The sequence below is a fragment of the Fibrella arboris genome, assembly GCF_041321095.1.
Classification (GTDB): domain Bacteria; phylum Bacteroidota; class Bacteroidia; order Cytophagales; family Spirosomataceae; genus Fibrella; species Fibrella arboris.
The window spans coordinates 461,373-519,043 of record NZ_JBGGWE010000005.1 but is presented as its reverse complement, the minus strand read 5'-3'; the positions used below and the strand labels follow the sequence as shown (position 1 = coordinate 519,043).

At 53.8% G+C, this 57,671-nt stretch carries 50 protein-coding genes (2 of these 50 cut by a window edge); 25 read left to right on the top strand and 25 right to left on the bottom strand.

Translation table 11 applies throughout. The annotated features are described in order from the left end of the window. Positions 1 to 134: the end of an NAD(P)H-quinone oxidoreductase gene (locus ACAW75_RS11970; protein ID WP_370728949.1), read on the top strand. 832 nt of this gene lie to the left of the window's left edge; 134 of the gene's 966 nt are visible here — the last part of the coding sequence; its start codon lies beyond the left edge, outside the window; it ends in the stop codon at positions 132 to 134. Between the two features lie 709 nt (positions 135 to 843). Here ACAW75_RS11970 and ACAW75_RS11965 read toward each other — a convergent pair. Together ACAW75_RS11965 and ACAW75_RS11960 are read right to left on the bottom strand one after the other, a co-directional pair. After that, positions 844 to 2,547, bottom strand: coding sequence for a cryptochrome/deoxyribodipyrimidine photo-lyase family protein (locus ACAW75_RS11965; RefSeq protein WP_370728948.1), 1,704 nt, complete (start codon positions 2,545 to 2,547; stop codon positions 844 to 846). Between the two features lie 90 nt (positions 2,548 to 2,637). Then, a complete protein-coding gene (locus ACAW75_RS11960) occupies positions 2,638 to 2,859 on the bottom strand; it encodes a hypothetical protein (protein WP_370728947.1) in 222 nt (73 codons plus the stop codon). Positions 2,860 to 2,994: 135 nt separating this feature from the next. Between ACAW75_RS11960 and ACAW75_RS11955 the strand changes: the two genes are divergently transcribed. Together ACAW75_RS11955 and ACAW75_RS11950 are read left to right on the top strand one after the other, a co-directional pair. After that, complete coding sequence (locus tag ACAW75_RS11955; RefSeq protein ID WP_370728946.1) at positions 2,995 to 3,801, top strand: SDR family oxidoreductase; 807 nt, start codon at positions 2,995 to 2,997, stop codon at positions 3,799 to 3,801. Between the two features lie 155 nt (positions 3,802 to 3,956). Then, positions 3,957 to 6,590, top strand: a complete 2,634-nt coding sequence (locus tag ACAW75_RS11950) for an MGH1-like glycoside hydrolase domain-containing protein (protein ID WP_370728945.1) — start codon at positions 3,957 to 3,959, stop codon at positions 6,588 to 6,590. 59 nt (positions 6,591 to 6,649) lie between these two features. Here ACAW75_RS11950 and ACAW75_RS11945 read toward each other — a convergent pair whose 3' ends face one another. Then, positions 6,650 to 9,946 (bottom strand): PQQ-dependent sugar dehydrogenase, encoded by a 3,297-nt coding sequence (locus ACAW75_RS11945; RefSeq protein ID WP_370728944.1) that lies wholly within the window; start codon positions 9,944 to 9,946, stop codon positions 6,650 to 6,652. 397 nt (positions 9,947 to 10,343) lie between these two features. Between ACAW75_RS11945 and ACAW75_RS11940 the strand changes: the two genes are divergently transcribed. Then, positions 10,344 to 11,570: an ABC transporter permease gene (locus tag ACAW75_RS11940; RefSeq protein ID WP_370728943.1), complete on the top strand. Its 1,227-nt coding sequence runs from the start codon at positions 10,344 to 10,346 to the stop codon at positions 11,568 to 11,570. A 658-nt stretch (positions 11,571 to 12,228) separates the two neighbouring features. Here the strand turns inward: ACAW75_RS11940 and ACAW75_RS11935 are convergent. Beyond that, a complete protein-coding gene (locus ACAW75_RS11935) occupies positions 12,229 to 13,248 on the bottom strand; it encodes a ComEA family DNA-binding protein (protein WP_370728942.1) in 1,020 nt (339 codons plus the stop codon). A gap of 135 nt (positions 13,249 to 13,383) precedes the next feature. Between ACAW75_RS11935 and ACAW75_RS11930 the strand changes: the two genes are divergently transcribed. From ACAW75_RS11930 to ACAW75_RS11870, 13 genes are all read left to right on the top strand, one after another. Then, entirely contained in the window at positions 13,384 to 14,901 is a 1,518-nt protein-coding gene (locus ACAW75_RS11930; protein WP_370728941.1) for a glycine--tRNA ligase, read from the top strand. A gap of 111 nt (positions 14,902 to 15,012) precedes the next feature. Continuing rightward, positions 15,013 to 15,525: an acyl-CoA thioesterase gene (locus ACAW75_RS11925; protein WP_370728940.1), complete on the top strand. Its 513-nt coding sequence runs from the start codon at positions 15,013 to 15,015 to the stop codon at positions 15,523 to 15,525. A 195-nt stretch (positions 15,526 to 15,720) separates the two neighbouring features. Beyond that, positions 15,721 to 18,435, top strand: a complete 2,715-nt coding sequence (locus ACAW75_RS11920; protein ID WP_370728939.1) for a c-type cytochrome — start codon at positions 15,721 to 15,723, stop codon at positions 18,433 to 18,435. A 138-nt stretch (positions 18,436 to 18,573) separates the two neighbouring features. Continuing rightward, a complete protein-coding gene (locus tag ACAW75_RS11915) occupies positions 18,574 to 19,338 on the top strand; it encodes a 3-keto-disaccharide hydrolase (protein ID WP_370728938.1) in 765 nt (254 codons plus the stop codon). 19 nt (positions 19,339 to 19,357) lie between these two features. Beyond that, positions 19,358 to 20,419, top strand: a complete 1,062-nt coding sequence (locus tag ACAW75_RS11910) for an aldose 1-epimerase family protein (RefSeq protein WP_370728937.1) — start codon at positions 19,358 to 19,360, stop codon at positions 20,417 to 20,419. A 132-nt stretch (positions 20,420 to 20,551) separates the two neighbouring features. After that, on the top strand, positions 20,552 to 21,775 hold the full coding sequence (locus ACAW75_RS11905; protein WP_370728936.1) for a class I mannose-6-phosphate isomerase: 1,224 nt from the start codon (positions 20,552 to 20,554) through the stop codon (positions 21,773 to 21,775). Positions 21,776 to 21,849: 74 nt separating this feature from the next. Continuing rightward, positions 21,850 to 22,881: a sugar phosphate isomerase/epimerase family protein gene (locus ACAW75_RS11900; RefSeq protein WP_370728935.1), complete on the top strand. Its 1,032-nt coding sequence runs from the start codon at positions 21,850 to 21,852 to the stop codon at positions 22,879 to 22,881. A 307-nt stretch (positions 22,882 to 23,188) separates the two neighbouring features. Beyond that, complete coding sequence (locus ACAW75_RS11895; RefSeq protein ID WP_370728934.1) at positions 23,189 to 24,343, top strand: Gfo/Idh/MocA family protein; 1,155 nt, start codon at positions 23,189 to 23,191, stop codon at positions 24,341 to 24,343. Between the two features lie 176 nt (positions 24,344 to 24,519). Further along, entirely contained in the window at positions 24,520 to 25,422 is a 903-nt protein-coding gene (locus tag ACAW75_RS11890; protein WP_370728933.1) for a ThuA domain-containing protein, read from the top strand. Positions 25,423 to 25,426: 4 nt separating this feature from the next. Further along, on the top strand, positions 25,427 to 28,603 hold the full coding sequence (locus tag ACAW75_RS11885) for a PVC-type heme-binding CxxCH protein (protein ID WP_370728970.1): 3,177 nt from the start codon (positions 25,427 to 25,429) through the stop codon (positions 28,601 to 28,603). Positions 28,604 to 28,729: 126 nt separating this feature from the next. Further along, positions 28,730 to 29,596, top strand: coding sequence for a sugar phosphate isomerase/epimerase family protein (locus tag ACAW75_RS11880; RefSeq protein ID WP_370728932.1), 867 nt, complete (start codon positions 28,730 to 28,732; stop codon positions 29,594 to 29,596). Positions 29,597 to 29,747: 151 nt separating this feature from the next. Beyond that, positions 29,748 to 30,569 (top strand): sugar phosphate isomerase/epimerase family protein, encoded by an 822-nt coding sequence (locus ACAW75_RS11875; RefSeq protein ID WP_370728931.1) that lies wholly within the window; start codon positions 29,748 to 29,750, stop codon positions 30,567 to 30,569. A gap of 153 nt (positions 30,570 to 30,722) precedes the next feature. Beyond that, positions 30,723 to 31,529 carry an alpha/beta fold hydrolase gene (locus tag ACAW75_RS11870; RefSeq protein WP_370728930.1) on the top strand — a complete coding sequence of 269 codons (807 nt, stop codon included), beginning with the start codon at positions 30,723 to 30,725 and terminating at the stop codon, positions 31,527 to 31,529. A 52-nt stretch (positions 31,530 to 31,581) separates the two neighbouring features. Here ACAW75_RS11870 and ACAW75_RS11865 read toward each other — a convergent pair whose 3' ends face one another. From ACAW75_RS11865 to ACAW75_RS11835, 7 genes are all read right to left on the bottom strand, one after another. Continuing rightward, positions 31,582 to 32,862, bottom strand: a complete 1,281-nt coding sequence (locus tag ACAW75_RS11865; RefSeq protein ID WP_370728929.1) for a hypothetical protein — start codon at positions 32,860 to 32,862, stop codon at positions 31,582 to 31,584. A 53-nt stretch (positions 32,863 to 32,915) separates the two neighbouring features. After that, positions 32,916 to 35,417, bottom strand: a complete 2,502-nt coding sequence (locus ACAW75_RS11860; protein ID WP_370728928.1) for a DUF2339 domain-containing protein — start codon at positions 35,415 to 35,417, stop codon at positions 32,916 to 32,918. Positions 35,418 to 35,655: 238 nt separating this feature from the next. Then, complete coding sequence (locus tag ACAW75_RS11855; RefSeq protein WP_370728927.1) at positions 35,656 to 36,105, bottom strand: hypothetical protein; 450 nt, start codon at positions 36,103 to 36,105, stop codon at positions 35,656 to 35,658. An 89-nt stretch (positions 36,106 to 36,194) separates the two neighbouring features. After that, complete coding sequence (locus ACAW75_RS11850; protein WP_370728926.1) at positions 36,195 to 37,490, bottom strand: asparagine synthetase B; 1,296 nt, start codon at positions 37,488 to 37,490, stop codon at positions 36,195 to 36,197. 351 nt (positions 37,491 to 37,841) lie between these two features. Beyond that, a complete protein-coding gene (locus ACAW75_RS11845; protein ID WP_370728925.1) occupies positions 37,842 to 38,639 on the bottom strand; it encodes a polyprenol monophosphomannose synthase in 798 nt (265 codons plus the stop codon). 101 nt (positions 38,640 to 38,740) lie between these two features. Then, a complete protein-coding gene (gene hemG / locus ACAW75_RS11840) occupies positions 38,741 to 40,045 on the bottom strand; it encodes a protoporphyrinogen oxidase (RefSeq protein ID WP_370728924.1) in 1,305 nt (434 codons plus the stop codon). Beyond that, positions 40,042 to 40,437, bottom strand: coding sequence for a DUF4296 domain-containing protein (locus ACAW75_RS11835; protein WP_370728923.1), 396 nt, complete (start codon positions 40,435 to 40,437; stop codon positions 40,042 to 40,044). Before ACAW75_RS11835 ends, hemG begins: the two co-directional genes overlap by 4 nt. Positions 40,438 to 40,596: 159 nt before the next feature. Here ACAW75_RS11835 and ACAW75_RS11830 point away from each other — a divergent pair, with 159 nt between their 5' ends. From ACAW75_RS11830 to ACAW75_RS11815, 4 genes are all read left to right on the top strand, one after another. After that, on the top strand, positions 40,597 to 41,463 hold the full coding sequence (locus ACAW75_RS11830; RefSeq protein WP_370728921.1) for a DUF58 domain-containing protein: 867 nt from the start codon (positions 40,597 to 40,599) through the stop codon (positions 41,461 to 41,463). A gap of 107 nt (positions 41,464 to 41,570) precedes the next feature. Then, positions 41,571 to 42,452, top strand: a complete 882-nt coding sequence (locus ACAW75_RS11825; RefSeq protein ID WP_370728920.1) for a hypothetical protein — start codon at positions 41,571 to 41,573, stop codon at positions 42,450 to 42,452. A gap of 45 nt (positions 42,453 to 42,497) precedes the next feature. Further along, entirely contained in the window at positions 42,498 to 43,421 is a 924-nt protein-coding gene (locus tag ACAW75_RS11820) for an MOSC domain-containing protein (RefSeq protein ID WP_370728919.1), read from the top strand. Between the two features lie 29 nt (positions 43,422 to 43,450). Beyond that, on the top strand, positions 43,451 to 44,287 hold the full coding sequence (locus ACAW75_RS11815) for a hypothetical protein (RefSeq protein WP_370728918.1): 837 nt from the start codon (positions 43,451 to 43,453) through the stop codon (positions 44,285 to 44,287). Positions 44,288 to 44,368: 81 nt separating this feature from the next. On the opposite strand, the gene ACAW75_RS11810 is transcribed toward ACAW75_RS11815, so the two are convergent. The 7 genes from ACAW75_RS11810 to ACAW75_RS11780 form a co-directional block, all read right to left on the bottom strand. Continuing rightward, on the bottom strand, positions 44,369 to 44,638 hold the full coding sequence (locus tag ACAW75_RS11810) for a NifU family protein (protein WP_370728969.1): 270 nt from the start codon (positions 44,636 to 44,638) through the stop codon (positions 44,369 to 44,371). A 41-nt stretch (positions 44,639 to 44,679) separates the two neighbouring features. Continuing rightward, positions 44,680 to 45,789 carry an Mrp/NBP35 family ATP-binding protein gene (locus ACAW75_RS11805; RefSeq protein ID WP_370728917.1) on the bottom strand — a complete coding sequence of 370 codons (1,110 nt, stop codon included), beginning with the start codon at positions 45,787 to 45,789 and terminating at the stop codon, positions 44,680 to 44,682. A 113-nt stretch (positions 45,790 to 45,902) separates the two neighbouring features. Then, on the bottom strand, positions 45,903 to 46,907 hold the full coding sequence (locus tag ACAW75_RS11800) for a GSCFA domain-containing protein (protein WP_370728916.1): 1,005 nt from the start codon (positions 46,905 to 46,907) through the stop codon (positions 45,903 to 45,905). A 73-nt stretch (positions 46,908 to 46,980) separates the two neighbouring features. After that, positions 46,981 to 47,436 carry a 50S ribosomal protein L9 gene (gene rplI / locus ACAW75_RS11795; protein WP_370728915.1) on the bottom strand — a complete coding sequence of 152 codons (456 nt, stop codon included), beginning with the start codon at positions 47,434 to 47,436 and terminating at the stop codon, positions 46,981 to 46,983. Between the two features lie 103 nt (positions 47,437 to 47,539). Further along, positions 47,540 to 47,791: a 30S ribosomal protein S18 gene (rpsR, locus tag ACAW75_RS11790; protein WP_085412948.1), complete on the bottom strand. Its 252-nt coding sequence runs from the start codon at positions 47,789 to 47,791 to the stop codon at positions 47,540 to 47,542. Between the two features lie 16 nt (positions 47,792 to 47,807). Further along, the gene (gene rpsF, locus ACAW75_RS11785) at positions 47,808 to 48,176 is read right to left on the bottom strand and encodes a 30S ribosomal protein S6 (RefSeq protein WP_370728914.1); all 369 of its coding nucleotides are present in this window, start codon (positions 48,174 to 48,176) and stop codon (positions 47,808 to 47,810) included. A gap of 186 nt (positions 48,177 to 48,362) precedes the next feature. Beyond that, positions 48,363 to 49,331: a DUF8428 domain-containing protein gene (locus ACAW75_RS11780; protein ID WP_370728913.1), complete on the bottom strand. Its 969-nt coding sequence runs from the start codon at positions 49,329 to 49,331 to the stop codon at positions 48,363 to 48,365. 172 nt (positions 49,332 to 49,503) lie between these two features. Between ACAW75_RS11780 and ACAW75_RS11775 the strand changes: the two genes are divergently transcribed. Beyond that, positions 49,504 to 50,169: a YggS family pyridoxal phosphate-dependent enzyme gene (locus ACAW75_RS11775; RefSeq protein ID WP_370728912.1), complete on the top strand. Its 666-nt coding sequence runs from the start codon at positions 49,504 to 49,506 to the stop codon at positions 50,167 to 50,169. A gap of 70 nt (positions 50,170 to 50,239) precedes the next feature. Here the strand turns inward: ACAW75_RS11775 and ACAW75_RS11770 are convergent, their stop codons facing one another. From ACAW75_RS11770 to ACAW75_RS11750, 5 genes are all read right to left on the bottom strand, one after another. Next, positions 50,240 to 50,968, bottom strand: coding sequence for a DUF3891 family protein (locus ACAW75_RS11770; RefSeq protein WP_370728911.1), 729 nt, complete (start codon positions 50,966 to 50,968; stop codon positions 50,240 to 50,242). Positions 50,969 to 51,066: 98 nt separating this feature from the next. Next, a complete protein-coding gene (locus ACAW75_RS11765; protein ID WP_370728910.1) occupies positions 51,067 to 51,570 on the bottom strand; it encodes a pyridoxamine 5'-phosphate oxidase family protein in 504 nt (167 codons plus the stop codon). Positions 51,571 to 51,766: 196 nt separating this feature from the next. Beyond that, positions 51,767 to 52,180 (bottom strand): four-helix bundle copper-binding protein, encoded by a 414-nt coding sequence (locus ACAW75_RS11760; protein WP_370728909.1) that lies wholly within the window; start codon positions 52,178 to 52,180, stop codon positions 51,767 to 51,769. A 30-nt stretch (positions 52,181 to 52,210) separates the two neighbouring features. Next, positions 52,211 to 52,438 (bottom strand): hypothetical protein, encoded by a 228-nt coding sequence (locus ACAW75_RS11755; RefSeq protein ID WP_370728908.1) that lies wholly within the window; start codon positions 52,436 to 52,438, stop codon positions 52,211 to 52,213. 301 nt (positions 52,439 to 52,739) lie between these two features. Next, a complete protein-coding gene (locus ACAW75_RS11750) occupies positions 52,740 to 53,234 on the bottom strand; it encodes a hypothetical protein (protein ID WP_370728907.1) in 495 nt (164 codons plus the stop codon). Positions 53,235 to 53,390: 156 nt separating this feature from the next. Between ACAW75_RS11750 and ACAW75_RS11745 the strand changes: the two genes are divergently transcribed. The 3 genes from ACAW75_RS11745 to ACAW75_RS11735 all read left to right on the top strand — a co-directional run bounded on the left by ACAW75_RS11745 (position 53,391) and on the right by ACAW75_RS11735 (position 55,700). After that, complete coding sequence (locus ACAW75_RS11745; RefSeq protein ID WP_370728906.1) at positions 53,391 to 54,983, top strand: peptide chain release factor 3; 1,593 nt, start codon at positions 53,391 to 53,393, stop codon at positions 54,981 to 54,983. Positions 54,984 to 55,072: 89 nt separating this feature from the next. After that, positions 55,073 to 55,303: a hypothetical protein gene (locus tag ACAW75_RS11740; protein WP_370728905.1), complete on the top strand. Its 231-nt coding sequence runs from the start codon at positions 55,073 to 55,075 to the stop codon at positions 55,301 to 55,303. Positions 55,304 to 55,463: 160 nt separating this feature from the next. Beyond that, entirely contained in the window at positions 55,464 to 55,700 is a 237-nt protein-coding gene (locus ACAW75_RS11735; protein WP_370728904.1) for a hypothetical protein, read from the top strand. A gap of 284 nt (positions 55,701 to 55,984) precedes the next feature. On the opposite strand, the gene ACAW75_RS11730 is transcribed toward ACAW75_RS11735, so the two are convergent. Together ACAW75_RS11730 and ACAW75_RS11725 are read right to left on the bottom strand one after the other, a co-directional pair. After that, complete coding sequence (locus tag ACAW75_RS11730) at positions 55,985 to 56,779, bottom strand: alpha/beta fold hydrolase (protein WP_370728903.1); 795 nt, start codon at positions 56,777 to 56,779, stop codon at positions 55,985 to 55,987. Positions 56,780 to 56,783: 4 nt separating this feature from the next. After that, positions 56,784 to 57,671, bottom strand: partial view of a family 1 glycosylhydrolase gene (locus tag ACAW75_RS11725; protein ID WP_370728902.1) — the 3' portion only. 444 nt of this gene lie beyond the right edge of the window; only the last 888 of its 1,332 coding nucleotides appear in the window; its start codon lies beyond the right edge, outside the window; the stop codon is at positions 56,784 to 56,786.

The following is a 57,671-nucleotide window of genomic DNA, read 5'->3' as shown; positions in this document are numbered from 1 at the left end:
TTTGGCCCCTGTTAACCGATGGCCGACTGAAACCGGTTGTCTACCGCACATTCCCGCTCGCCGAAGTCGCTCAGGCACAGGCCTTGCTGGAGAGCAGCGAGCACATCGGCAAGATTATGCTGGAGGTGGTGTGATGGTGGAGAATAAGAGAAGTAGTGCTCTGAAATGCTCCGCGCATTAGGTTGCTTTCGCTGGGTCCTTCGGCTAGGCATCCCCGACTAGGCGTCCCCGACTAGGCGTCCCCGACTAGGCCGGTTCGCCGCCGCGATCCCCGAGAGGCTCAGGGTAACACCCCCACCCAAGGTCGTCACGAACTTCTGGATGTGAGTTGTCACCATGAGCCTCTCGTTGTCGTTTGCCTGTGGCGAGTGACCCCTAACTGTAGGGCCTCTGGCCCGATCGCTCCGCTTTACTGTTGTTTGCTCATACTCCTTCCACTCACTACCAACGGGCCAGAGGCCCTATCGTTAAGGGGTCACCCGCCCTAGGCAAGCGACAACGAGGGTGGTGTGATGGCGGAGAACAGGATGAGTAGTGCGCGGAGCTTCACGCATAGCTAATCCCCCAGCACGCCTCTCCATGCCCTGCTGGCTCACGCTACTAGCTAGTCAGCTTATCGTCAACCTGCTTTGCCATACGTTTTTAGTCGGGAAATGGCGCACTAGATGGAAGGTCTTTGCGCTGTTCGCTTTTCCCATGGCGCTAGTGGCATGGCCACTACTGCGTATACGGCTCGACATACTACTGAGCGACAACATTTCGGTGGGTATCACTTCGCCCGATGGACCAGCATGGATCTTACGTATCCTGAGTTTGGTGGTTATTCAACTCAGTTGCAACAGATTACTCTTTAAGCGGTAGCGCAGCTGCCACAGTATTTTTAGCTGTTTTCTTGCCTGTTTTCGTGCCCTTCTTCCTGGTTGAATCTGCCTGTGCGTTCGGAATGGCGTGGCGTTTCAGGATACGCGCCTGCTCTTCGTTGCCCGTCTCCGTTTTGCGGGGCTGGTGCAGCTTTATCCGGGCTTCACGGCCGGTCTCAACAATGTCGACGATGGGGGCGGGGTAATCGTTGCCGATGTGAAAATGGGCCATATCCTGCTCCAGGGGCGGCATGGTCCACGGCTCGTGAATGTAGGCAACGGGACAGTTGGCCAGTTCGGGAATCCACTGCTTGATGAATACGCCAGCGGGGTCATGCTCCTGCGATTGCTTCACCGGATTGTAGATTCGGACGGTGTTGGTGCCCGTCATACCCGACTGCATCTGAATCTGGGCGTAATGAATGCCCGGCTCGAAATCAGTGTACATTCGGGCCATGTGCAGGGCACCTTCTTTCCAATGCTGCAATAGATGATGGCTCAAAAACGACATCAACATAGCCCGCATCCGAAAGTTGATATACCCCGTAGCGATCAGGCAGCGCATGCAGGCGTCCACCATCGGGTAGCCGGTAAATCCGTCTCGCCAGGCCATATACTGAACCGGGTTCTCGTTCTTCGCCAGCGAATCGAACGCCCGGTTCACGTTCTCGAACTCGATCCGGTCTTCCGATTCAAACTTCTGGATAAAGTGGCAATGCCAGCGTAAGCGCGACGCAAATGCACTGAACTGCCGCCCGAGGCCCGGCTGTACCGGATTCTTTGCCGCCTGAAGCTGTGCCTGAAACACCTGTCTGATACTCAGGCACCCCCAGGCCACATACGGCGACACGCGGCTGCACCCCCGCCGGCTTTCGAGCGGCTTCGAGATCGATCTAGCATACAGGGCAATGCGCTCCGTCAGAAAGCTGTCCAGGTACCGAAAGGCGTTCTGCTCGCCACCGGGTTGAAACGACGGGTCAGGTACGTGCCAGGCGGCGGGGAAATCGGCCCCTCGCTCGGCCTCATACCAGTCGGCAGGTACGTTGGCGGGTAGCCAGCGCGTCAGGTCGGGGTGCTGCTGGGGCGACCGCATGGTTTGCTGCCAGTCGTCGGCCCAGGTGTCGCGGTTTGTCAACCGACGAATGACGCCGTTGCACTGGTACTCCCGCCAGTTGATGCCCTGGTCGCGGCAAAACCGCGCAACGGCTTTGTCACGATCGTAGGTGATCTTCAGGCCCGTTTCTTCGTGCGAGAAAAGGGTGTCGATCGTGAACTGCTGCTGCAACGTACCCAGCACGTCCACCACATCCCGATGAAACAGCCACACGGCAGGTAACCCGGCAGCAACAGCCTGCTCCACGGCGATCGAGTTGCTGCTGCCGGGCTCATCATCAAACACGAAGGGAAGCCATTCGTGGGTCACTCGCGCCGGCGGGACAGGCTGTTGCTGACCGACTTTCGGGTTGCTGACCAGCTTGGGCAACTGCCGGTTCAGATCGGCCAGGCATTCGGTGACGAACCGCCAGTGCCGCGAATCGTAATTCGGATCGGCCATTACCGACGGTTCAAAACAATAGAGCAGCAGCACCGGCTTTCCCGACCTGACGGCCTCCTGCAACGGCGCGTGATCGCGCAGCCGCAGGTCACGTTTGAACCAGAGAATATGAATGGACGGACGGTTGGGCATACCAATAAAACGTACCGAAAGGAGTGAGCAGTGCGTTCCTGATGAAACAACGCAGCACCGGAAAACCGCCGCTCACTCTCCGGTTATTCGTTACTGTTTAGCCTCGTCTGCTGTTTCTCCCCGGTTTTCCAGGTTGGTTTTCCCCAGAAAATCGGGCTTTTCCATGCCGTCTGATTCGTCCTTGACGTCACTGGCATCGACGTCCGTATCCTCGTCGATTGATTTCAGGAAATGCCCCGGTTCGGGAGCGCGTGCTTCCATCGATTGGGCAATGGTTGATTCGCCTGATTCTGGTTGTGGTTTGTCGGTCATGATTTTGCTGGTTAGTTCAGGTAGAAACAAGCCGCAGACTTTAGAAAGTCATTAATTCAAGGCAACGGTTATAACTATCCGGGCAAAAACCGAGTAGTTAGTAGCGTATCTACTTACGTACTGCGTAATAACACAATGGGAGATAAAAAACTGTCGGGCCAGACGGCGCTGGTAACCGGGGCCAATTCGGGGATCGGTGCCGGCGTGGCCAAATCGCTGGGCAAGGCCGGTGCCAATGTCATTGTCAATTATGTATCCAGGCCAGACGATGCCGAGGCCATCGTTACCGAACTGAAAAGCTATGGGGTTGATGCCCTCGCCCTGCAGGCCGACGTATCGAACGAAGAGCAGGTGCAGGCCATGTTCAAACAGGCCGTTGCCCACTTCGGAACAATCGATATTCTGGTGAATAACGCTGGTCTTCAGCGCGATGCCAAGTTCGATGAGATGACGCTGGCGCAGTGGCAACTGGTGATCGACGTCAATCTGACCGGCCAGTTTCTCTGTGCGCGTGAAGCCATCCGCGAGTTTCTGCGCCGTGGGCCACGCCCCGATGTGTCGCGGGCAACGGGTAAAATCATCTGCATGAGCTCGGTACACGAGATCATTCCCTGGGCGGGCCACGTCAACTACGCGTCATCGAAAGGGGCCATTCGCATGCTGATGCAATCGCTGGCGCAGGAGTACGGCGACCGGCAGATCCGGGTGAACAGTATCTGTCCGGGTGCCATTCAGACACCGATCAACACGGGGGCCTGGAGTACACCGCAGGCCCTGAATTCGCTGATGACACTGATTCCCTACAACCGCATCGGCCAGCCCGAAGACATCGGCAACCTAGCCGTTTTCCTGGCCTCCGACGACTCAGATTACATCACCGGTGCCAGCATCTTTATCGATGGCGGCATGACCGTCTTCGAAGGATTCGCTACGGGTGGATGATCTGATGGACGAACGCCGATATAGTGCCTCGATTGGCAGGCCCGTATGTTTCGGACAAGCTATAGCGTCAGTCGTACCACTGCGGCCAGGTACCCCGGCACACAGCCCGGAAGGCAGAGCCACTCTGTAAGTCGTACATCGTAAATTGTAGAGCAATGAATCCCGAATTAGATCGTTTGCAGGAGAATGCAAAAAAAGCCGTGCCGCTTGAGAAATGGGGGCCTTATCTGGCTGACCGTCAATGGGGAACGGTGCGTGAAGATTATTCGGCCAACGGTGATGCCTGGAATTCCTTTTCGCACGATCAGTCTCGTAGCCGCGTGTACCGCTGGGGCGAAGACGGCCTGATGGGGATGGCCGACCGGCGTATGAATGTCTGCTTCGGGCTGGCGCTCTGGAACGGTAACGATGGCATTCTGAAAGAACGGCTCTTTGGCCTGACCAACAACGAAGGCAACCACGGCGAGGATGTAAAGGAGCTGTACTATTACCTCGACAATACGCCGACGCACTCGTACATGAAAGGCCTCTACAAGTACCCCCAGGCCGCATTTCCCTACGAATGGCTCCTGCACGAGAACGGGCGACGTACCCGGAACGACCCTGAGTTCGAGATTCTGCAAACGGGCGTTTTTGAGGAAGGTCGCTACTTCGATGTACTGGTGGAGTACGCCAAAAAAGATGCCGATGATGTGTGCATCCGCCTTTCGGCTACCAACCGCGGGCCAGACTCAGCCCCGCTGACGGTCTTGCCCACGCTCTGGTGCCGTAACCGCTGGTCGTTCGATCCTGAGTTTCAGAAGCCAGCCATCAGCCGCCGCCCCGACATGCCAACGGCCGGCAACGTATTTCTGTCGCACTGTCGGGCCGGCAATTATTACCTCTACTACCAGCCGGTCGAGCTCAGTCTGATGACCGATAACGAGTCGAACACGAAGCGGTTATATGGCCTGCCAAACGGGTCGCCGTTTGTTAAAGACGCGTTTCACGAAGCCATCGCCGAACACAATGAGTATCTGTGCGACCTGCTTCAGGAAAACCAGACAGGTACCAAATTCGCCCCGGTCTATAAAAAGGAACTGGCTCCCGGCGAAACCTGGACCATCACGCTCCGGCTGTGCAAAACCATTCAGACCCAGCCGTTCGACGCCGCCTTCGATCAGGTATTCGTTGACCGAAAAGCCGACGCCGATGCCTTTTACCAACCGTTGATCCCTGCTGGTGCGACTGACGACCTGAAACGTATTCAGCGGCAGGCGCTGGCTGGCCTGCTCTGGACAAAACAGTATTATCACTACGACATTCCGCACTGGCTGCGGGGCGATCCGGGTAATCCACCGCCACCACCAGAGCGCTGGTATGGCCGAAATCATACCTGGCGGCATCTGAACAATGAAGACGTGATCAGTATGCCCGACAAGTGGGAATACCCGTGGTATGCGGCCTGGGACCTGGCGTTTCATACTGTTCCGCTGGCAATGGTTGACCCGGTCTTTGCCAAGAACCAGCTGATTCTGCTCATGCGCGAGTGGTACATGAGCCCATCGGGGCAGATACCCGCCTACGAATGGAAGTTCTCGGATGTGAATCCGCCCGTTCATGCCTGGGCGGCCTTATCCGTTTATCGGCTTGAACGGGCGATCTACAAAAATGAAGATATACAGTTTCTGAAACGGGCTTTCCAGAAACTGCTGGTCAATTTCACCTGGTGGGCCAACCGGCTCGACCCCGAAGAAGACTACGTGTTTGCCGGGGGCTTTCTGGGGCTCGACAACATTGGCGTGATTGATCGGAGCAACCTGCCGCCAGGTACGTTGCTCGAACAGGCCGATGCCACCGCCTGGATGGCGATGTATGCGCTGAATATGATGGATATTGCCTTGGAAATCAGTCGGCACGACCCGTCGTTTGAAGACATAGCCACCAAGTTTTACGAGCAGTTCGTGCTCATCGCCGAATCGCTCAATGACTCGCTTTGGGATGCAGACGATACCTTTTATTATGATCGGGTCTACTCGCCGGGCGCAGTGCCCAAAATTTTGCAGGTACGTTCTGTCGTAGGCTTATCGGTACTGTTTGCCGTGTCGATCGTGAAGCGGCATAAGAGCGAACCGCTGTCTGACTTCCTGAAACGGGTCCGATTCTTTCAAACCTACCGGGCTGCCCTTCAGCTGCCTATGCCCGATCAGCACGTCACGCCCGATGGCGACATTCTGTTGTCGCTGGTGTCGAAACAGCGCCTTGAAAAGCTGCTGGCGCTGATGCTCGACGAGTCGGAGTTTCTTTCGCCGGGTGGCATTCGGGCGTTGTCTAAATACCACGAAGCACATCCGTACACGGTTCAGATCGACGGGCAGGTTCACTCGATCAGGTACGTCCCCGGCGATTCAGACTCTGGCCTGTTTGGTGGGAATTCAAACTGGCGCGGTCCCGTCTGGATGCCGATCAACTACCTGTTCATTAAGTCGCTGAAAAAATACCATCAGTTCTACGGCGATACCCTGACCGTCGAGTACCCAACGGGCTCAGGTAATCGGCTAAATCTGGAACAGGTGTCCGATCAACTGGCTAAGCGGATCGTAGCCATCTTTGAGGCCGATGCGTCGGGCCATCGCCCGGTGCATGGTCCGTTCAGTCCGTTTTACCAGCGCCCGGAAAACGCAGAGTTATTGTTATTCTACGAATATTTTCACGGCGACACAGCGCAGGGGATCGGTGCCAGCCACCAAACCGGCTGGACGGCCGTGCTGGCCGAACTCATCAACGACGATGCCTGGGAGTGGGAGTAGCTGATACAGGTGGTCAGAGAGGAGTATACCGCATGACCAACTGCCTGAACGGAACGTACCTACCTCACCCGCCAGTCGATCAGGACGCAGTCGTCTTCCCCATTGGTGACGCCGTTACCCGGTGTGCTGTCGGCATCGGCAGGTACGTTCGGGCCTGGATTTCCTACCGACCAGATTTGCGCCGCTGTACGAATGGTCCCCGCATTTGTTGGTAACAGGCTGACTGTCAACGCCGCCGACTGGCCGGGGGGCAGGCTGGCAATGGTGGCTTCTATAACCGTATAGCCTGCACCAGTCAGCACGACAGAGAAGGCTGAGGATGCGCTTAAAACCAGGCCATCACTGAGCGTATCGCGAATGACAACGCTGTTGGCTGGCAGGCTGCCCATGTTTGTGCTGATCAGCGTCACGGTGATTGGTTCATTGACTATGGCCGTAAGTTTGCTGGCCTGTATGGCCAGACTAAGATCGACCTTGTTGGCCACCGGGCCAGGCTGGTTGGAGGCAACGGGCGGTAAAGGCTGTTGATTCGGATTTGGCGATAGCCGGACGGCGCCGGCAGTAAGGGTGCGCAAATCAGCCTGCGCCATGTCGTCTTCGCCGTCGCCAGTACCCGAACCGGGCTGGCTGTCGGGGTCAAATGCCTGCGCTGCACTGATTTCTGCACTCACTAGATAAAGACCGGCGCTGGTGGGCTTCACCTGCAATGCCAGTAGCTCGCTGGTACCAGCCGGAATGGTCGCAATAGTGCCCGATACAAGCCCACTCTGATGAACCAGTGAAGCGCTGCTGATAAACGCCAGATCGGCTGGCAATCGGCTGGTCACGGCCACATTGGTGGCCTCGTCGGGCCCGCCATTAGTCACGACCAGGGAGAGCGAAACGGTTGAATCGGTGGCTACTAGGTGGCTGCCAAATACCATTGAAAGGGCCAGATCGGCCACTGGGGCCAGGGAGTTGACAACCCGGAAGCTTTTCTCTACGGTTCGGGCTGGCCGGAAAGTAGTATTCCCACTTTGCATAGCCCTCAACGTGACCAGACCCGGATTCCCCGTTAAACGCAGGTTGGCCCCTTCCATGAAGGCAGGCCCCGAAATGCGAAACAAGGTGACAGGCAATCCTGAGCTGCTCCAGACCACAGGTCGGAATGGGGCGGCAGTGACCAGCTGCCTGGTTGGGGTCAGAAAGGTGATCGTCTGTTCGGTGCCTTCGCAATCCGGATACACATCGCGGTAGGCAGTGGTGCTCAGGCCGGCAGGATCTGTGACGGTCAGCGTAAGGCGATACCAATAAGTTTCCAGGCCACTACACGTACCCAGCGGCGCCAGCGTAACAGAAGCGGTAGGCGTTGAAAAAGCCTCTTCAGGATGACTATGGTCATTGTGCATGTGGTACAACTGCCAATGATAGGTCAGCTGGCCAGCAGTATGTTCGGCATCCGTGACCACCGCCGACAGCGTAAGGGGCGTACTGGCCGTAGGGGTGATCGCGGTCAGCGCATCCAGGCTGGTCGTTTGTATGAATGGTGGCGTATTATTGATCGAAATGAGTATACTCTTCTGCACAGACGATCCGCCCAGATCAGTGATGGTCAGCGTAGCCGTATACGAGCGCACCGTGGCAGCTGTGTAGCTGTGTACCATGCTCGACAACCCGCTGTAGGTCGGAGAACCATCACCAAAGTCCCATTCGTAGGTCAGCGGTGTTCCCTCCGGATCCATCGATGCGCTGGCATCAAAAGAGACAGCCAGGGGGCTGCTACCATATGTTTTATCGGCCTCCAGGCTCACCACCGGTGGTTGATTGTCGGTATAGTTCAGCTGAAAGACGTCGATATTGAAAAAATACAGCAGGTAGGGCAGATTATCGACGGGGTTGATCGTCAGGTCAACGAGGCCGTTGAACCCTTGGGCAAAATGATTGATGGCTATGGGTTGATCTTCACTATCGAACTCGGCGTAAGCGAGCCATTCACGCACATAATCGCCAAAAAAGTACCTGTTCTGATAGGCAGCAGGGAGGTTGTTACTGTACGACGTCCAGCCACCGTCGATGATCGCGTTGCCGCCTAGTGAGACGTTGTTATACGGCAGGTTCAGGGTAGGTAAATAATAGTGTGCCCCATGCTGAACATAACTCGTTCCCTGATCCTGGTGGCCAATCGCGATCTCGGGCCTGGAGAAAAGCGCCAGCGAATCATCGGGGTTGGGCAGGCGGTCATAGTATATGTTACTCGTAGAATCGGTGGGGCTGTTCATTTTATTGGGCGGGATAACGTAAAACTCCGAACGCCCTTCCACAAAGCTGATGCCCTCGAAATACGGCCAGCCGAAATTCTGATCCGGTCGCTTCATAATATGGATTTCCTCATACCGGTTCCAGCCCACATCACCGATATACAATGAACCGGGATTGGCATCGGCCGGATTGGTGCTACCGGTGCCGGGACGGATGCTGATACGATAGGGGTTGCGTAGCCCACGGGCAAACATCCGTGAACGCGCTGATCGGGGGTGGATTGGGTCATAATACGGATTCGACGCCACCCCGTCGCCAGTGGCCCGGTCGAGGCGAAGAATTTTGCCGTTGAACGAATCCAGATACTGGCTGCGGTAGGCGCCAATATTTCCCCAAAAATCAATGAGGCCATCATTCAGTGCCTGTTCCCAGAAAGAAGAGCCATACCCTGGGTTACCGGACCCACCGACATCACGCCCGTTGAGCCCGGCGCCATCACCCGTTGAAACAAGCAGCGTTCCGTCGGCTCCGAAGGCCAGATCACCGCCCGAATGAGAGCCATCTAACAGGGCTTCACTAGTGCCAATTGCCTCGCCCAATAAAATCAACCGGCTATTGGGCAGAATAGCCATATCATTTGGGTCTGTAGCAGTAAGGCTCGCTGGAGTAACCGTGTACCGGGTTACGCGCAGGATGGTCGCCCCTACATCTGATGCGTCTGGATCATAAGCCGCAGTACCATAGTTTAACAAGTAATGGCGGTCTACTACATAGCTCAGGTATAGGTAGCCATTTTGCAGAAAATCGGGATCGGGGGCAACACTAAGTAGCCCCCGGTCAGAGAAGTTGTCGACCTCTTCTGAAATATCAAGCAGGGGATCGGTGCGGCGTATGCCATTGATGGTTACCCAGACACGCCCTGCTTTTTCGCCAACATACAGTCGATTGGCCTGATCGAATGTGGTTTTGATACTCGTGCCCGGAAAACGTTGTCCGTATTGCGTTGTCGTAAAGCCAGGGGGACCCTGCTGGGCCACCGTATGGAAGGATGCTGTCCAGAGAAGCAGAAAGGCGGCACAACCAACGGTATGGTATTTATTTAAAGCGCTGAGGTTCATACGAGTGAGTTGGATAAGGAGTTGGTGTGAATAGCTGGAACAGAGCTACTAGTGCACGATTGGCTTGTTACAAAACATACAAGTTTTTATACGTACACATAAATGTTTGTTTTGACGAATATCCGTTTTTAAGCAAAAATTTTGCCTAAAAAATCCTATTTGCGTCGATAATTGATAAGGATGTATAAAAAAATGCATAGATAGTATTAATATGGCATATATACTTACTAAAAACGCGCTGGGTTTCCTGAAACTACTCAACTTGAAAACGGAATGGAGCGCTAGCCTACCCGCCATGTATGGCGTATGCAGCCAGGCAGCAGATAAGGAAAGTGGTAGTTTTTCATCCGGGTAAGTGGAGGTGCTTATCTTCGTCGCTTATTTCCGCAGGTACGTCATGAATCTCTCCGCTTTTATTGCCCGTCGGTATTTTTTCTCCCGGCGTAAACGCAGCTTCATCAGCTGGCTGTCGCTACTGGCTATGCTTGGCGTGGGCGTAGGCACTATGGCGCTGGTGGTAGTGCTATCGGTATTCAACGGGATGGAGGAGTTGAACCGACAAATTTTCAAGTCGGTAGAAGCTGATCTCACCGTTCTGCCCAGACAGGGGAAACGCGTTGAACTGAACCCCCAGCTAATTCATCGGCTTCACAAGATTCCGGGCGTACAGGTGCTGACTGGTATTGCTTCAGATAATGCGCTGGCGCAGTATGCCGATAGCCGGATGGTCGTGCGGGTAAAAGGTGTAGATAGCACATACGCCCAACGGCATCAGCTCGACTCGGCAATGGTAGAGGGGCGTCAGGTGCTAACCAGAGACGGATTTAACTTCGCTATCGTTGCGGAAGGCGTGCGTAATAACCTGACCATTTCACCCGAAGACCCACTCACGCCGCTGGAACTGCTGTTCCCTGACCGCGCCCGACGTGTCTCTGCGCTTTCGCCTGATGCCTTCCGTCAACAGCGACTCAACGTGTCGGGCGTCTTTTTTATCGAAGCCACGAATTACGACGATTTGGTGATTGTGCCGCTTGCAGTAGCCCGTGACCTGCTAGGGTATAAACCGGATGAATATGCCAGTCTGGAAATACAGTTGAACCCCGGTACCGACGAATTGGCTGTTCAGTCGACCATGCAACAACTGCTGGGCAATACTCTGTGGGTACGTACCCGCGATGAAATGAATCCTGATCTGTTTCGGGCTATCCGAATCGAGAAGCTGTTTGTTACGCTTACTCTGGCATTTATCATTCTGGTGGCGAGTATAAATACTTTCTTTTCGTTGTCTATGCTTGTGCTGGAAAAGAAAGCGGATATAGGAATCATGGGGGCGATGGGCGCTGCGCCCGCCCTGATTCGGCGAATATTTTTGGTGGAGGGTGCCATCATTTCGCTGACGGGCGCTGCCGTCGGCCTGGCGCTTGGGCTCGCCCTGTGCTATGCGCAGGAACGGTACGGATTAGTTGGCTTTGGCACCACATCGGCTATCGTAGATGCCTATCCGGTTAATGTCCGGTTCAACGACATTGCCGTAACGATAGTGATCGTTCTCCTGGTAACAGCTGTAACGTCGTTGTTCCCGGCGAAGCGAGCCGCACAACAATTAATGGCCGGGAGAAAATAATGGATAAATTACACGTTACTTTCGGTGGAGAGTCGCGTCAAAATGAAAAATTGGCCCGATTATTGGTAATTGTTTTTTTGCGATGAAGTGTGGATTTCGCACCTCAGTAGAAATTATCAAAAAAGTCGAATCTAATTTTTGTAAAGTCTGTTAATTCTATAGATATTTGTCATGCCTACCGAGATGACATCGTTTCATATGAATTTAGATCAATTTGTTTTGTTATCGTCCATGTTGGGCGACGAATTGTACCGTGAGGGGGGGAAGCAATCTACTGCTGCAAGCCTAACCGTTGACAAGCAATTTCAGCTATTGGCCAACAAGCCAATAGGCGCGTACCTGACCAGTGGTTTACCAACTTTCTGGCCACGCAAAAAAACAGTGCCACGTTTCTTCTAAGTGATTCCGCGTTCACCGTAGCAGCGATTGCCAATTACCGTAACTGATTAAAAGGAAGAGTGCCTCGTAACAAAAAGAAGAGTACCAAACCAAGCAAACGTACCGTAACTTGATCTTGAAAACCCCGCCCACAAAGCGGGGTTTTCGCTTTTAGGGTGATTGTCGCTACGCTTCGCTGTCATTATATGGTCATTAACAGCCATTGAGCGTAAACCAACGAATGCCATCTAATGAACAGCGAAGCGTAACGACAATCACTCTAAAACGTCAGATACGGCGTTATCTGCTCAATCGTGCGAGGGTTCAGGACCCGGACTGCTTTCAGCGACTCGGTTGAGGTGTAAGCACCATGCTGGTTTCGATAGTTGACGATCACCTCAGCCTGCCGCCGCGACAGGTATGGCAACCGGTCCAGGTCAGCCGCCGAAGCCGTGTTGACCGGTATCCTGCGTACGGGCGACAATACCTTGGCATACAGAGTCAGCTCGGCCAGATTAATTGAGTCGAGGCCATAGACCTCGTTAAACTGATCTGCCGACAGAAAGCCACCCAGCCCATCACGGTACTGAACAATACGGCTAGCCAGTTTACTGCCAATCCCTTTCAGGGCTATCAGCTGTGTGGTATCAGCCGTGTTGATATCGAACGGCTGGATGACCGGTTTTACGTAGCGGTCGCGAACTGGTGCCGCTGCATCTGCCTTGCCCGTGTTGGCAGGCGCAGTAGGTACGTTGCTGGGTATGGCTGGCCTGGTAGCCAGTTGGGGGGCGCTGACGGGAAGCTGCATGTATGGTTCCAGCGTTTCGTATAGGTCTGGTGGAAAGTCGTAAATCTTGAGCAGGTCCTCTTTCTTCCGAAACTGCCCGCCTTTGCTGCGGTACTTTTCAATGCGCTCGGCCATCCAGCGCGGTAAGCCCAGTTGCTGCCAGCCCGCTACGCTCACCGTATTGGGGTCGAAGGGAAAGGGTTTGGCTTCCTGATACCGTTCCGACGTTTGCCGGTCGTCATCAGCCCGCCGTGATCCGTCTGCCTGTCCTTTATTGCCGTAGCGGGCTTTGTCTTCAGCAGAACCATCCGCCTGCATCTTGGCCAGCAGACTGTCCAGTTTCCGCTGATCCGACGCGGTAGTGTCCTGGGTACGTTCGGGCCGTAGCCATGTATAGATAAGCGGCGAGGTGAGAAAGAGAACGATCAGAAGCAGGAGGGCCAAAACGCCGGTCGCCTCTTTATGCCCAATAGCAAATGTATCGGCAATAAACGCACGTACTTGTTTAAACATTAAGGTGGTCCGGTTGGGTTACTGTCGACAAGGTAAGTTATTGATGGCAGGACAGCAAGTAGCCTGACATAGCGTTGGAGGTTTGACGATATACAGTCGGTGGTATTGGCGGCAAAAGCTATCTTTGCGGCCATTATGACAACCAATACGTCGGCCGAAGGATCGGCCCCTGCCGCTCCGGCTACTTCGCTTCAGGATATTATCGCTCACGCGAAAGAATATGGCTTCGTGTTCCCCTCGTCGGAAATTTATGATGGCCTACAGGCTGTGTATGACTACGGTCAGAACGGCGTTGAACTGAAAAACAACCTCAAAGCCGTCTGGTGGAAAGCCATGACCCAGCTTCACGATGAGGTGGTTGGTATCGACGCGGCCATTTTCATGCACCCGCTGACCTGGAAAGCCTCCGGTCACGTCGACTCGTTCAACGACCCGATGATCGACAACCGCGACTCGAAGAAGCGCTACCGCGCCGATCAGTTGCTGGAACTCAAAGCCGAAGAATATACCAACGCCGGTGACGAAGCCCGCGGTAAAGCCCTGCTCGAGGAAATGGGCCGTTTGCTGGGGGCCGAAGACCTCGAAGGCGTTCGGAACCTGATCATCGCCGAAGGGATCAAAGACCCCATTTCGGGCAACCAGAACTGGACCGAGGTACGCCAGTTTAACCTGATGTTCTCAACGCAGGTGGGTTCACTGGCCGAAGACAGCAGCACCATCTATCTCCGGCCCGAAACAGCGCAGGGGATTTTCGTGAATTTCCTGAACGTACAGAAAACGGGCCGGATGCGCGTTCCCTTCGGTATTGCCCAGATCGGGAAGGCGTTTCGGAATGAGATCGTGGCTCGTCAGTTCATTTTCCGAATGCGCGAGTTTGAACAGATGGAGATGCAGTACTTCGTGCGTCCCGGCACTGAAATGGACTGGTACAACAGCTGGAAAGACACCCGTATGAAGTTCCACCAGGCGATTGGCCTGCCTGCCACGAGCCTGAAATTCCACGACCACGAAAAGCTGGCTCACTACGCCAACGCAGCCGTCGATATCGAATACAAGTTCCCGTTTGGTTTCCGCGAGATCGAAGGCATTCACTCGCGCACCGATTTCGACCTGAAAGCGCACCAGGAGCTGAGCCGGAAAAAGCAGCAGTATTTCGATAACGATGTTGATCCGGCAACGGGTAAGCCCTACGGCAATTACATTCCGTACGTAGTCGAAACGTCGGTGGGCGCCGACCGCCTCTTCCTGGCGACGTTCTGCAACGCCTTTACGAAAGAAACCGTGGGGGAGGGTGACCAGCAGAAAGAGCGGACGTACCTGAAGCTGCACCCGGCCCTGGCGCCCATCAAAGCGGCGGTGTTCCCGCTGGTTCGGAAAGATGGCCTGCCCGAGAAAGCCGAGCAGATCGTGAAAGCACTGAAATCGGAGTTCCGGGTGATTATAGAAGAGCGCGACGCCATCGGTAAACGCTACACCCGGCAGGACCTGATCGGTACGCCGTTCTGTATCGCTGTTGACTACCAGACGCTGGAAGACGACACCGTGACGATCCGCTACCGCGACACCACCGAGCAGGTACGTGTCTCCATCAGCGAGTTGAAAGCCAAAATCGGCTACGAAGTGTCAGTCGAGCGGATTTTAGAGAAAATGTAAAAAGAGCTTCAGGTGTCAAGTCTCAGGTGTCAAGTGGCGCTGCTGAGGCACCACAAGGTTAACTAGCAGCGCCACTTGACACCTGAAACTTGACACCTGACACTTAGTTTTATGTTCATACGTGACCCAAACCGGACGTACCCGGTCGAGACAGAATCGCGGACGATTATCCGGTTTCAGGACTGTGATCCGCTCCAGCACCTCAACAACGCCAAGTATTTCGATTATTACTTCAACGCCCGCGAAGATCAGGTGGCGAAGTTGTATGACTTTGCCCCGGCGCAGTTGTTCCGTGAATACAAATCGAGTTGGGTCGTGTATCAGCACCAGATCGCGTATGTTCGGCCGGCGCTGGTGAGCGAGTGGGTGCGTATCATGTCGCGGATCGTGTATTTCGACATCGATACCACGATCACTGAATACTACATGACCGACGACCGGAAAGCGCAGCTTAAGAACGTGCTCTGGGTGACGTCGAAATACATCAGCATCGAAACGGGCAAACGAATACCGCATCATCCTGCCGTGATGGACCTGCTGGAAGCCACCAAAGTGCCCGATCTGGACGTCCACGCGATCACGTTCAATGACCGGATTCGCGATATAAAGCAGAGTCTGTCATAAACGGGGTGGAGCGGTCTCCTACAGGCGACGAGCCCCGCCAGCCAACCGGACTTCGCTGTACAGCCAGCAAAAAAAAGAGCCACCCTGAGTGGCTCTTTTTTTTGCTGGCTGGCCATCCAGTAGCAAACGCCCGCGATGGCAGTAGAATACAGATGCGCGCTGTTTTGATTAGCTAATCAAGAACTCTCCAACGCTATGCGTAAACCTGCCAGTGTAATCAAACTTGGGCTTGTCCTTTGTGCGCTTGTCTTACTGGGTACGTCGTGGATCAGCCTTCGGGAATCTTACTCGAGCGAACGAGCCGCCGATAGTACCAAAATTGATAAGCTGAAGCTACTTCCCGGTTTTAAAGCGGAACATCTCTATAGCCCTTCCGATAATCAGCAGGGATCGTGGGTCGCCATGACGTTCGACGATAAGGGCCGGATGATCACGTCAGATCAGTATGGGTCACTCTATCGTGTTGATCTTCCCGCAGTTGGCTCGGGTGTACAAAAGCCCAGGGTCGAGAAGCTGAAAATCAGCGATCTTCCGCCGTCGCCCACCAACCCACAAAAACCGCGCGTTGGCATGGGGTATGCGCAGGGGCTGTTGTGGGCTTTCAACAGCTTGTATGTGATGGTAAACCACCGGGTAGACTCAACTTTTTCGAAGGGGAGCGGCTTGTACCGGTTGCAGGATACCGACGGCGACGATCAGCTCGATAAAATAACCCTGATCAGAGAATTGAACGGCGAAGGGGAACACGGACCCCACTCGGTTGTACTCTCGCCTGATAAGCAATCGATTTATGTAATGTGTGGCAATTTCACAGACGTACCCAAGATGGATGCGTATCGGTTGCCGCCGGTCTGGAAAGAGGATAACCTGTTTCCGGCCATTAAAGACCCGCGTGGCCACGCCGTGGACCGAATGGCCCCCGGTGGCTGGATCGCCAAGATCGACCCGGACGGGAAAAACTGGGAATTTGTTGGCGGTGGGTTCCGCAACACGTTTGATTTCACGTTCAATGATGCCGGTGATATTTTCGGCTACGATTCAGACATGGAATGGGATTTCGGCCTGCCCTGGTACAAGCCGACCCGTATTTGCCACATCACCAGCGGGGCCGATTTTGGCTGGCGTACATCGGCCACCAACTGGTCGCCCAGTTTTGCCGACTGTTTGCCCGCTACCCTGAATATGGGTCAGGGATCACCAACGGGTGTTTTTGCCGGTCGTGGGGCTCGTTTTCCGCAGAAGTTTCAGAAGGCCATCTACGCGTTCGACTGGAGCTTCGGTATCATCTACGCCGTTCATCTGCAACCACAGGGAGCTTCGTACAAGGCCACCGCTCAGGAATTTATTTCCGGTTCGCCACTACCGCTGACCGACGGACAGATCGGGCCGGATGGCGCGATGTATTTCCTGACGGGCGGGCGGCGGCTGGAGTCGGATCTGTACCGGATCACCTACGACGGCACAGAGGCCACAGCGCCGGATACGAAATCACCCCTCAAAACAGCCGAGCATCAGATCCGCACGAAACTGGAGCAGTATCACGGCGCTCCGATGGCCGACGCGGTCAGTACAGCCTGGCCGTATCTGAACCACCCTGACCGGTTTATCCGCTACGCGGCCCGCGTGGCAGTCGAGCATCAGCCGGTTGCGGAATGGCAGGCAAAAGCGTTGGCCGAAACCGATCCACAACGGTTAACGCAGGCCATGATGGCGCTGGCTCACCACGGCGATGCGTCGCTGAAAAGTAAGATGCTGACCTCGTTGCTGAACGTAAAATTGAACACGCTTGCTGAGCAACAACAGGCCGACGTATTGCGGGCTATTGAGCTTGTGTTTACTCGTATGGGCCTGCCCGAAGGTGCCGACCGGGCGAAGGCGATCGCCGTATTGAGCCCCCGCTATCCGGCTGGTTCGGCCATGCTGAACCGGGCGTATAGCAAACTGCTGATTTCGCTGGAAGCGCCCGGGGCGGTAGACAAAACGCTGAAACTACTGGCACTCAACAACGAAGACAACGGGCCTGTAGGTGGTGAGACCGTGACGGCATCGAGTGACCTGATTCTCCGTAATCCGCAGTATGGCCTGGATATAGCCAAGATGCTGGCCAAGGTGCCGCCCGCTCAACAAACCTATTACGCCACCATGTTGAGCAGCGCAAAAACCGGCTGGACGCCGCAACTGCGCGATCAGTATTTTGCCTGGTTTGCCAAAGCGTTTGGTTATCAGGGTGGTAACAGCTACGTCGGGTACGTCGATAAAGCGCGTAAACTGGCCCTGGCGAACGTACCTAAAGAGCAGTTCGGGACGTACAATAAACTATCCGGCGCTGATTTATTGACGAAATCGGGTAACGACATTGCGTCGGATTATACGCCTAAAGGCCCGTATCGAAACTGGAAGCTGGAAAACGCCGTGGCTGTGGTTGATAGTGGCCTGACGGGACGCAGCTACGAAACGGGCAAAAAACTATACGGCGCTATTTTGTGTAGCCGTTGCCATTCGATGGGCGGTCAGGGTGGCGATATTGGCCCCGACCTGACTCAACTCGGCACCCGTTTCTCCAATAAAGACATTCTGGAAGCCATTATTCATCCCGATAAAACTATTTCGGATCAGTACGCCTCGAGCATCTTCACGCTTAAAAACGGGCAGTCGGTACTGGGTCGGCTGATCAATGAGGATAAGGCAACTTACTTTATCTCTCAGAACCCGTTTGCCTCTGACCAGCTTCGGAAGGTGGCGAAGAAAGACGTGGTGTCAAGGAAGTACTCGCCCTCGTCGATTATGCTGCCTGGTCTGATCAACAGCCTGAACCCCGGCGAACTGAAAGACCTGATCGCGTATCTGAAATCGGGTGGTAATCAGGCGAATGACCTGTACAAAATGTCAGATACGGGCAAGGGTAAGTAAGGCGTTTGGGGTGCTGCTTCGCTCGTGTGTTGCTTCGCGCTGTAGGTTGCTTTCGCCTAGTCGAAGGGCCAGGCGAAAGCAATCTACAGCGCGAAGCAACCAAGACCGTACCTACAACCCGTAAACCATTAACACAGTATGATTCAAAAAACGCTATTCCTGGTCGCAACGATGGCGGCGACCTTCACAACGGTTTGTGAGGCGCAGCGCAAAAAAGCGGTGAAAGACGGCTTCGTCCAGATATTCGACGGAAAGACGCTCAATGGCTGGGAAGGTGATCCGACTTACTGGCGCGTGGAAAACGGCGCGCTGGTAGGTGAGATCACCCCCGCTACCTTACTGAAAACCAACTCATTCATTATCTGGAAAGGCGGCGAACCGGCTGATTTTGAGTTCACCGGTGAGTTTAACATCACCGCCGAGGGGAACTCAGGCATCAATTACCGCAGCGACCGCCTAACCGACGTGCCCTTCGCCTTGCGGGGCTACCAGGCCGACATCGACGGCAAAATGCGCTATACCGGGCAGAACTACGAAGAACGCAAACGGACAACCCTGGCTTATCGTGGTCAGAAAACCACGATTCCGGCCTATACCGGTGCCGCTACGCCCGAAGCCGTACGGGCCAATGTGAAGAACAATGCCTGGGGTGGGCTCACGGTAACCAGTTCACTGGGTAGTTCGGATTCGCTCAAGACGTTTATCAAACCAGAAGACTGGAACAGGTTTCACTTAATCGTAAAAGGCAATCACCTCCAGCATTACATCAACGGTGTATTGATGAGCGATGTCACGGACGAAGACGCCGTGAATGGCATGAAAAAAGGGCTCTTAGGCGTGCAGGTTCACGTTGGGCCGCCCATGAAAGTGCAGTATAGGAACTTGATGCTGAAGACGTTGTAACGTAACCCCAACGCACCCCTTGACACCGTACCCCTGGACAGATAAAATCAATAACCCGGCGCAGGTCGGGGGCATCGAAACGGCTATTCTTGACAACGGCGCTGGCCGGGGCGTTCGGGTGGCGTGGATCAACACCGGTTCGGGACTGCGCTTTAAAGTAGTCACCGACCGGGGCCTGGACATTGCCGATGCGTTCTATAACCAGCATAGCCTGGCCTGGCTCTGTCATTCGGGCATCACCGCGCCAGAGCCTTTCTCCGACAAAGGGCTCGACTGGCTCCGAACCTTTAATGGCGGGTTGTTAACCACCTGTGGGCTGGCGCATGTGGGCGGGCCAGAAACCGATGCGTACGGCGAGCGGGGCATTCACGGACACATCAGCAACGTACCTGCAGAGATCGAATCCATCATTCAGCCCGACCCGGTGATGGGTAAGCTGGAGATGAGCATTACCGGCCGAATGCGGGAAACAAAGATTTTTGGTCCCAGTCTTGAGTTGAAACGGACCATCTCGGCCACCCTCGGCGAACCGACTATCCGGATTCACGATGAGGTGGCCAACCGCGGCAACACACCCGCCCCGCACATGCTGCTGTACCACCTCAACTTCGGCTGGCCACTGGTCGACGAAGGCACGAAGCTCATCTGGCAGGGCGACTGGCAACCGCGTGAAGGTGGTATTCATGCCGGCATTTTCCGGCCAGGAAACGACGTCAAAACCTGCCCCGCGCCGCTGGAATCGCATCTGGGAACGGGCGAAGCCGTTGCGTTCATTGAGGCAACGCCGGATGCCTCGGGCTGGTGCACGGCCGGGCTACACAATGCTAAGCTTGGCTTGGCCGTATCGCTGCGGTTTCAGAAGGCACAGCTTCCGTGGCTGACCAACTGGCAACATTGGGGCAAAGGTGAATACGTCACGGGCATTGAACCGGGTACGCATCCGCCGATTGGCCAGGCAAAAGCACGGGAAAACCAGACGCTGATCATGTTGCAACCCGGCGAAACCCGACGGTATGATGTGGAGCTAACCGTATTGAGTAGTGCAGAACGGATCAATGACTTTGTGAAGCAAGGACAGTAGATGTAAGGCCGAAGCTCCAGCTTCGGTAGTATATGATCGACTACCGAAGCTGGAGCTTCGGCCTTACATGGCCAGCGCGACAGGCCCGGACAACCCAATCAATAACCTCTTCTTTTAAAAACGAAACCCTTTATGGAAGCAACAACAGCAGTAAGCGTCGCAGAAAAAGCGTTGGAACAGGGTAAAGGTATCCTGCGATTGGCCCCAACCTGGGTGCCCCGGTCATTCTGTGTGCCTGGCCGACGCATCAAACTACACCCGGACGATTATTACGTGCTGGGCGGCGAACGCGGCGGCATCGACGAACGCTGGCTGTCGTCGACCACACCGGCGAAAAATGGACCGCTGACCGGTGAACATGAAGGCCTGAGCGCCATTGTTTTTAAAGACGGTGACCAGGAGGTCCAATTCCTGCTCAAAGATGCCGTTGACGAGTTGAAAGGTAGCCTGATTGGCGACCGGCTCTGGGATCAGTATGGAAGCTGGCCCATGTACTCCAAATTTTTCGATAACATGGGGCCGCTGCCGCATCACCTGCACCACAACGACGAGCAGGCGGCGCACATTGGCCAACTGGGCAAACCCGAGGCCTATTATTTCCCGCCGCAACTGAATAATCACGGCGGTGATTTTCCCTACACCTTCATTGGTATTGCGCCGGGTACGTCGAAAGAGCAGATCAAGGAGTGCCTGATGAACTTCACAAAGGGTGATAACAAGATCACCAACTACTCGATGGCCTATCGCCTCGAACCCGGTACCGGTTGGGATGTACCGCCCGGACTGCTCCATGCGCCGGGAAGCCTGTGTACCTACGAGCCGCAGAAAGCATCCGACGTGTTTGCCATGTATCAGTCGCTGGTGAACGAGGCGATCATTCCCGAAGAACTGCTCTGGAATGGCACGCCGAAAGAGCGTATCGGCGACTACGACCAACTGATGGAGGCCATCGACTGGGACCTGAACGTTGACCCGCAGATGATGGCCAACCGGTTTATGGCACCGTTGCCCGTTCGGGACAAGGCCGAGATGGAAGCCGCTGGGTACGTCGAAAACTGGGTTTGCTACAAGTCTGACGCGTTCAGCGCGAAGGAGTTGACCGTCATGCCGGGCACCACCGTGACCATCAAAGACAGCGCCGCCTATGGCCTGATCGTGATGCAGGGACACGGCAAACTAGGCGTGTGGGACATTGAAACGCCTGCACTCATTCGCTACGGTCAGCTCACCAACGACGAGTTTTTCGTCAGTGAAAAAGCGGCCACGGAAGGTGTCACTATCGTAAACCCGTCCACTACCGACCCGATCGTGATCCTGAAGCACTTCGGCCCGGCTAATCCTGACCTAACGCTGTGATATCTTTTTGTCATCCCTTCTGACGTGGGGATGACAAAAAACGCCACAATTCATGTCCCAAACCTTAAGAAACAATGAACGAAAATAATTATCCTAAACTGCACAATGCCATGTGGCCCGGCGTGGTCGGCAAAGGCCCTGATTCGGAACCCGTCATTCCATTCGATACCATGCTGGCGTTGACCGCCGCTGCCGACGTGGATGGCGTGAAATTCGACGGCGTTGATCTGGCGCTGTTCGAACACATCGACGTTAATCTGGACGACGATGGCATTAAACGCCTGGCCGATAAAGTAACTGGCCATAACCTGAAAATCGGTTCGCTGGTGGCACCTATCTGGGGCGGTCCGGCGATGGGTAGCCAGGAGGAACGTACCCAGTTCGTGGAGATGGTTCGCAAATCCTGCCACATTGGGCAACGGCTGACCGAGCTTGGCGTGCGGCCCAGCGGCGTGGTCCGGATCGACTCGGCCAGTTCGCCCCACAGTTGGGATGCTGATCCGGCGGGCAATACCAAACTGATTGCCCAGACCTTCCGCGAAGCCTGCGACGTAGCCGCCGATTTTGGTGAGAAACTAGCCGCTGAAGGGGAGATCTGCTGGGGCGGTATGCATAGCTGGAAAACGATGCTCGAAACGCTCGAAGCCGTTGATCGGCCCAACATGGGTTTCCAGGCCGACATGGCGCATACGTTGCTGTATCTGCTCGGCTATAACCGTCCGCAAGACCGGATTCTTCCCGAAAACTTTGATTGGAGTGACCGGGCAGGGCTGTCTGAAGGCCTAAAAACCGTTTCTGACGCCCTTCGTCCCTGGACCATCGATTTCCACGTAGCCCAAAACGACGGCACCGTCTTCGGCTCAGGCTCGCACGACAAGACCGGCCGCCATTGCCAGGCCCTGGACCCCAACGGTAAGCTCGACGTAGCCAACGACGCGGGTTACTGGCTGCGCGACGAAAAGGGCCAGCTTACCAAAGCGTTCAAACACATCTGCTGGGATGGCTGCATGTTCCCCAACGCGGTGATGACCAGCCAGCAAACCTGGAACGATATTCTGGCCACGATGATCGAGGTACGTAAGAAACACGGCTGGTACGAGGCGTAATACCTGCGCTGTCATTCATTGTCATTTGTAGTAGAGCCATTAATGACAATGAATGACAGCGCAGCGTAAGGACGCTGGAAGCGAATGACAACAAATTGACCTTCTCCGCTGTCGCTTGCCTGTGGCGAGTGACCTGTATCGGTAGGGTCGCAACGGCGCACCGCTCCGGCCCGTTGGTTCAAGCTTTATCGATGTTAGGCAAGCATCCTCATCTGTGTCTCATCTGCCAGCGGGCCGGAGGCCCGCTGGATGGTCGTCACTCGCCACAGGCAAGCGACACCGCAGATTAAATCCATTCCAAACTACTATGACAACCAAAAAAGAACTGCGTATTGGCTTAATCGGAACTGGCCTCATGGGTCGGATCCATACAAACGGCTACTATCAGGTGGCTCATTTTTTTCCTGAACTCGACTACCGGCCGGTGCTGCAAGCCGTCTGTTCGCGGAATGAAGGAGGGGTAAGAGCCTTTGCTGAACAGTGGGGCTACAAGTCGTTCGAAACCGACTGGAAGGCCCTGATCGCCCGCGATGATATCGATGCCGTTGATATCTGCACGCCCAACGATACACACGCCGAAATCGCCATCGCGGCGGCAGAAGCGGGTAAGATGATCCTGTGCGAAAAACCCCTGGCCCGCACCTTAGCCGAAGCGCAGGGCATGGTCGATGCCATTAACAAGGCGAACGTACCCAACACCGTCTGGTACAACTACCGGCGTGTGCCGGCCGTCACGCTGGCGAAGCAAATCGTTGATTCGGGTAAACTGGGCAAGATTTTCCATTACCGGGCCAACTTCCTGCAAGACTGGACCATCAACGCCGATCTGCCGCAGGGTGGAACGGCCCTCTGGCGACTGGATGCCGCCGCCGCCGGATCGGGCGTGACGGGCGATCTGCTGGCGCACTGCATCGATACCGCCATGTGGCTCAACGGTGCCATTACGGATGTGTCGGCCATGACAAAAACTTTCGTGAAAGAGCGCATGCACCAACTGACCGGAAAGGTAGAACCCGTTGGGATCGACGATGCCTGCCTGTTCCACTGCCACTTCGACAATGGCTCGTTGGGACTCTTTGAGGCAACCCGTTACGCACGCGGCCACAAGGCGCTGTACACCTTTGAGATCAACGGCGAGCACGCGTCGATCCGCTGGGATCTGCACGATATGAACCGACTGGAATATTTCGACCATTCCGACGAATCGACCGTTCGGGGATGGCGTAACATTCACGTGTCTGACGGTGACCAGCCCTACATGAATCGCTGGTGGATTCCCGGCACGAGCATTGGCTACGAACATACCTTCCTGCATCAGGTAGCCGATTTCCTGAAGAGCCTCGAAACGGGTGAACCCTGCTCGCCCAATTTCCAGGACGCGCTCGAAACGCAAAAAGTATGTGAAGCCGTATTAGCCTCCGCCCAGTCGAAAAGCTGGCAGGAAACCGGCGTGACGGTATAAACTGTAGTACACTGCTTTTTTTATGGGTACGCGGATGATGATGGCACGCGGATTTTTGGATTAAAACTGATTCTTTAGGTCGAAGCAGAGCAAATCCATTATAATCCAACAATCCGCGTTAATCGGTTTAATCCCTTACATCCGCGTACCCATAAAATCCGCGTACCGAAAGATTTATGAAAACTAGTCGCCGCAAATTCATCCACCACACTGCCGGGTTGCTGGCGCTCACTCAATTGGGCCTGCCTGAAGCTATTGCTGGTCGGCTACAACCAACGGAGGCCAAAGCGGGTAAGCCGCTGGTCGTGTTCGTCACCGGCGACCATGAATACAGCGGTGAACTGACCCTGCCGCTGGTTGCCGCTGAGCTGGAAAAGAAGTACGGTATGCGCACGAAGGTACTGAAAGCGTACCCGGACTATAACGGCGAGAGAGATATCCCCGGCCTCGAGGCACTTAAAGATGCTGATCTGGCTGTTTTTTACCTCCGCTGGCGCCAACTGCCTCAGGAACAGCTCGATTATATCGACGCTTATTTGACGTCAGGGAAGCCGGTGATGGGTTTCCGCACCACCACCCACGCCTTCAACTTTCCGGCCGGTGATCCGCGCGAGCGCTGGAATAGTTTCGGCGAATTTGCGTTTGGTGCGCCGCCGGGCTGGGGTGGAAAAGCCCAGCATACGCACTACGGCCACAAAAGCACGACCGACGTTACCATTATTCCCGAAGCAGCCAACAATCCGATTTTAACGGGTGTTTCGCCAGCATTTCACGCCGCCTCCTGGCTATACCGCGTTCTGCCCGACTACCCGGCCAAAGGCGCAGTGCCGCTGTTGATGGGCAAGTCGGTGAATCCTGACAAAGCCGCGATAGATAATCCCGTGGCGTGGACGTGGCAGAATCAGTGGGGCGGGAAAGCGTTCCTGACTACGCTGGGTCATCCGGAAGACTTTCAGGTCGAGGCGTTTCAGCGGTTGGTGATCAACGCCGTTCACTGGGCGTTGGGCAAGCCTGTTCCCCAGCGCTGGAAAGGAAAAATCGACATCAATGTGCCGTATGGCCATCCTAAAAAAGCCTGATCCGATGTGCCCGCTTTCTCCCCTAAATACCCGCCTTAGCCTACTGGTCATTGCAACTGGACTGGTTATCATTGGCTTCAGCGCATTCCAGTTTAATCAGCCCGATGTGCTGAAGGTAGAAAAAGGCAGCCATATCATGCTGCTGGGTAATAACCTGGGTTCCCGGATGATGAACTACGGGTATTTCGAAACCGAACTCCAGGTACGTTACCCCGACAACCAACTGTACATCCGTAACATGTGCGACGGGGGGGATACACCCGGATTCCGGCCGCATTCGAGCCGAAACACGCCCTGGGCGTTTCCCGGCGCCGAAAAATTCCAGACAGAACTGGCTAATAAATCGGAAAGCGAAGGGCATATGGAGTACCCCGACCAGTGGCTCACCCGTCTGAAAGCCGATATCATTGTGGCGTTCTTTGGCTACAATGAATCCTTTCAGGGAAAGGCAGGACTGGCCAACTACAAAGCCGAACTGGATGCGTTTGTCAAGTGGACGCTGAAACAGAAGTACAACGGTACCACAGCGCCGCAACTGGCCCTCGTTTCGCCGATTGCGTTTGAAGACCTGTCGGGTACGTATGATTTGCCCAATGGTAAAGTCGAAAACGAGAACCTGACGATGTACACCAACGCGATGCGGGAAGTGGCTGATCAGAACACTGTTTTGTTCGTTGATGCGTTTGCCCCCTCGAAAGCCTGGTACGCTGCCAGTAAAGACCCTTTAACGATCGACGGGTCGCAACTCAACGACGAAGGCTACAAAAAACTGGGCGTTCTGTTGGCCGATCAGCTTTTCGGCAAAACGAAAGCGAAAGCCGAAACCAACCGGAAACTAGTGCGCGACGCCGTACTGGAGAAGAACTGGATGTGGCACAACGATTACAAAATTCCGAACGGCGTGCATGTTTACGGTCGTCGGTATAACCCGTTCGGACCAGACAATTACCCCGCTGAAATCGAGAAGATCCGGCAGATGACCGCCATTCGCGATACGGCCGTCTGGCTGGCGGCATTGAAAGGGGAGAAGATGGATATTGCCGCCGCCGACCAGCGAACGAAGGTGCTGCCAGCGGTGAAAACCAATTTCAACCCGGAGAAAAATGGAAGTCTGACGTACCTGTATGGGCAGGAAGCGCTGAGTAAACTCAAAGTGCCTGCGGGCTACAAGATCGAGCTGTTTGCGTCGGAAGAAGAGTTTCCTGATCTGGCCAAGCCAATGCAGATGTCGTTCGATGGCAAAGGTCGGCTATGGGTGGCGGTAATGCCCAGTTACCCGCACTACAAACCCGGCGACGCCAAGCCGAACGACAAGATCCTGATTTTTGAAGATACCAACGGCGACGGGAAAGCCGACAAGGAAACCGTTTTTGCCGATGGCCTGCACCTGCCGCTCGGTTTCGAGATCGCGAAAGAAGGCGTGTACGTCTCGCAGGGCACCAACCTGAAAATATTCATGGATACCAACGGCGACGATAAGGCTGATAAAAGCGAGATTCTGCTGAGTGGGTTCGATGATCACGACACGCACCACAACAGCCATGCCTTCACCGTCGACCCGTCGGGGGCGATCTACTCGGGCGAAGGTGTTTTCCTGCATACCAACGTCGAAACGTCATACGGTCCCGTTCGGGCCACCAACGGCGGTTTCTATCGCTACGCGCCTCAACTGCACAAGCTGGAACGCACGGCTCAATTGTCGATTCCGAACCCCTGGGGCGTTGCGTTTGACGATTGGGGCCAGCCATTTTTTGCCGAAACGTCGAGCCCCGACGTTCGCTGGATGATGCCCGGAACGGTGTTGCCCCGCTACGGAGAAGCCACGCACAAGTCGGTACAGCTGATTGAAAAAGACCACATGGTGCGCCCCACGTCAGGGCTGGAATTCGTGTCGAGCCGCCATTTTCCAGATGAGCTTCAGGGCGATTTCCTGATCAACAACACCATTGGTTTTCTGGGGATGAAAGAGCATACGCTTAATGACGATGGCACCGGCTATAAGAGCAAGCATCGGCAGGACCTGGTCGTGAGCGAAGATCGCAACTTCCGGCCCGTCGATATGGAGTTTGCGCCCGATGGTTCGCTCTATCTCATCGACTGGCACAATATCCTGATTGGTCATATGCAGCACAACGCCCGCGACCCCCTGCGCGACCATTCGCATGGCCGTATCTACCGGATAACGTACCCGTCGCGCCCGCTGGTGACGCCCGCCAAAATTGATGGAGCCAGCATTGAGCAACTGCTGGATAACCTGAAACTGCCCGAATACCGCACCCGTTACCGCACCCGCCGTGAACTCCGCGGCCGTGATGCGTCGCAGGTGCTGGCCAAGCTGACTACCTGGGTGGCTGGTTTGGACAAAAAAGATCCGCGCTACGAACATCACCTGCTGGAGGGCCTGTGGGTAAGCTGGGGCATGAACAAGGTCGATCAGAAGTTGCTCCGGCAGGTTCTGAAAGCGACCGATTACCATGCCCGCGCGGCGGCTGTTCAGGTGGTTCGTTACACCGGCCATCAGGTGCCCGACCAGGCCGCGTTGCTGATGCAGGCCGCCCGCGACGAAAACAGCCGGGTACGTCTCGACGCCATCGTGGCCGCCTCCTGGATCGGTAAAGAAAAGGGCCTGCCTATTCTGGCCGAAGCCGCCAAAAAGCCCCTCGATGACTGGATGGTTCACGCCTACGATGCCGCCGTGGCACACCTGAAAGGCGAAAATGTGAAGAAAGAGAAGGAAGTGGCTGTGAAGTCGACGCTGAAAGGCGAGGAGCTGGCGCTCTTCAATCTGGGCAAAACGATCTATGCCAAAGAAGGCTACTGCACCACCTGCCACCAGCCCGACGGCAAAGGGCTGGCCGCGTCGGGTTTCCCGCCGCTGACGGGCACCAACTGGGTGTCGGGCAATCAGGAGCGACTGATCAAAATTGCTCTGAACGGACTGATGGGCCCTATCGAAGTAGTAGGCAAAACGTATCCGGGTCAGGTGCCTATGACACCGTTTGGTGGGTTACTGAAAGACAACGAAATCGCCGCCGTGTTAACCTATGTGCGAAATTCGTTTGGGAATAATGCCTCGGCCATCACCCCCGATCAGGTGAAGAAAGTACGGGCCGCCACGGCCAGCAAGGTTGATTTTTATTCACCCGATCAATTGCTCAAGGCTCATCCAATGGAAAAGTGATGAGCTCTGTAGCACCGAAACGGTCCGCCGCCGCGGCTCCAGCTTCGGTCGTGTGATTCACTTAGAACTGACTACCGAAGCTCCAGCCGCAGCGGCGGACCGTTTCGGTGCTACATTTTAACTCTTATGCCTTCATTAACAACATGCCCGATTGGCTTCAACGTACTGGCCTGGACCGCCGTGATGTCGGAGCAGCTAAACCCGATTACTGAGCGGTTGAAAACCATTGGCTACGACGGTATCGAATGTTTCATTGATAATGGCGATGTGGCTGCATACCGCCGGTTCGGTGAGCATCTGAATCAGCTTGGTCTGCAAAGCACCTGTGTTACGGTAGCTGGTCCCGACACGAACCCGGCCAGTGATTCGCCCGCCATTCGGGCTCAGGCGGTTGATTTCTTAAAGGGTGCCATTGATCGGGCGCAAGCTATGAACGCGACGGTCATCTGCGGCCCTATTCACTCGGCCTTTGCCACGTTCAGCCGACGTGAGCCACAACCCGACGAATACGCGTACAGCGCCGAGGTACTTCATACCGTAGGCGATTATGCCGAACAGGCTGGTATCGTTCTGGCGGTGGAGGCGCTGAACCGGTTCGAGTGTTACCTCTGCAACACGATGGGGCAGCTAACGTACCTGATCGAAAAAGCCGACCATCCAAATGTGCGGGCTATGTTCGATACCCACCACGCCAACATCGAAGAAAAACGGTTTCCTAACGCTATCAGAACCGTTGCGCCAGTGCTGGCCCACGTACACATCAGCGAAAACGACCGGGGTACTCCCGGCGATGGACATATCCCCTGGAACGATACGTTTAAGACGCTGGCCGAAGTGGGCTTCAACCGATGGATGACCATCGAAGCGTTCACCCGCAACGATATCGACTTCGCCAATTCGATCAATGTCTGGCGCGAGTATAACGACCCCTGGGACATTGCCGAAAACGGCCTGACATTCATCAAAACCATGCAGGCGAAGTATGCTAGTTAAACACAGAGCGGTCCGTCGCTACGGAACAGAGGTTACACAGAGCAAACAGAGTTAACTCTACTCTGTGTATTAAACTCTGTTTGCTCTGTGTAACCTCTGTTCCGTGGCGACGGACCGCTCTGTGTTTAGTAAGTGTTTAGTAACTACAACTATGAACATACCCTTCCGATTTGGCGCCGAGGCCTATACCTGGTTCATGAACAATAACGGTCAGACCCACGCCAACCGGCAGGGACACATGATCGACATTACGGCCCAGGCTGGTTTCGCCGGGATCGAACCGATCTTTAACTGGATGGGCGACCTGCCCGATGCTGATAGTCTGGGCAGAAAACTGGCGGAAAAAGGCGTTGAACTGGCCGCTATTGCCCTTGCGCTCGACTGGAACGAAGCCGACGAGACCGAACAGGAACGCCGCGAAGCCGACCGGGCCATTGACCTGCTGACCTACTTTCCGGGGGCTATTCTCTGCACCGTCCAGAAACCAACCGGTCGGCACGACATTGAACAGCGCCGCCGGAATCTGGTCAATATCGTGAATCAGGTATCGCGGCGGGCGGTTGACCGGGGTGTACCCTGTAGCTTTCATCCGAATTCGCCGCATACATCGATTACGCGGACCGAAGAAGATTATCGGGTCATCCTGGAGTCGCTCGACCAATCGGTGACGGGCTGGACACCCGATGTGGGTCACCTCATCAATGGGGACATGGACCCGCTGACGAAGATGAAAGAGTATGCTTCGCTGATCAACCTGGTGCATTTCAAAGACTGGAATGGCGAGCCTGAATTCGCCCTGCTTGGCAACGGAAAAGTCGATTTCGTTGGTATCACGCGCTGGCTTATCGAGCAGCAATACAGCGGCTGGATCATCTGCGAAGATGAAGGCCCCGAAGCCATGAACGACCCCGACGGCGTGACGCTCCACGATGGCCGCTGGGTGTACGAAACGCTGCTTCCTTCGGTGAGATAGAGTTAGTACCCGTGTGTTGCTTCGCGAACCGGCCTAGTCGAAGGGCCCGCAAGCGAAGCAGAAAACACAACAAACAACCAAATCCACCTATGCCCTCCGTTGTCGCTCGCTTGTAGCGAGTGACAACGAAGCAAAAAACAACCAAATCCACCTATGCCTTTCGTTTGCACCAACGGGATTAATCTATATTACGAAGAGCGCGGGGCAGGCGAGCCGTTGCTGCTCATTATGGGCATAACGGCCCCCGGATCGGTATGGGAAAAACACGCTGCTGATTGGCAACACCATTTCCGCTGCATCCTGGGGGATAACCGGGGCGTGGGGCAATCTGATAAACCCGTTGGCCCCTACAGTACCGAACAAATGGCCGACGACTACGCCGGTCTGATCGATGCGCTTGGCCTGACAAACGTACGGGTCGTTGGCGTCTCGATGGGCAGCACCATTGCGCAGCAATTGGCCTTGCGCCATCCCGATAAAGTAAAATCACTGGTGCTCATGTGCCCATGGGCGCGCTGTGACCGAACCGCCGAAGCCATTTTCCGGCATATGGCCACCATCAAGGCTCGCCTTCGCCCCGAGGAGTTTGCGAACTATATCCAGTTGCTGATTTATTCGAAAAGAAGTTGGGATGACGATGCCATCCATGCCGACTTACTGGCGGGTCGGCAGGCGGCAGCCATGGATGCGAATCCACAACCGTTGCATGGGCTGGAAGGCCAGGCCGAAGCCTGTATCGCGCACAATACCCTGGCCGATCTGGGCAAGATGAGCCAACCCTGTCTGGTCATCGGCGGTCGAAGCGACATGTTCACACCCGTCTGGATGGCTGAAGAGGTAGCTGGGGCCATTCCAACTAGCGAGCTTCACCTGTACGACGAAGCTGGCCACGCGTTTCACTGGGAATGCATCGACGACTTCAACCCGCGTGTGCGGGAGTGGCTCCTGGCGAATGCGTGATTGGCGTTGAGTGTTGCTTCGCGCTATGTGCCCCTCAGCGCGAAGCGAACTCCTACGCATCCCGCTGCTTACGGGCCGTTTCATTCAGCATGCGGTATGACATGATACCGAGCACAAGCAGTACAATGAGTATCGCTGCCCAAACGGCCACTCGTTGATAATCAGTCTGGTTAGCCTGATCATCAGTTGATGCGGATAAGCTCCTGCCAGCCCAGTCTGTCAACTTGCTCACAGAAGCAATGGGCAACGTACCTGACAACTGATTTTTGAAAAAGGCCAGATCGTAAACCGGTACTGCCGCAGTCATGCTGCCAAACTGAAGCTGGTACGTCGAGTCGGCCGCTAAATTGGCGGTCAGGTACGTTGTTAGCTGTGCCGCATCGATTCGGCTGATCTCAAGTGGCGCGTCGTCATTATTGGCGATCCTGAGGCAAAGTTTATCCGTCAGCAAACCCGGTAATGTCATCGTCGTGTCGCCGGTTGAACTGAGTGTAAAATCGAACAGCGGGCCAAACGATTGCCTGAGTAGTGGGCGCTGACGGCGTTTGCGCGTGACCGTTTCGGCGAAAGTATAGCCCAACGCAGCTTGTCGCCGAAACTGCGCCGGGCTGCTGACATGAATTGTGAGGCGGTCGATGCGGGCAGGAGAGGGGCGATTGAGCGTCAAATACGTAAAATGATCGCTGCTATCGCACTGGGCCAATTGAATACCCGCAATTGGCGTATACTGGGCCGACGCGTTTGTTTGACCGTAGTTACCAATGCGCCGAATGTTGAGCGGAGCCGACGTCGAATCGTTAACGACCAGCCGGAAATAGGTGTAATCGCTGAGGGGAAACGTGATCGTTTGCAGCGTAGCCGTTGTCGTCGAATTGTTGCTGTGACCGAGCCGTATGCCGTCGTCGAGCGCGTACCAGCCTTTTCCATCGCTGCTACCGCTCAGGGTCGCTTTCTTTTCTACCTCCGTATTTTGACTCTCGATGCCAAGCGAGGTAATCGGTTGGCTGGATGGTCGCTTTACCACAACGGTTGTACTGACGTTGGGTACGTTGGTTTTCTGAACGATGTCGTAGGCGACAAAAGTCGTGGCTTCAACGCCAGTCTGACGAGTCAACACATAGGGTATTTCGCGTTTTTGACCGTCATACAACCGAATATCACCCAGTCCTTCGTGAAGCCGACCGATTAAATCGGGCGGCAGCTCGATGCGATGATAGCCTGACTTCGCAACTGGTTGAACGGTCGCTCTGTAGAGAAATGATTGTTGTGCAGCCGTGCAGGCAGGGAGGAGGCACAGAAATAAGAGCTTGAGAAAGTGAGTATACACGTGCATGGTGAGGAGAAGCCCTGTAGCGCCGCAGCGGCGGACCGTTTCGGCGCTACAGGTTATACGGCTGCTTCGTCGGCGGCGAGTAATCGTTTGATTCGCTGGTACATAAACGAAATAACGAGTAATAACGCCCCCAGCGAGATAAATGCCAGAATTCGACCGCCTTCTGAAATGCCCTGAATGTCGTAAATGAACAGTTTTAGTAAGGTGATCGCAAACAAACTGAGTGACAGAACCCGATACGTGCGGTTACGCCGGACAAGACCTGCGTACATAAACGCAAAGGCGCAGATGCCCCACACAATGGGCAATCCAACTTTATTGGTTTGCTCAATCAGGGCGTCGAACCGTAGCTGAACGGCTAATTGCCGGGCAGTTGACCGGGCAATCTCAGCGCTTGAAAAGGTGAAGGCGATGGCATTGGCAAACAGGGCCATGCTGCTTACCGACACAACCGTACTGACCAGGAACCAGGGCCATAGCTTTTCCAGCAATGGCACAGCAGGAGCTAGGCGTTCTTTGGCCCTGAACAGCAAGGCCAGCACGATACCGACTGCCAGCAAATTGACATAGTGGAACAAGAAAGCTGACCGGCTCGAAATCAGTCCCTGATAATACGAATCGAGCAGATCGAGCACGGCGGGGCCTGTATTGAAGAGGTAAATAAACAAAATGACCAGACTGAACAGAACAGCGCCCCACAGCCGTTGATTACCGGCCGAACGCAAGGAAAGATAAAGAAAGGCTGCGGCAACCAGCAGATTGTACGTACCTAGTAAAATGACCCGGTTGGCGTCATATCCGTAGGCAATCAGTAACTGATAGTCTAGTTCCACAATACCTGCCAGATAGCCAACCAGTACGGCAACGTACCCAACGAACCGACGGTAAGAGGGAATAGACCACTCTCCGATGTATACCGAAACAGGGGCTGCCTGCTGGCTCAAAAGCCGGTAATAGGCCGCTATTCCCGCTACGGAAACAGCACTGGTGATGAAGGCTCTATTGATGATGATTGGTAGCGGCGGTGTGGCGGCCGTGTTGTAAAGGGCAGTCCAGTCCATCAGCAGGCTGATGCCCATTAGCCCTAATACGATGACCGATGCCGTTGCCACCAGTCGCAACCCTGATCGCTGACTAAGCCACAGGAGCAGAACGGCTTCCAGCGCCCAGAACATCGTAATGAAATTACCGTTCAGCTGCACCGGGATCGTGAGGCTGGCAAACGTGATCACCAGGCCAATCAGCAGATAAAAGAGCGTCGTATCAGTTGGGTGACGCCGTCGAAGCAAAGCCGCATAGCCGAAGTTAATGACAGCCAGCGCAAGCGTGAATGGGCCTTGCCACGAGCCCTCGTCTACAGCGGCTAAAACGCCCATACCCGCGCCGTAATAGAAAGCCGTGTTGCTCATAAACAGGCTGACGTCGAGCGCGGAAAAGCGGGTATCGTGTCGGAGGCGGTCAAAAAGGTTCATGGCCGCAAACAGGCTGTAGAACAGTGAACCGAAAACGAATGCACCGATATAGGGTGGCGTGGGGGAAGTTGCGCTGGGTACGTTGTCCAATACGTCCGTTGCCAGCCACGACCCGAACAGCAACACCGTGAGACCATAAGCCACCCCATGCACCAATGGCCATTTTTTGAATGATGAAAGTACCAGCATCCCCACATCGAGGATAAGGATGTAGGTAAACAGGACGATGTAGTTGCCCTGACCTGAACTGACCATAAACGGAGTGGCAAAGCCGCCGATCAGCGACATAACGGCCAGTTCAACGCGGTTATAGGCGATAGACAGCGCTACGGCAAAGCCCGTGATCACGACCATGAGCAGGAACGCCGCCGTTTGACTAAAGATCTCATAATCGGAGAAGGCAATGGCGATGGTGAAGTACAGTACCGACAAACCGCCCGCTACCAGCACCGAACTAAAGGCCGCGAACCGTTGGCGCATTCGATGCGCTATAGCCAGCAAACCGCCACCCGCGGCCACGCCAATCAGTACCCGACCCATCTCGCCGATCCATTCCTGCGCAATGGCGTAGCGAACGAAATACCCAATGCCGGCCACCAGAATGGCAATCCCGATTTTGTTGATGAGGTTTTCGCCAATAAACTTTTCCAGATCTGGATTCTCGGCTAAAAAACGCCGGAACCAGGAAGGCGTAGGCGCCGCAAACGCAGGCGGGTCAAGCAAGGAGTCGTCGAGCAGGTTCGGTTTAACTGCCTTAAGTGGCTCCGGCGTTGCGATAGACAGGACTGGTTCCACCTCCTTCGGTACGACAGGGGCCGGATTAATCGTCGGATGAGCCACTGGATCGGGCACGGAGACGGGCGGCGGAACGACCGGACTACCCTGAGGCGATACTGGCCGAACGGGCGCGTCAGGCGTCAGAACAGTCGCTACCGGCGGTCGGCCCTGCTCGTTTATCAGCAGTGTTTTCTGGAGTTGTAGTAGGTTGTCGCGCTGATCGGCGATGCTTTTCTTTAGTTGAACAAACTGCTGATTGAGGTACAAAAACAGCACGATCAGAAGCAGGATGTAGAGACTTTCCATAAGTAATGGGCGGGAATAGGGGTGACCAAATCCGGTACCCAGGCAAAGATGCCAAAATCGGCACTAATCACAATTGTTTGATTAATCGTCTGGTAAACAGTGCGTTTAAACGGTCAACGTCCAGCGTGTGCTGCCTGAGAGTTAGCTACCAGGCCAGAGACGCACACCAGACGTTGCTTACTGGCGAACTGATTCGATCAGTCTGTTGCCAACACTGGCCGACGTATAGATGGGTACGCTACTGATGTTGCCGCCCCCACACGTAGCAGGCTGGAATCTGACCGGGCCGTTTTACGAAGGCAAATAGTTGGGATTTGTATTCTTTTCCGGTGCCACAGGTCAACGACACCTGAACAAGAAACTTAGGCGCATCTTTCAGCACGTCGTCTGAGATAAGAATGCGTTCGTGCGTATTGGCTCCGTTTTTCCAGGCGCGCACCGATAGGTCGTTCGATAGGGTGTCTTTTTGAGGGAAAACTTCAAAAAGGAATGACGTATAATCGGTCTCTTTGTACGCTGAAGCAATGAGCAGGGCCCCCGCATAACCACTTTCACAGGGGGCCTGGGCAACCAGTTGAGTAGGCGGCTGACAGGGACTTGCCTGCGAGTCGACGACGGCTGTTTTTTTACAGTCGGTGAGTGTGCCGGTAAGTAGTGCGGCAACCAGGAGTGTACGGGCAGCTTTCATAACGCGATCAGGAGTTTTAGGGCCAGAACAGTACGATAACCAGTCTGTATACCAGTCTGTTTATACGCTGTAATCCACTCAGCCTGGGGTTATGTCTTCCGTTTCTTTTTCTTTGCTGAAGGGAACAGCACGTTGTTCAGAATAAGCCGGTAGCCGGGAGAATGAGTATGCAGGTTCAGATCGGTCGGTACGCGCCAGCCCCCTCCGCCACCACCACCGCCGCGAACATTTTCTGGATCATGACCGCCGTAGAAGGTCCATTGGCCCCGGCCCATCTCGCCATACAGATAGCGGGCCGACGTAGTGCTCTCCCCCATTGTCAGCGTGCTGGCTTTGATCGTCGATTTGCGGAAAGCGGTTGTCTGGCCCGTAAACTCCTTGATGATGGCTTCATGGTTCTGCGTCAGCATGGCTGGAATGACGTCCCATTTGGCCGAAAAATTGAACAGCTCGAAGTAGCCACTCGCCGACCCGCCACCGCCGTAGCCCTGTCCGGCCGCCGAATTAATGTCTGAGAACGTAGAGAAGCCGCGCCCACCGCCGTTATCACCTTCAAGCCTGAAATTGTGGAAGGCAAACGTTTTGCTGAAATCAAGTTTTGCCTGCGCCCCCGGATCAACGTCGTCGCCGTCATAGGTATCGCCCACGATATCGACCCCATCGGCAGCCAGGGCGATATCAAGCGTTTCGGCAGCCGAACACATGGCGAACAGATAACCGCCACCGGCACAGAAGGCCTTAATGCCTTTAGCCACCGCCAGCTTCATCTGCGATACTTTCCCGAAGCCATATTTCTTGGCAATATCTTCCTGCGCCTTGATGTCAGACAAGGTCATCCGTTGCATATTCCGGCCATACTGACCCGTAAAGTCTTCGTGGTGCAGGTGGAGCCAGTCATATTTCGGTAGGTCGCCTTTCAGCACTTCTTCATCGTAGACCAACTCGTATGGAATTTCGGCGTAGGTCAATACCAGCAGTACCGCGTCGTTGTTTTCAAACTCAGCGGGGCCAACCTTGGCAGGCGAATACACAATGATCTTGGCCGCTTTGTTGAGCGTTACCACGTCCATATTCAGGTCCGGATTCGCGATCTGCCGTTTGATCGACGCAGCGCCGGCGTCGGTCAGTGACTCAAAGGCCACGCCCCGAATGCGGCACTCGTTCTCAAATTTTGCCGACTGTTTGATCAGGAAACTGCCGCCCCGATAGTTAAGCAACCAGTCGACATCCTGGTCATCTTTCAGTACGGCATAGGCGATGCCATAGGCTTTCAGATGGTCAGTCTGTCGTTCATCCATCGGAATCAGAATCGATCCTGCCAATGCCTGTCCGGCATAGCTAATAATGGCCCAGAGCAGCAACAGAAACGGGGTTGTTCGTTTCATGGCAGAAGTCGGTTAGAAAACGGTTGATGGCGTAATTTACAGCATAACAACGCTGATTTACAGCTTCCATACCCTTTTTATAACGTAACCAGAGGCAACGGTCCTGGGTACGTTATCAACGGGTAAATCCGTGGCAACGTACCCACCAGACTTCGTGCTGAATTACCCGGCCAAGCCGAGCCAGCGCCTGGTTGTAGAGGAAACGGCATAGGCCACTGACACCCGGCGGGGCGCTGAAGCCCAGAATAAGAACGGTCGAAATTAACTGAGGCCTGAAAAGCCGTTGGAGAAGAAAAGAAAACGCGGATGCCGGTCAGTCAGAATCGTGAATTGGCTTACAGGCTACCGTACCTACACCAGCTCAACGGCTTCGCCTGGAATGCGCGGCGCTATTGTTGTACTGGCGGGAATGTAGTGCCGGAAGAAGCTGTTGAGCTTCATCTGGATCACCCCCAGGATCGCCTCCTTAAAAATCTTCGTCGACATTTTCGATTCGCCGCGGGTACGGTCGGTGAAGATGATCGGCACTTCGGTAACGGTAAAGCCGTATTTCCAGCAGGTGAATTTCATCTCGATCTGGAACGCGTAGCCCACGAATCGGATCGGGTTTTGCAGCAGGACATTCAGCACGTGCGCCCGGTAGCAGACAAAGCCGGCGGTGGGATCCATAAAGGGCATGCCGGTGATGAAGCGGACGTAAATACCTGCGCCATACGACATCAGCACCCGGCCAATGGGCCAGTTCACCACGTTCACGCCTTTGATGTACCGCGACCCAACGGCCACGTCGGCGGGAAGCCGCCCCGCCCCACCCGTTGCACAGGCATTGTAGAGACGCACTAAATCGTCGGGATTGTGGGAGAAATCGGCATCCATCTCGAACAGGTACTCGTACCCACGTGCCAGGGCCCATTTGAACCCGTCGATGTAGGCCGTACCGAGGCCAAGCTTCCCCCGCCGCTCCAGCAGGTGCAACTGATTTGGGAACTCGCTCTGTAACTGCTTCACAATAGCGGCCGTACCATCAGGCGAGCCGTCGTCGACAATCAGCAGATCGAACGCTGTGGGCAGCGAAAACACGCGCCGGATGATGGCTTCGATGTTCTCGATTTCGTTGAACGTAGGGATGATAACGAGGCGATCTGTCACGGCGAAAAAACGTTTATTCTTAAAACAGGTGTGTACCCAAAAATAATGCATTCAGGTCGTTAAATAATCTTAATCAGACGTAACCGATCCTGAAAAATACGTCATAAGCGGCTGCCCAGTGCCCTGGCATTACCAATACAGTCGGCTAGTGAAACGCCACCGTACCAGTTGGCGCAGATGTACAGCTTTTCGGCTTCCAGCGCCGGAACGAGTTGCTTCACGGCCGCCAGTTGCCGGTCATATTGCGGAATGGCCTTCGACCATGAAAATGACCGTTGCCAAACGGGCCTTGCCGAATTGATGCCAAAGGAATCAACTAACTCTTGATGAACCCGTTCGCAGATGTCGACGTCGGGTAAAGAGGCGTTGGCGGCTCCCTGCTGCCCACCAACAAACGTGGTGAACAGCACCTCGTCGGTTGGGCATCGGCCCGTAAAGATCGAGCTACTCCAGATATGACCGGCGGCAAAACGTCCTTCAATGGCGGGGTTGAGGCCACCAAAGCCGTTGAGCGGGTGCGACACATCCGCCCGTTTATAAGCCGTATGAACGGCCACCATCGGCGGGTAGTCAAGTTGCCGCAAGGCCTGCGCAAAGGCTGGCATGTGCCCGGTGACCAAGCTTGCTGCGCTGTCGGCAGGGGTGGCCAGTACCAGCCTGTCAACCGGCTGGGCGCCTTTTTGGGTGTGAACCGTCCAGCCGGTCTGGGTACGTTCGATCCGGTCAACGGGGCAGTTTGGATGGGCGTGGGTAAGTTTCCCGGCCAGCGCATTGGGGAGCATCTGCATCCCCTCGCGAAAGCTAAACGACTGCCGCCTACCCGTTTTAGGCTGGGTTTTGATCAGGCCCCGCAACACAGAGCCGTATTCGCGCTCATAGTGCAACAGGATCGGAAAGGTTTCAGCGACCAGCAAACGCTCGGGATCGCCGGCGTAGATACCTGCTACAAACGGCCCCAGGGCGTAGTCAACGATCTCGGACGTAAACCGACGGCGAAAAAACTGCCCCAGCGTCTCGCCCGGGGGCGACTGGCTTTTGTTGCTTAACTCCCGACAAATGGCCCACTTCGTTTTCAGACTGAAAAAGCCGCCGAACAGCAGCCCCGGTGGAGTGCCGGGTAACTCCCGATAAGCACCGTTTCGGTAAATGAATCGCGCTTTACTGACCGCATTGGCAAAGATCAGATCAGGTGTTAAGCCCAGCCCGTCGAGCCAGGTCAGCAGGGTACTGTCGCCCAGCAGGGAATTGGGGCCAAGTTCACGCAGGTAGTTGTCATCACGCACTGAACGTATGTACCCACCCGGTTGCGGACTGGCTTCCCAGAGCTGGTAGGCTTGCCCGCGCTGTTGTAATTCGTAAGCCAGCGTCAGTCCTGAAATCCCACCGCCAATGATACCGATTGTCATGGAACGGCGGTCGGCTTGGTTTTGCCGGCTTTATCTGCCTTTTCTTTTTCGATCGCTTTCAGCTGCTCAACGACCTGCTCGTAAATGCTGGCCAATTTGGCCGGGCGTGACGAATAATACACGAAGCTTTGGGTATAGGCCGAGGTATCAACATTGAATTTTTTCAGCGTCTGTGTCTGAAGGCGTTTGAACAACAGCGTCGACGTATCGCTCGATCCAATAGACAGTTTGGCAATGCGCGCTTCCGAAAGATGCACTTCGGTCAGAATAGCCGCCATCTTATCTTCATCGACCAGATTGGCTGGTTTCGCGCCGAGTTCGTTCGCGCCATCGGTCTTGCACCGGACAAGTAAGAGGCAAAGGCAAAGCCAGAGGGCAAGTTGACGTATCATTGTAAAGGTTTTCGCTTGGCCGGCACTGCCGAACAGCACCGGAATGAGCCTACTCGTTGGCGACCTGATGTATTCAGGACGTACTTTTACAGGTTAACCCCTAATAGTGGGCAAATCGTTTACGCTAGGGGTATCAAAAATCGTTAAAAACGGTACGGGATGGATGATTTTCTGGTAAAGGTGCAGGAGTTCGAGATCCGGATTCGTAAGGCCGTTACCTCGCAGTTGAGAGGCAATTTCCGGTCTGTTTTCAAGGGCTCTGGCCTGGAATTCGCCGATTTACGTCAGTATCAGTATGGCGACGATGTGCGCGCGATCGACTGGAACGTGTCGTCGAAAGGGCATGGTGCGTTTGTGAAGGTCTTCCGGGAGGAAAAAGACCAGACCGTTTTTTTTGTGGTCGATGTCAGTGCGTCGCAGCAGGTGGGTACGCATCAGCGCTCGAAACTGGATACGACCAAAGAGGTGTGCGGTACGCTGGCTATGTCGGCCCTGCGCGAAGCGAGCCATGTTGGCCTGTACTGCTTTTCCGATAAAAAAGAACAGTATCTGAAACCGGCCAACACGCAAAAGCTGGGGTATCAGCTCATTACGTCCCTGGGGAAACTACAGCCAGAATCGATTCGTACAAATATTGCGGAGGCCTTGCTGTTCACGTTGAATGTCCTGAAACGAAGAAGCCTGGTTTTTTTGCTGTCTGACTTCATTGATCAGGGGTATGAGCATAACCTGAAAGCACTGGCCCGTAAACATGATCTGGTCGTTATTCACTTCTACGACCCGCGTGAGGTCAATCTGCCCCGACTTGGCATTATTCCGGTTTACGATATGGAGGAGCGCCGAACGGTTTGGCTCAACACCTCGTCGCCTCGTTTTCGGCAGCGCCTTCACGACCAGTTCGCCCAAAGTCGTGTTCGACTCGAACGGTTCTGTCGCCAGTACGACGCAGACTATGTAGCCCTGGACGCTCAGGCCGATTTTGTTCCTACGCTGGCCGAGTTGTTTCGGGTTAGAAAATACCGGTAATCAGTAAACTACCCTAATCAGTCATCCGTGGGATTTTGATGAAAACAAAGCATAGTCGATTGGCTGTATTGACCAGGGCACGGGTGAGGCGTACAGGCCGTGCCTGTTTGTTTTCGCTATGGTTTCCTGTTCAGTGTCTGGTATGCCTTGCGCACTGTTCGGTAGCCCAGCCCGTTGGGCAGTTTATTGATGATACCATCGAAGTAGGCCGACCGTTCCGCTACGCGCTGACGGTACGGCACAGCGCGGCACAGGATGTATTTTACCCGGATACCGCCCGTCAGTTTGCGCCATTCCTGGTGAAAAACGTGACGGTGTATCCCACCAAAACCACTGACAATGTCAGCGTCGATAGCGCCGTTTACACGCTCGTTTCCTTTGAAGTGAGTCGGGGGCGGGTATTGCAGGTGCCCATTTACATGGCCAATGGCGCCGACTGTACGGCAATACTGTCAGCGCCTGATACAGTTTTTTTGCAGTCGACTGCATTGGCCACAAGCCGGCCGGATACCCTGCAACTGGCTCCTGATACGGTGCTAACGCCTTTGCCGCAAGAGTTCAATTATGCCTATCTGACCATCGCTGTAGGGGCACTCGGGGTAATAGCCGGCGCGATATACATTCTGTTTGGGGCGCTCCTGCGGCGGCGGTGGCAACAGTATCTGCTTACCCGGTATCACAACCGGTTTATGACTGGCTATAACCAACTTACCCGCAACCTGGGGCCAGAGTCAACCGGCGATACGACAAACCAGGCTATTGTCAACTGGAAAAAATATTTGGAGCGACTCGAAAAAAAGCCATATACCTCACTAACCAGTAGCGAAATTGCCGATCGAATTGGAGACGACCGGCTGACTGATGCCCTGCGCGAAACCGACCGGATGATCTACGGCGGGTCATTCACCGACCAGTCGCCATTGGCGCTGCGTGTCCTGGGCGAGGTAGCGGTGACCGCTTACCAACGTCGCCGGGCGGCAATCAGTTAAGTTGAGTATGTGTTCAATCGGCAGGAATGACCAAACCCGTTCGCTATGTCTCTTTCGCTTAAACAAATCATTATTTATCCGATCAAATCGCTGGGCGGTGTAACGGTGTCCGACGCCCGGATAGATGCTGCCGGGCTGCAGTATGATCGCCGGTATATGCTCGTTGAACCAGCCGGTGACTTCGACGCGCCGATTCGGCAGGCAGCGGACCGGAGGGGCACGTTCATTACCCAGCGAACGGTACACCCAATGGCGTTGATCGATACAGCCATCAACGTACCTGAAAACACGCTCACCGTCTGGCATCGGCACTTTCCCGACGATGTGCTTACCCTGCCATTGGTGCCCTCTGTCGATGACAATCCCATCAGCGTAAGCATCTGGGACAGCGAGGACGTACCTGCACAGTTGGTCAGTGTCGACGCCGATGCCTGGTTTAGCCGGATAATCGGAAAAACCTGCCGACTTGTGTATATGCCAGACACAACTCGCCGTACGATTACCTCCCGCCATGTCCGGCGCGATGAGGTAGCCGATCCGATCGTCAGCTTTGCCGATGGGTTTCCCGTATTACTCATCACGCAGGCATCGTTGAATGAACTGAATCGGCGGGTAGCCACAACCGTCGACGCACCGCTGTCGATGGCCCGTTTCCGACCAAACTTAATCGTTGACGGGCTGTGCTGGCCACACGACGAGGATACCTGGGCAACGGTTAAACTGGGCGAAGCCACGCTCTATGGCGTGAAGCCCTGCGTACGGTGTGTGCTGACCACTATCGACCCGGCCACTGGTAATCGGGGAAAAGAACCGCTGCGAACGCTGGCGACCTACCGCAGCCGGGACAACAAAATTTTGTTTGGCGAAAACTTCCTGCCTGCTCTAACGAGTGTAAACCAGTTGCTACAGGTTGGTGATACCATTGAGGTAGTAAACCGTAAAGAGCCCTGGTTACCAGTCGGCGTTTAATATCTGAGAACACCGGGCTATCCCTGTCTATGTTTCGTCCTGCTATTTACCTGAGCCTCCCCGTTGTGGTGGGAGCCGTTTTATCGAATAAGCTGGCTGTGCGCCTCTCCGACGTTGATCCGGTACATTGGGCCACCACGCCTCTGCTGGGCATTGTTGTCTGGATGATTTACACAGCCGACCGACTCCTGGATGTTCGTCAGGCTACGGCTCCGCTCACATCACGCCACCGGTTTCACGCCGAGAACGCTGATTTGCTGTGGGGAGTTGTTGGGGGGCTGGGTGCCATTGGGGCCATCCTCGTCTTTTTTCTGCCCGCACCAGTCGTTCGTTTTGGGGCCATACTGGGCGTTGCCTGCATAGCCTATGTGCTGGCGGTGTATCAACTCCGGGACCGGCACCCGGCGCTGGTAGCTAAAGAGCCGCTGGTGGCCATTCTGTTTACGGCCGGTGTATGGGGGTCTGTCTGGGTGCAGCGGGAAGCCATTGGCTGGCCTTTCAACGTGCAAAGCGTACTGTTTTTAGGCATCGCTTTCCAAAATCTGCTGCTATTCTCCGTCTTCGAGCAGAAAGATGCGTCTGGCCGGGCTGATTCTGTCTCGCTGGCCACTGTCTGGGGACTTAGCCGGTGCGACACGATCCTTCGCTGGCTTACGTTTGCTATTGTAGCTGGTGCCTTTGCCGTATGTTTTACGGCCGACGATTCGGGTGGCGGGGCACGTTTCTCGCAACGTGCCAGCATCATGCTCGGTATTATGAGTATGACCCTTTATGCCATGCAACGCTACCCAACCTATTTTCTGCGAAGAAACCGCTACCGATTCATTGGCGATGCTGTATTCTGGTTACCTGCCCTGGTGTTATAGGCAATCGGCTGGCTATACACAATAAAAGCGGTCTGGCACACAACCAGACCGCTTTTTATACGATACTTCAGGTACAGTACGTTAAGGCAAAGGCGTCAGATTCACCGCTTCTACACGACTGATTTCTGGCACTGCCTTCAGGATAGCTTCTTCCAGACCGCCTTTGAAGGTCATTGCCGACATAGGGCAACTGCCACAAGAGCCCATCAGCTCAATACGAACAACGCCTTCGTCGCTGACGTCAACTACTTTAACATTACCACCGTCAGCCGCCAGGTAAGGCCGCATACTGTCGAGTGCTTTGTCAACACGGGCAATCAGAGGATTTACGTTGTCTACGACCATTTGTATAAAATCAATGTCTTATTCGTAAATATAGTACAATTCAGGCATTATACCCGGGTAAACTCGACTCGTTTCGTTTCGTCCTGCGTGGCATTACGAATAGCTACCCGGCGAGCCAACGCCTCAGCGGCACCGTTGAATGCTTCAGCCGATGGGCCATCGGCTGAAACCAGCGCGGGTTTTCCATCATCGCCCGCTTCGCGGATGCTTTGCACCAGGGGTACCTGCCCCAGTACCGGCACGTCGAATTTCTCTGACAACATAGCGGCACCCCCGGACCCAAAAATATAGTACCGGTTGTTGGGGAGTTCGGCGGGTGTGAAATAGGCCATATTCTCCACGATCCCCAGCACAGGCACGTTAATCTGGGGCTGTTTGAACATAGCGAGCCCCTTAATGGCGTCGGCAATGGCTACTTTCTGGGGTGTAGTCACAATGATAGCCCCGGTTACGGGCACCGTCTGCACCAGCGATAAATGGATATCGCCCGTGCCGGGCGGAAGGTCGATCAACAGGTAGTCGAGCTCACCCCATTCCGTGTCGGAAAAGAACTGCTGCAACGCCCGACTGGCAACCGGACCCCGCCAAAGCATGGCCTGGTCGGGCGGAACCAGAAAACCAATCGACATTAATTTGATGCCGAACTGCTGAATGGGCTGCAGGCGGTTCTGCCCGTTGATCTGGATAATTTGCGGTTGCATATCTTCCGCGCCGAACATGACCGGAATCGACGGTCCGTAAATATCGGCGTCGATAATGCCCACCTTCGCCCCTGATTTATGCAGGGCAATGGCCAGATTTGCCGTTATCGTTGATTTACCGACACCCCCTTTACCCGAAGCGACGGCAATGATATTTTTCACGCCGGGAAGCAATGGCGCATCGTTGCGAGTCGACGTTACATTGGCCGTCATGTCTACCTGAACGGCTATTTCCGAGCCAATATGGCCGTGAATGGCATCTTCGCAACGCTGCCGGATCAGCTCTTTGAGCGGGCAGGCGGGCGTCGTGAGAACAATCGTGAAGCGAACCGAATCAACACCTAATTTGATGTCTTTGACCATGCCCAGCGAGACAATATCGCGTTTCAGGTCAGGCTCTTCTACATGGCCCAGTGCGGCCAGTACAGTTTGTTCGGTGAGTTTATAACTGGACATTTCTGAAGAAGTTTACCGTTTACTGTTTGCTGTTTTCAGTTGCGCCGCCAGGGAACACAGTTGGTTGCTGGCGGCGCAACTGAAAACAGCAAACAGTAAACGGTAAACTATTTTTATAGTAAACGATTTTGAATATCGGCGCGTTCGGTCGACGTGTCAATCGAGGCGGGCAATTGGTCGAGTTGCCCGATTAACTTCTGTAGAAACTGTTTATGAGCCTCATTTATACCATGTAGCGGCCGATGAGCCAGCGCCCGTTGAATAGACCCCCATTGCTTAATGAAAGCACAAAGGTCGGGTGTAAAGGCGCTGGCGGCAAACTTATCGAATACGTAATCGTGAGCCAGCGCATTCGGGTGAATCAGGTCAGCTTCGTAGAATCGATAATCGCGGAGATCATCTTGTACCAGTTCATAAGCCGGGAAATAGTACACCCCAGACAAGGTAGCTGGCCGGTTTGCCTGTGCCATGGATTCGCCCGACAAGTCGGCGCAGACCGTTCTAAGGAGGGCTTTACTGGCCGAGTTCAGTGTTAACCCATCACGGATGTGACGTATCGGGCTAACGGTCAGAATAATGTTCAGGCGTGGATTGTGCTCATTCAGCAACTGAAAGACCTGCGATAAAGTAGTTCGGACAGGCTCAATACGGCTTAGGTATTTTGTGAACAACGTACCTGGCATTTTATGGCAGTTGGCCACCACCTGCTCTGTGGCCTGATGCTGATACACTACTGCTGAACCGAGCGTGATAAACAGCCAGCTTGCCTGCCGCAGGGCATCGCCAACTTCGCGCAAACGTACCTGAAGTAAAGCGGTAAGCGCTGCTTTTGACTGCCCCCAAAGCGAAGAATGAAAATCATAATGAAACCAGAGCTCGTCGCGCTGTACAAACAGCGCTTCATCCGGTTCACCGCCCGTCAGGGCGAGCCTTAGTAACTTGCTGATCGAGAACGGATTAAATAACGTACCCAGCGGATTGTTCAGCACCACCAACTTATTGGCGAGTAGCTTTTTGCCCATAACATCGGCGAAGCACGACCCGATCGTAACAATCTGATCGGTCAGCTTAAGCTGAGCAGGCAGGCGTTCGGGGGTTAATTCGGTTCGGAAGAGCATATAAGAACCAATAAAAAAACGGACCCGATGAGTCCGTTTTCTGTTACACTAACTTACGAGAAGCTGGTTCATACTAGGCCTGTACAACCGTTTCACCAACTACATCAACTGTAACCTGGTGTTTCACTTCTTTATGCAGATCCAGCGTTGCTTTGTATTCGCCCAGCGTCTTCACGTCTTCGATCGTGATTTTTTTCCGGTCAATATCAAAGCCTTTTTCACGCAGGGCATCAGCGATTTGCGTGTTGGTTACCCGACCAAAGATTTTTCCGCTTTCGCCTGCTTTAGCTACCAGCGTCAGAGTCATATCACCGATTTGCTCTGCCAGAGCGAGCGCGTCGTTTTTGATCTTTTCCACTTTGTGAGCAGCCTGCCGTACGTTTTCGGCAACTACTTTTTTATTAGAAGGGGTTGCCATAACAGCAAAGCCCTGTGGAATCAGGTAGTTACGACCATAGCCCGGCTTCACCGTGACAATGTCGTTTTTATACCCAACGCCGGTTATATCGGTTTTGAGAATGATTTCCATGTCTATAAAGAGTTTACTGTTTACAGTTTGCTGTTTACTGTTGCGTTGCGTAGGTACGTTACGTTGACTACGCAGCGCAACAGCAAACAGCAAACTGTAAACGCTATTTAAGTGAATCGGCTACGAAAGGAAGCAGGGCAAGGTGGCGGGCACGTTTCACGGCCTGACCTACTTTGCGCTGATATTTCAGGCTAGTGCCGGTGATACGCCGGGGTAGAATGCGACCCTGGTCGTTCAACAACTTCAGTAGGAAATTGGGATCTTTATAATCGATATACTTGATGCCGGCTTTCTTGAAGCGGCAGTATTTCTTGCGGACTTCGCCGCTGTTCATTGCTTCGTTCTGTAAGCTCATGGTTGTTTCGTGCCGGTTACCGGGCGTCTGCTGTTTCTTGTTTCTTCTTACCCACCAGGCCGTTTTTCTTACGGTCGTTGTACTCAACGGCATGTTTGTCCAACACCGTCGTGAGGTCACGAATCACGCGCTCGTCACGTAGATACTCGATGTTGAGTTTCTCGATCAGCGACGGATCACACTTAAACTCGAACACCTGATAATAACCCGTGTTCTTGTTCTTGATGGGGTAAGCCAGTTTACGCAAACCCATGCTGTACTCATGCACAAGTTCGGCCCCGTTGCTTGTCAGCAGCGTCCGATACTTGTCAACGGCGTCCTTTATCTGAGTTTCAGATAAAACGGGAGTCAGGATGAACACCGTTTCGTAGTTCTTTTGGAACATGATTTAACTTATTTGATTTGAAATGAGGCCGCAAAGGTAGGAAAAAAGAAAGTAAGTTTCAAGGTACAGGTTTCAGGTTTCAAGGGCTCCGCTGATCTACAATGTGATGGATCAGCGGAGCCCTTGAAACTTGAAACTTGAAACTTGAAACTTGAAACTTGAAACTTGAAACCTGTACCTTGAAACTTACTTCACCGTGAATTCACCCTGGCCAATGCGGAAGCCCTCGGAATAGATTTCGATGGTGTGCCGACCCTCGTTGAAACGCTGACCGCCCCGGCCGTATACAAATGAAATTTGCTGGCCCGTATTGTTGTAATCAATACGTTGCATCGCCGTATAGATCATCTCCTTGTTGGCATATGTGAACTCGCCCGAGCCTGTAGCCATGTCGGAAATAACGGCTCCGCTTGGATCGAGAATGCGCAGGTAAATGTCTTTGGCATTTTGTTGGGTCAACGGGTTCGGGCTGAGTTTGAACGATATCTTGATTTTATCCAGCCGTTTCGCTTTGTAGCTGCCGCCGTCCTGCTCTTTACCCTTTGTGTTCAGGGCCGTAACGGCAATATCGTCGGCATGAAGGGCGGCTGCAACACTCACCTTATCGCTCAGCTCTCGATTTCGGGCCTGTACTTCCCGGGCTTTCGACGCATAACTAACAACTGTGTCTGACAACTCCTGCTTTTCGGATCGCAGGTTAGTGTTTTCTGAATTAAGGGCGGTGTTCTGTTCGGTCAGGATGCCGTTCTCCTCTCGCAGTCGGGCAATTTCCTCGTCTTTCTCAACAAGCAGACTTTCGTACCGACTGATTTTCTGGTTGAAAGCACGGGCATCAAAATTGTTTACATCCCGAATCCTGATTTTGTCTTTCTCGATCTGTTCCTTCACTTTCAACAGCGAATCAACACTGCCGCCAAGCTGCTGTATTTCAGCGATTTTCGCATCGAGCTGGGCTGAGATCGAATCGAGTTTCATTTTCGTCACCAACACCTCTTCGGTTTTAGCGGCAATGGTGGCGTCTTTAGTCTTGTTGTTTTCTTTTTCCTGGTACCAGAAATACAGCAGCAATACGTTTAAGGCAGCCAGTGCCAAAAGGGCGATAATTAAAAAACTACGGCTACTGTTATCGTTTCGTTTTTCGGGTCGTTGTTCCATAGTCAGGATACAGGGTGATGCGGTTAGAGTGGAAACGGCAGGTCGTCGGCAATTTGTATAGTTCTGGCCGAATTCACCGGTTTGCGGCGGAAAAACTACGGTATTCTCCACGAAACTCAAACCTATCTTTGCACAATCTTCCCCAACGGTAGTTACGCCAAGGCTATTTAGTATGACAATTGAAGCAGCTATTCATCAAATTGACCAGCAACTGGCTGGGCGGGCGGCCCTGGTGGCTGTCACGAAAACCAAACCAGTGGCTATGCTACAGGAAGCTTACCGGGCGGGCTGTCGGCGTTTTGGTGAGAACAGGGTTCAGGAAATGGCCGAAAAACAACCACAATTGCCCGCCGATGTACAATGGCACCAGATCGGTCATCTGCAAACGAACAAAGTAAAATACATAGCTCCCTTCGTCAGCCTGATCGAATCGGTCGATAGCCTGAAACTGCTGGAAGAGATTGACCGGCAGGCACGTAAAAATGACCGGGTTATCGACTGCCTGCTGCAGGTGTACATTGCCGATGAAGAAACAAAATTTGGCCTGTTGCCCGAAGAGGTAATAGACCTGCTGCAATCGCCGGAGCTGGACAACCTGCTGAATGTTCGTCTAATCGGCCTGATGGGCATTGCGACTAATACTCCCGACGAGGCGCAGATTAGACAGGAATTTAAAGGTCTGAAACAACTGTTTGACGCAGTCCGGTCTATTGAACGCCCCAACGTAGTGCTCACGGAGCTGTCGATGGGCATGAGCAGCGACTACCTGATCGCTGTGGACGAAGGCAGCACGATGGTCCGTGTAGGCAGCGCCATTTTCGGCAGCAGAAATAGCTAATGGGTGAAAGAGTGAAAGTTGCTCAAGCAGTAGACAGTCCTTGTGGGAACAACTTTCACTCTTTCACCCATCACTCTTTCGCTATTGTCCAGGTACGTACCTGAACGGGTGCCTGCTGGAGGGCATTGTATAGCTCGTGGTCGCTGGCAAATTGCAGTTGCGCCAGCGTATTGAACTCGACCTGTACCGAGAACGCAGGTACGTTGTATGGCCAGGGGTCAACACTCAGAGTGCCATCGGTGCGTTGAAAAACGTAATAGTGCTCCTTATCGGGGCCTATACTGATCTCGAGCCTGCGGCCTTCGGGCGGCACCTGATTCATGCACAGAATGAGCGAAAAGGCGTCGCACCACTGCACAAAGTCATAAGCGTACTGGGTAGCTGCTTTAGAGGCCTTGTACTCACGCCGCCACGACTGCTGATTTTCTTTTTGCTGATCCAAAAACGAATCCAGTTCAGCCGACTGGCCGCGTTTTTCTTCGTACAGAAAACTTGCATGCATCGAGACCATCAGGGCATTCCAGCGGCTTTTTTGCAGGGCCACTTCGATCATGCGCCTGGCCTGGTCAGTCGTAAACTCCAGCACCTGAAAATGCAGTGGTGCCCCGGCCTCTGTCAGGTGGTTACGATCTTGGTAGGGTTGCTGGCCATCATCGTGCTCTGTCAGGGCGATAAGCGTCTCGGGCCAATGCTGGGGCCGTTTATCAGGATGCCAATGCATGGCTAGCTGAAAAGCAAGAAGACCGTGGGCGGGCTGGTGTATTATTTCCCAGCCAACATCGACGAGGCGGACAATCATAAAATAGAATCTGGTTTAAGTCTGACGTTGCGCTACTTTGTCAGGTATTGGTTAACAACAGGGCAACGCCAAACTAGAAACCCCAAATGGCAAATCAGCTAGTTGATCACTTTCACATTTTCGCCCTCTTTGTAGGTGTCACCGGTGACGGCGGCGCGGGCCATCTCGAACAGGCGTACAAGGCGACTATCAGTTGAATCCCAATACTCGGCCATTTCGACATGCACTTTTAATAACGTTAGCTGCGGATCGTCTTTTCCGTCGGGGAACCAGGGCTTGGCCATATCGGACCACAACGCATTGATTTTGCCACGATCGTCCAGTTCTTCGGCCGAACCCGAAATAGAGACAAAGTCAGCGTCAGACGCATTGGCGAAGCTGAGGTTCACTTTATGGTCGTGTTGGGTCACCTGATCGACCTTGGGCGATGATTTTTTTGTGAAGAACCAGAGTGTGCCCTCGGCGTCCATCTGCATGCAGGCCATCGGCCGACTCACCAGGTTCCCCTGTTCATCAAGCGTGGTCATCATGGCAATGCGAATGTCTTCAACCAAATCCTTGATCTTTTCCAGGCCCGTGTTTTTCTGCTGTTGCGTTTCCATAGTGTTGAGAAATAAAAAAGTTTACTGTCTTCAGTTTACCGTTTTCAGTGTTGCTGCCATATAAAGCAGGTAGCTGAACGCGTATCAACTAAAAACGGTAAACTGAAACCCTGCGGCGAACCGCTGTATGACAATGTATTGCGTAAGCAGTGATCAGGCGGTTATTGAGGGCTTACTCACTGCTTACGCATCGAGTTTAATTATACAGGGCGTCACGCAGGTCTATTCCGTAGAACAAAGACGCTGGTGTCGTTGTGGCCGCTGTTTCGATCTCGCGGGGTGAATCCATTTTGAGGATATTCGAGCAGCTGACAATGGTTTGCTGGCACATCGCGTAGACTTGTTTAGCCCGCTCGCCTGAGAGCTGCCGGGCCTCATCAGCACATTTTTCGCATACTTCAACACACGTTTGCGCGAGTAACCGGGTGTTTTCTGAGCCACGAACGTACAGCATAGCCACCTGACGGCACAGATCAGCACAGTCCAGATTCAGGAAAATGAACCGATACCAGTTCTCAATGTCTGCAGCCCGCGATGATTCAGTAGCAGTTTCGTCGCAGAGGGCAGCACAGCCAGTTAACGTATCGTATATTGTCTTGTTCCAGGTCATAAGGTTGCTCGTTTATCTATTCGCTGTGAATCAGGCTTGAGGGAATGTGTAAACTGACGAGTTTTGTGTGTCAGGGTACATGGCGCGGGCTTGCCGACGGGCTTCTAGGATACTGGCCTGAATAGCTTCCTGACGGTCCATGTCGCCACGGGCCATCAACAGATTAGCCAATTCAATGGCTTTTGCCCGGGTGCTGGGACTTAACGACCGCATGGCCGCGGGGAAATGGGTTGGGGTCCAGTTCATAGAAGTCATCATATACCTGCTGTTTAGCCGATACAGGTAAATAATTATGCCAGATTATCTGAATAGAGAAGCCAGGTTCTTACTAAATCGGTTAGTGGCTTATTGTCAGATAGTTAGCATTGAGGGTGGTTAAGGTGTTAATGGGATGAATGGTCAGCCGACCTAAAAATGTGTGGAGTTAATTACCCACCTATTTCCACAAAAAATCCCCGACTGTGGAAGTCGGGGATCCGCTTATGGGATAGGGCAACTGATCGTACTGATTGGTCAGACGACCCTCTTCCCGAAAAGTAACAGATAAATACCCGGGCGGTTAATTGGCGTCCAGTGCGTCGACCCGGTCATCTACGCCGTCTTTCACTGTCTCAATCGCCTTTTTGGTTTTGTCCCAGCTAGTGGCAGTCACCTGATCTATTTCTTTAAGCAAACCAGTCATGGTAGCCCGTTCCTTCTTGAGCGTTGCCAGGGCAGTTGTGAGTTTGGTTTTCGCCGCGCCCGTGGCCGAATTCAGATCGCGCTCGTATTTGGCCGTTTTTTCGTCAATGTCTTCCAGTTCGGCGTTGAGTTCCTTCCGCATATCGTCACGGTCAACGTCCCACGTTTTTTTGAAATCTTTCCGGGCCGAATCAAGATCGGCCTGTTTATTCATCACTTCCTCTTTAGTGGCGCCTTCCTGTTGGGCATTAACTACCTCCTGCTTGGCTTCGGCCACGTCTTCAGCCTTGTTCTCTGTTTTCGATTCACAACTAAACAGGAACGTACCCAGGGTAATGGCTAGCAAAGCAGCCGCATAAGTCATCTTTTTCATAGCGTTGGGTGTTTCTTCTGTAAACTGACAGGCTGTATGAAGGTTTAAGGACGATTAGTTGTAGGCTTGGTTTTTGGTAATCGCTTAGAAATGGTTTACTTCCCTTTCCCCTCCTTTTTTTGTACCTTTGTGGCCTGATTCTTAGAAAAGTACTAAATGAACAGAGAGCAGGAAATTGCCCGTCGGCGGACGTTCGCCATCATCAGCCACCCCGATGCAGGCAAAACCACACTGACCGAAAAACTGCTGCTTTTTGGCGGCGCTATTCAAACCGCCGGAGCCGTAAAATCCAATAAAATAAAGAAGTCGGCTACTTCCGATTTCATGGAGATCGAGAAGCAACGGGGTATCTCCGTAGCTACGTCGGTGATGACCTTCGACTACGACGGAAAAAAGATAAATATCCTTGATACGCCTGGTCACAAAGATTTTGCCGAAGACACCTACCGTACCCTCACTGCGGTTGATAGCGTCATTCTGGTGATCGACTGCGTGAAAGGGGTCGAAGAACAGACTGAGCGACTGATGGAAGTCTGCCGGATGCGGGATACACCGGTGATCATTTTTGTGAATAAAATGGACCGGGAGGGACGTAACCCGTTCGACCTGCTCGACGAACTGGAAGAGAAGCTGAACATCCGGGTGCGTCCCTTAACGTGGCCGGTCAACATGGGTTCTGATTTCAAGGGGGTGTATAGCCTTTACGAGAAAAAGTTATATTTCTTCCGGGTCAATAAAACCAAAGTGGAAGATGACGTGCTTCCTATTGACATCGATACGCCATTACTCGATGAAAAAGTGGGCGCCCGTGATGCCGCTCAACTGCGCGAAGATGTAGAACTGATCGAAGGGGTTTATGACCCGTTTGATGTAGAGGCGTATCGGGCTGGTATGATTGCTCCCGTATTCTTCGGATCAGCGGTCAATAATTTTGGGGTTAAAGAACTCCTGGATGGGTTCTGTCAGGTATCGCCTGAACCAATTGCCCGGCCTACCGACAAGCGCATTGTCGAGCCCGAAGAAGCCAAATTCAGTGGCTTTGTCTTTAAGATCCACGCCAATCTCGATCCACGTCACCGCGACCGCATCGCGTTTCTGCGGGTGTGTTCAGGCCTGTTTGAACGAGGTAAGTTTTACCACCACACGCGCCTCGACAAAGACGTTCGGTTCTCCAGTCCGTTTAGCTTCATGGCCGATGCCAAAGCCGTCGTTGAAGAAGGGTTTCCGGGCGATGTAATTGGCCTCTACGATACAGGTACGTTCAAAATTGGTGATACGCTGACAGAAGGTGAAGATTTTCAGTATCAGGGTATTCCTAGTTTCTCGCCGGAACTGTTCAAAGAACTGATCAACCTTGATCCGATGAAATCGAAGCAGTTGGAGAAAGGTATCCAGCAACTTACCGATGAGGGTGTGGCGCAGTTGTTTACGCTGGCCCTGGGAAATCGTAAGATTGTGGGTACAGTAGGGGAACTTCAGTTTGAAGTGATCCAATACCGGCTCGAGCATGAATACGGAGCTAAATGTCGTTGGGTACACATGAACACGAGCCGTGCCTGCTGGATAACGTCCGACGATAAAGTCAAACTGGCGGAGTTTATCCGGTTGAAGGGGAATCAGATTGGCTATGATAAAGATCAGAATCCTGTATTCCTGGCCGAATCAGACTGGATGCTGCGTATGAACCAGGACAACAATCCGGACATTGTGTTCCATAAAACATCGGAGTTCAAGACTGAAATGGTTTAAGGCGCTTCCTCAGGGTTTGGCCGTTTAAAAGAAATTTCGGCCTCGTGGATAAACTGGTGGTTAATGGTGAAAACAAACCGGTCACTACAATGAAAAAGCTACTTCTGTTGGCAGCGCTGCTTTTTGCAGGTCTGTCAGTCTCTTCTGCTCAGGACAGTGTTAAAGTTGCGAAGCAAAGCGCACGAATGGTCAAGAAAGAAGCCCGAAAAATGAAACATGAAGCGGGCAAAGTGGACGATAAAGTAAGCAAAAACATTGCTAAGGAGACGAAAAAGGAGGCCAAGCACATGAAGAAAGAAGCGAAGATGACTACGAACTAGGGTCATCTTTGATTCATTCAATCCACTAAAAAGGGAAGACCAATCGGTCTTCCCTTTTTAGTGGATTGCCGTTTATGGACAGCCGGAAATGGATTAATGAAATTTAATAACAAGTCTATAGTATAAGTAGTTTAATTGGCAAACAAACCAAACTCAGAGTATGAAAAAGTTGATCTTGTTTGCCGCGCTCCTCATTGCAGGTACGTCGGTTTCGTTTGCTCAGGACGACGCTGCTAAAGCAGCTAAGAAAGAAGCAAAAATGGCCAAAAAAGAGGCTCGGAAAATGAAGCAGCAGGCTGATGCCAATGGCAATGACATGGCAAAAGATATGGCGAAAGACAGCAAAAAAGCCGCTAAAGCCGCCAAGAAAGAAGCCAAAGACATGAAGAACCCATAGCTGGTTCGTATACATACAATAAAAAAGGGAGCATTAACTGATGCTCCCTTTTTTATTGTATGTCAGGCGTTCTGTAGCGTCTGGCGAGCGGCTGCTGGGTGCGTAGTGAGCCAATGCCCGGTATCGCCACCGGGCCGAAAGAACCATTGAGGCGTTTATCGGTCTCGACCACCGAGTCTCCAACCATCGGTGATGCGCTATGGATGCCTTTATAAAAAGCTACTGACTCACGGGCGTGTAACGGTCTACAGGCTGTTCCAGTTATACTATAATAAATAAGTTGGTTAGTGGACGCGATCGGAAAGGTTCCTGATCGCCCGGCTAACTGCTGTAGGGGTCTCCAGCGGCAGCAAATGCCCCGCCCCGGAAATGATCTCTATCGTTGCCTGAGGAAGGTAGGGCTGCACCATCGTGGATTGTACCGAATGGGGCAACGCGTTGTCGTGGTCGCCCGCCAGAATGGTTACAGGTACGTCTATACGCCCCATACGATCTGTAATGTCGTTCAGACTGCCCGTTGTGAGCCAGGCCGACCAGCCCTGTGGCGAACTGCGTAGATTGTCGGCGATGAGTTGTTGCCGAATGGTGTCCGAAAGGGGTAGGTTTGTGATGTTAGCCACCGTTTTTCCAGCCGCTTTGCGCTGCTCGTCAGGTGGCAGACTGGGCTGTTCCAGCATTTCCTGACGGTCTTTATTCGTGATAGGTTCGGCCCCTGGTGGCGACGGAGCGAGCAGTACCATGCCCCGTAAACCCGTAGAGCGATAGTCTGCCAACGTACCTGCCGCCAGCGCCAGCGCGATCTTGCCGCCCATCGAATGCCCTATCAACAAAAAAGGGCGGGTGCCCAACTGCGCGGTAATGACCGCAGCAACTTCATTGGAAACGTCGTCAACGGACTGATGTTCAGTTAAAGCGGGCGACTCTCCGAAGCCGGGCAGGTCGATGGTCAGGCAGTAAAATTCCTCGGCCAGTTGGTCCAGCACGGCATTCCACGACTGAATTGAGCCGCCGAAGAAATGCAGAAAAACCAGTGCAGGCTTCGTTGTGTGGGGCGGAGTACGGGTGAGGGTGGTAAGCATACAGTTAAAATTCTACCTTCAGTCTGGCTGGCTGGTCGGTGATTTCGAGCATCTGACCGTAGGGCACGATGGTAATCTGACCAAATTCCTGGAGAATCAGCTTGTAGGCATCGGCCACAGGGCGTGGCTTTCGGTCGAGATCGTAGAGCCCACAGGCATTGACCCGGTTATTCAACTCGGCCAGGCCCGTGTCCCAATCAATCTGGTCGATCAGGCTATACCAGGTGAACCCTAGCACGGGCACCCCGTCCCGGCGCATCTGCATGACGTTCAACCATTGCTTATACAGCCAGGTGGGGGCATTGTCGGCTTCAAATACGTTTGTTTCCGTATGCATCACCGGCTTGTGATACCGGTTATAATATTGCTTCGTGATCTGATACCAACCCAGTACATCCATTGAGCTCATCATCTGGCCATCGGGTAGCTTGATCTGTTCATTCCGGCCATAATAGTCGTTGCCCATCACCTGATATCCCGGCGGCTGACCCGCCATAAACCAGTTGTATTCTTTCCGGGTCATACCGTTGTCGAGCAGGTAAAGGACTATGTCGGCAATAGGTGGATGCGCATAGAGCAAGTCCAGCGAGAGAAAGCGCAGTTCATTGTGCAGCTTGATCTCGGCAGTGGGGAGGGAGCAAACTTCGTGGATGAATTCAGCGCTCTCACTTTGCACAATCACAGTGTCCGGGCGGTACCTGGCAATCTGCTGCGTACCCATAATACTGGCGGCGACAATGTGCTTCAGAGCCGTAACAAAGGCTTTGTCGCTTTTCAACTGTTCATTCCAGACACCATCTTTAGCGCTGTGCCGGGCTGTCACGTAGATCTCATTGACGGGCGTATAGTAACGTACCCAGGGGTAGCGCTGCGCAACGGCCGCACAGTAATC

Bases quoted from the DNA above. Each gene is read 5' to 3' on its own strand.
- ACAW75_RS11965 (WP_370728948.1), bottom strand. From the start codon at position 2,547: ATGCCCAACCGTCCGTCCATTCATATTCTCTGGTTCAAACGTGACCTG.
- ACAW75_RS11960 (WP_370728947.1), bottom strand. From the start codon at position 2,859: ATGACCGACAAACCACAACCAGAATCAGGCGAATCAACCATTGCCCAA.
- ACAW75_RS11955 (WP_370728946.1), top strand. From the start codon at position 2,995: ATGGGAGATAAAAAACTGTCGGGCCAGACGGCGCTGGTAACCGGGGCC.
- ACAW75_RS11950 (WP_370728945.1), top strand. From the start codon at position 3,957: ATGAATCCCGAATTAGATCGTTTGCAGGAGAATGCAAAAAAAGCCGTG.
- ACAW75_RS11945 (WP_370728944.1), bottom strand. From the start codon at position 9,946: ATGAACCTCAGCGCTTTAAATAAATACCATACCGTTGGTTGTGCCGCC.
- ACAW75_RS11940 (WP_370728943.1), top strand. From the start codon at position 10,344: ATGAATCTCTCCGCTTTTATTGCCCGTCGGTATTTTTTCTCCCGGCGT.
- ACAW75_RS11935 (WP_370728942.1), bottom strand. From the start codon at position 13,248: ATGTTTAAACAAGTACGTGCGTTTATTGCCGATACATTTGCTATTGGG.
- ACAW75_RS11930 (WP_370728941.1), top strand. From the start codon at position 13,384: ATGACAACCAATACGTCGGCCGAAGGATCGGCCCCTGCCGCTCCGGCT.
- ACAW75_RS11925 (WP_370728940.1), top strand. From the start codon at position 15,013: ATGTTCATACGTGACCCAAACCGGACGTACCCGGTCGAGACAGAATCG.
- ACAW75_RS11920 (WP_370728939.1), top strand. From the start codon at position 15,721: ATGCGTAAACCTGCCAGTGTAATCAAACTTGGGCTTGTCCTTTGTGCG.
- ACAW75_RS11915 (WP_370728938.1), top strand. From the start codon at position 18,574: ATGATTCAAAAAACGCTATTCCTGGTCGCAACGATGGCGGCGACCTTC.
- ACAW75_RS11905 (WP_370728936.1), top strand. From the start codon at position 20,552: ATGGAAGCAACAACAGCAGTAAGCGTCGCAGAAAAAGCGTTGGAACAG.
- ACAW75_RS11900 (WP_370728935.1), top strand. From the start codon at position 21,850: ATGAACGAAAATAATTATCCTAAACTGCACAATGCCATGTGGCCCGGC.
- ACAW75_RS11895 (WP_370728934.1), top strand. From the start codon at position 23,189: ATGACAACCAAAAAAGAACTGCGTATTGGCTTAATCGGAACTGGCCTC.
- ACAW75_RS11890 (WP_370728933.1), top strand. From the start codon at position 24,520: ATGAAAACTAGTCGCCGCAAATTCATCCACCACACTGCCGGGTTGCTG.
- ACAW75_RS11885 (WP_370728970.1), top strand. From the start codon at position 25,427: ATGTGCCCGCTTTCTCCCCTAAATACCCGCCTTAGCCTACTGGTCATT.
- ACAW75_RS11880 (WP_370728932.1), top strand. From the start codon at position 28,730: ATGCCTTCATTAACAACATGCCCGATTGGCTTCAACGTACTGGCCTGG.
- ACAW75_RS11875 (WP_370728931.1), top strand. From the start codon at position 29,748: ATGAACATACCCTTCCGATTTGGCGCCGAGGCCTATACCTGGTTCATG.
- ACAW75_RS11870 (WP_370728930.1), top strand. From the start codon at position 30,723: ATGCCTTTCGTTTGCACCAACGGGATTAATCTATATTACGAAGAGCGC.
- ACAW75_RS11865 (WP_370728929.1), bottom strand. From the start codon at position 32,862: ATGCACGTGTATACTCACTTTCTCAAGCTCTTATTTCTGTGCCTCCTC.
- ACAW75_RS11860 (WP_370728928.1), bottom strand. From the start codon at position 35,417: ATGGAAAGTCTCTACATCCTGCTTCTGATCGTGCTGTTTTTGTACCTC.
- ACAW75_RS11855 (WP_370728927.1), bottom strand. From the start codon at position 36,105: ATGAAAGCTGCCCGTACACTCCTGGTTGCCGCACTACTTACCGGCACA.
- ACAW75_RS11850 (WP_370728926.1), bottom strand. From the start codon at position 37,490: ATGAAACGAACAACCCCGTTTCTGTTGCTGCTCTGGGCCATTATTAGC.
- hemG (WP_370728924.1), bottom strand. From the start codon at position 40,045: ATGACAATCGGTATCATTGGCGGTGGGATTTCAGGACTGACGCTGGCT.
- ACAW75_RS11835 (WP_370728923.1), bottom strand. From the start codon at position 40,437: ATGATACGTCAACTTGCCCTCTGGCTTTGCCTTTGCCTCTTACTTGTC.
- ACAW75_RS11830 (WP_370728921.1), top strand. From the start codon at position 40,597: ATGGATGATTTTCTGGTAAAGGTGCAGGAGTTCGAGATCCGGATTCGT.
- ACAW75_RS11820 (WP_370728919.1), top strand. From the start codon at position 42,498: ATGTCTCTTTCGCTTAAACAAATCATTATTTATCCGATCAAATCGCTG.
- ACAW75_RS11815 (WP_370728918.1), top strand. From the start codon at position 43,451: ATGTTTCGTCCTGCTATTTACCTGAGCCTCCCCGTTGTGGTGGGAGCC.
- ACAW75_RS11805 (WP_370728917.1), bottom strand. From the start codon at position 45,789: ATGTCCAGTTATAAACTCACCGAACAAACTGTACTGGCCGCACTGGGC.
- ACAW75_RS11800 (WP_370728916.1), bottom strand. From the start codon at position 46,907: ATGCTCTTCCGAACCGAATTAACCCCCGAACGCCTGCCTGCTCAGCTT.
- rplI (WP_370728915.1), bottom strand. From the start codon at position 47,436: ATGGAAATCATTCTCAAAACCGATATAACCGGCGTTGGGTATAAAAAC.
- rpsR (WP_085412948.1), bottom strand. From the start codon at position 47,791: ATGAGCTTACAGAACGAAGCAATGAACAGCGGCGAAGTCCGCAAGAAA.
- rpsF (WP_370728914.1), bottom strand. From the start codon at position 48,176: ATGTTCCAAAAGAACTACGAAACGGTGTTCATCCTGACTCCCGTTTTA.
- ACAW75_RS11780 (WP_370728913.1), bottom strand. From the start codon at position 49,331: ATGGAACAACGACCCGAAAAACGAAACGATAACAGTAGCCGTAGTTTT.
- ACAW75_RS11775 (WP_370728912.1), top strand. From the start codon at position 49,504: ATGACAATTGAAGCAGCTATTCATCAAATTGACCAGCAACTGGCTGGG.
- ACAW75_RS11770 (WP_370728911.1), bottom strand. From the start codon at position 50,968: ATGATTGTCCGCCTCGTCGATGTTGGCTGGGAAATAATACACCAGCCC.
- ACAW75_RS11765 (WP_370728910.1), bottom strand. From the start codon at position 51,570: ATGGAAACGCAACAGCAGAAAAACACGGGCCTGGAAAAGATCAAGGAT.
- ACAW75_RS11760 (WP_370728909.1), bottom strand. From the start codon at position 52,180: ATGACCTGGAACAAGACAATATACGATACGTTAACTGGCTGTGCTGCC.
- ACAW75_RS11755 (WP_370728908.1), bottom strand. From the start codon at position 52,438: ATGATGACTTCTATGAACTGGACCCCAACCCATTTCCCCGCGGCCATG.
- ACAW75_RS11750 (WP_370728907.1), bottom strand. From the start codon at position 53,234: ATGAAAAAGATGACTTATGCGGCTGCTTTGCTAGCCATTACCCTGGGT.
- ACAW75_RS11745 (WP_370728906.1), top strand. From the start codon at position 53,391: ATGAACAGAGAGCAGGAAATTGCCCGTCGGCGGACGTTCGCCATCATC.
- ACAW75_RS11740 (WP_370728905.1), top strand. From the start codon at position 55,073: ATGAAAAAGCTACTTCTGTTGGCAGCGCTGCTTTTTGCAGGTCTGTCA.
- ACAW75_RS11735 (WP_370728904.1), top strand. From the start codon at position 55,464: ATGAAAAAGTTGATCTTGTTTGCCGCGCTCCTCATTGCAGGTACGTCG.
- ACAW75_RS11730 (WP_370728903.1), bottom strand. From the start codon at position 56,779: ATGCTTACCACCCTCACCCGTACTCCGCCCCACACAACGAAGCCTGCA.